41 protein-coding genes (2 of these 41 only partly in view) are annotated in these 57,671 nt (G+C 57.4%); 23 read left to right on the top strand and 18 right to left on the bottom strand.

Going from position 1 to position 57,671, the window contains the following annotated elements; translation table 11 throughout:
* From pulA to JJO78_RS10375, 3 genes are all read right to left on the bottom strand, one after another.
* Positions 1–2,709: the 5' portion of a pullulanase-type alpha-1,6-glucosidase gene (pulA, locus tag JJO78_RS10385; RefSeq protein WP_273623617.1), read on the bottom strand. Its footprint begins 447 nt before the window's first position; the window shows 2,709 of its 3,156 coding nt (coding positions 1–2,709); the start codon lies at positions 2,707–2,709; the stop codon falls past the left edge of the window.
* Positions 2,710–2,957: 248 nt separating this feature from the next.
* Positions 2,958–4,283: a carbohydrate porin gene (locus JJO78_RS10380; protein ID WP_085680128.1), complete on the bottom strand. Its 1,326-nt coding sequence runs from the start codon at positions 4,281–4,283 to the stop codon at positions 2,958–2,960.
* Positions 4,284–4,560: 277 nt separating this feature from the next.
* Positions 4,561–5,433: a MurR/RpiR family transcriptional regulator gene (locus JJO78_RS10375; protein ID WP_007155673.1), complete on the bottom strand. Its 873-nt coding sequence runs from the start codon at positions 5,431–5,433 to the stop codon at positions 4,561–4,563.
* Positions 5,434–5,647: 214 nt separating this feature from the next.
* Between JJO78_RS10375 and zwf the strand changes: the two genes are divergently transcribed.
* From zwf to JJO78_RS10360, 3 genes are read left to right on the top strand one after another with little or no spacing between them, the layout of a single operon-like run.
* Positions 5,648–7,123 carry a glucose-6-phosphate dehydrogenase gene (gene zwf / locus JJO78_RS10370; protein ID WP_036205105.1) on the top strand — a complete coding sequence of 492 codons (1,476 nt, stop codon included), beginning with the start codon at positions 5,648–5,650 and terminating at the stop codon, positions 7,121–7,123.
* On the top strand, positions 7,116–7,829 hold the full coding sequence (gene pgl / locus JJO78_RS10365; protein ID WP_273623659.1) for a 6-phosphogluconolactonase: 714 nt from the start codon (positions 7,116–7,118) through the stop codon (positions 7,827–7,829). Before zwf ends, pgl begins: the two co-directional genes overlap by 8 nt.
* A gap of 37 nt (positions 7,830–7,866) precedes the next feature.
* Entirely contained in the window at positions 7,867–8,514 is a 648-nt protein-coding gene (locus tag JJO78_RS10360; protein WP_091641413.1) for a bifunctional 4-hydroxy-2-oxoglutarate aldolase/2-dehydro-3-deoxy-phosphogluconate aldolase, read from the top strand.
* A 453-nt stretch (positions 8,515–8,967) separates the two neighbouring features.
* Here the strand turns inward: JJO78_RS10360 and pyk are convergent, their stop codons facing one another.
* Positions 8,968–10,416, bottom strand: coding sequence for a pyruvate kinase (pyk, locus tag JJO78_RS10355; RefSeq protein WP_041335519.1), 1,449 nt, complete (start codon positions 10,414–10,416; stop codon positions 8,968–8,970).
* Positions 10,417–10,486: 70 nt separating this feature from the next.
* Positions 10,487–11,494, bottom strand: a complete 1,008-nt coding sequence (gap, locus tag JJO78_RS10350) for a type I glyceraldehyde-3-phosphate dehydrogenase (protein ID WP_036205115.1) — start codon at positions 11,492–11,494, stop codon at positions 10,487–10,489.
* 168 nt (positions 11,495–11,662) lie between these two features.
* Between gap and edd the strand changes: the two genes are divergently transcribed.
* Both edd and JJO78_RS10340 read left to right on the top strand, forming a co-directional pair.
* A complete protein-coding gene (gene edd / locus JJO78_RS10345) occupies positions 11,663–13,483 on the top strand; it encodes a phosphogluconate dehydratase (protein ID WP_036205117.1) in 1,821 nt (606 codons plus the stop codon).
* Positions 13,480–14,445 carry a glucokinase gene (locus JJO78_RS10340; protein ID WP_041335516.1) on the top strand — a complete coding sequence of 322 codons (966 nt, stop codon included), beginning with the start codon at positions 13,480–13,482 and terminating at the stop codon, positions 14,443–14,445. The genes edd and JJO78_RS10340 overlap by 4 nt, the downstream gene beginning before the upstream one ends.
* A gap of 12 nt (positions 14,446–14,457) precedes the next feature.
* Here JJO78_RS10340 and JJO78_RS10335 read toward each other — a convergent pair whose 3' ends face one another.
* Entirely contained in the window at positions 14,458–15,192 is a 735-nt protein-coding gene (locus tag JJO78_RS10335; protein WP_041335514.1) for a nitroreductase family protein, read from the bottom strand.
* An 86-nt stretch (positions 15,193–15,278) separates the two neighbouring features.
* On the opposite strand from JJO78_RS10335, the gene JJO78_RS10330 reads away from it, so the two are divergent.
* Positions 15,279–15,914, top strand: coding sequence for a uracil-DNA glycosylase family protein (locus tag JJO78_RS10330; RefSeq protein WP_273623612.1), 636 nt, complete (start codon positions 15,279–15,281; stop codon positions 15,912–15,914).
* A 23-nt stretch (positions 15,915–15,937) separates the two neighbouring features.
* On the opposite strand, the gene JJO78_RS10325 is transcribed toward JJO78_RS10330, so the two are convergent.
* A complete protein-coding gene (locus JJO78_RS10325) occupies positions 15,938–17,692 on the bottom strand; it encodes an ABC transporter substrate-binding protein (RefSeq protein ID WP_273623610.1) in 1,755 nt (584 codons plus the stop codon).
* Between the two features lie 407 nt (positions 17,693–18,099).
* On the opposite strand from JJO78_RS10325, the gene JJO78_RS10320 reads away from it, so the two are divergent.
* Positions 18,100–19,218 (top strand): porin, encoded by a 1,119-nt coding sequence (locus JJO78_RS10320; protein ID WP_085680135.1) that lies wholly within the window; start codon positions 18,100–18,102, stop codon positions 19,216–19,218.
* 183 nt (positions 19,219–19,401) lie between these two features.
* Here the strand turns inward: JJO78_RS10320 and glpD are convergent, their stop codons facing one another.
* Both glpD and JJO78_RS10310 read right to left on the bottom strand, forming a co-directional pair.
* A complete protein-coding gene (gene glpD / locus JJO78_RS10315) occupies positions 19,402–20,931 on the bottom strand; it encodes a glycerol-3-phosphate dehydrogenase (protein ID WP_085680137.1) in 1,530 nt (509 codons plus the stop codon).
* Between the two features lie 199 nt (positions 20,932–21,130).
* On the bottom strand, positions 21,131–21,889 hold the full coding sequence (locus JJO78_RS10310) for a DeoR/GlpR family transcriptional regulator (RefSeq protein WP_007155657.1): 759 nt from the start codon (positions 21,887–21,889) through the stop codon (positions 21,131–21,133).
* A gap of 220 nt (positions 21,890–22,109) precedes the next feature.
* On the opposite strand from JJO78_RS10310, the gene glpK reads away from it, so the two are divergent.
* Positions 22,110–23,582, top strand: coding sequence for a glycerol kinase GlpK (glpK, locus tag JJO78_RS10305; RefSeq protein WP_041335504.1), 1,473 nt, complete (start codon positions 22,110–22,112; stop codon positions 23,580–23,582).
* On the opposite strand, the gene JJO78_RS10300 is transcribed toward glpK, so the two are convergent.
* The gene (locus tag JJO78_RS10300; RefSeq protein WP_085680141.1) at positions 23,583–25,481 is read right to left on the bottom strand and encodes a sigma-54-dependent Fis family transcriptional regulator; all 1,899 of its coding nucleotides are present in this window, start codon (positions 25,479–25,481) and stop codon (positions 23,583–23,585) included.
* A gap of 337 nt (positions 25,482–25,818) precedes the next feature.
* Here JJO78_RS10300 and JJO78_RS10295 point away from each other — a divergent pair, with 337 nt between their 5' ends.
* The 9 genes from JJO78_RS10295 (at position 25,819) to tpiA (ending at position 36,565) form a co-directional block, all read left to right on the top strand.
* The gene (locus JJO78_RS10295) at positions 25,819–26,916 is read left to right on the top strand and encodes an ABC transporter ATP-binding protein (RefSeq protein ID WP_041335502.1); all 1,098 of its coding nucleotides are present in this window, start codon (positions 25,819–25,821) and stop codon (positions 26,914–26,916) included.
* Positions 26,916–28,019: an ABC transporter ATP-binding protein gene (locus JJO78_RS10290; protein WP_041335501.1), complete on the top strand. Its 1,104-nt coding sequence runs from the start codon at positions 26,916–26,918 to the stop codon at positions 28,017–28,019. Before JJO78_RS10295 ends, JJO78_RS10290 begins: the two co-directional genes overlap by 1 nt.
* Positions 28,016–28,882, top strand: coding sequence for a carbohydrate ABC transporter permease (locus tag JJO78_RS10285; protein ID WP_036205138.1), 867 nt, complete (start codon positions 28,016–28,018; stop codon positions 28,880–28,882). Before JJO78_RS10290 ends, JJO78_RS10285 begins: the two co-directional genes overlap by 4 nt.
* A 10-nt stretch (positions 28,883–28,892) precedes the next feature.
* Positions 28,893–29,699, top strand: a complete 807-nt coding sequence (locus tag JJO78_RS10280) for a carbohydrate ABC transporter permease (protein ID WP_007155503.1) — start codon at positions 28,893–28,895, stop codon at positions 29,697–29,699.
* 11 nt (positions 29,700–29,710) lie between these two features.
* Positions 29,711–29,986 (top strand): DUF2160 domain-containing protein, encoded by a 276-nt coding sequence (locus JJO78_RS10275; protein ID WP_007155504.1) that lies wholly within the window; start codon positions 29,711–29,713, stop codon positions 29,984–29,986.
* A gap of 258 nt (positions 29,987–30,244) precedes the next feature.
* Positions 30,245–31,993 (top strand): ABC transporter substrate-binding protein, encoded by a 1,749-nt coding sequence (locus JJO78_RS10270; RefSeq protein ID WP_273623606.1) that lies wholly within the window; start codon positions 30,245–30,247, stop codon positions 31,991–31,993.
* A 269-nt stretch (positions 31,994–32,262) separates the two neighbouring features.
* Positions 32,263–34,269, top strand: coding sequence for a methyl-accepting chemotaxis protein (locus JJO78_RS10265; protein WP_273623605.1), 2,007 nt, complete (start codon positions 32,263–32,265; stop codon positions 34,267–34,269).
* Between the two features lie 172 nt (positions 34,270–34,441).
* Positions 34,442–35,743 (top strand): phosphopyruvate hydratase, encoded by a 1,302-nt coding sequence (eno, locus tag JJO78_RS10260; RefSeq protein ID WP_036205147.1) that lies wholly within the window; start codon positions 34,442–34,444, stop codon positions 35,741–35,743.
* Positions 35,744–35,776: 33 nt separating this feature from the next.
* A complete protein-coding gene (tpiA, locus tag JJO78_RS10255) occupies positions 35,777–36,565 on the top strand; it encodes a triose-phosphate isomerase (RefSeq protein WP_273623604.1) in 789 nt (262 codons plus the stop codon).
* On the opposite strand, the gene JJO78_RS10250 is transcribed toward tpiA, so the two are convergent.
* The 3 genes from JJO78_RS10250 to JJO78_RS10240 all read right to left on the bottom strand — a co-directional run bounded on the left by JJO78_RS10250 (position 36,562) and on the right by JJO78_RS10240 (position 40,692).
* On the bottom strand, positions 36,562–37,812 hold the full coding sequence (locus tag JJO78_RS10250; protein WP_091641391.1) for a substrate-binding protein: 1,251 nt from the start codon (positions 37,810–37,812) through the stop codon (positions 36,562–36,564). The genes tpiA and JJO78_RS10250 overlap by 4 nt on opposite strands.
* A gap of 166 nt (positions 37,813–37,978) precedes the next feature.
* Positions 37,979–38,866 carry an aldo/keto reductase gene (locus JJO78_RS10245; RefSeq protein ID WP_273623603.1) on the bottom strand — a complete coding sequence of 296 codons (888 nt, stop codon included), beginning with the start codon at positions 38,864–38,866 and terminating at the stop codon, positions 37,979–37,981.
* A gap of 2 nt (positions 38,867–38,868) precedes the next feature.
* The gene (locus tag JJO78_RS10240; RefSeq protein ID WP_273623602.1) at positions 38,869–40,692 is read right to left on the bottom strand and encodes an alpha-amylase; all 1,824 of its coding nucleotides are present in this window, start codon (positions 40,690–40,692) and stop codon (positions 38,869–38,871) included.
* A 262-nt stretch (positions 40,693–40,954) separates the two neighbouring features.
* On the opposite strand from JJO78_RS10240, the gene malE reads away from it, so the two are divergent.
* The 3 genes from malE to malG all read left to right on the top strand — a co-directional run bounded on the left by malE (position 40,955) and on the right by malG (position 44,715).
* A complete protein-coding gene (malE, locus tag JJO78_RS10235) occupies positions 40,955–42,154 on the top strand; it encodes a maltose/maltodextrin ABC transporter substrate-binding protein MalE (RefSeq protein ID WP_085680153.1) in 1,200 nt (399 codons plus the stop codon).
* A 166-nt stretch (positions 42,155–42,320) separates the two neighbouring features.
* The gene (malF, locus tag JJO78_RS10230; protein WP_273623600.1) at positions 42,321–43,814 is read left to right on the top strand and encodes a maltose ABC transporter permease MalF; all 1,494 of its coding nucleotides are present in this window, start codon (positions 42,321–42,323) and stop codon (positions 43,812–43,814) included.
* 10 nt (positions 43,815–43,824) lie between these two features.
* The gene (gene malG / locus JJO78_RS10225; RefSeq protein ID WP_041335489.1) at positions 43,825–44,715 is read left to right on the top strand and encodes a maltose ABC transporter permease MalG; all 891 of its coding nucleotides are present in this window, start codon (positions 43,825–43,827) and stop codon (positions 44,713–44,715) included.
* Between the two features lie 468 nt (positions 44,716–45,183).
* On the opposite strand, the gene malK is transcribed toward malG, so the two are convergent.
* Both malK and JJO78_RS10215 read right to left on the bottom strand, forming a co-directional pair.
* A complete protein-coding gene (malK, locus tag JJO78_RS10220) occupies positions 45,184–46,299 on the bottom strand; it encodes a maltose/maltodextrin ABC transporter ATP-binding protein MalK (protein WP_273623599.1) in 1,116 nt (371 codons plus the stop codon).
* Between the two features lie 36 nt (positions 46,300–46,335).
* Positions 46,336–47,949 carry an alpha-glucosidase family protein gene (locus JJO78_RS10215; protein ID WP_273623598.1) on the bottom strand — a complete coding sequence of 538 codons (1,614 nt, stop codon included), beginning with the start codon at positions 47,947–47,949 and terminating at the stop codon, positions 46,336–46,338.
* Between the two features lie 278 nt (positions 47,950–48,227).
* Here JJO78_RS10215 and JJO78_RS10210 point away from each other — a divergent pair, with 278 nt between their 5' ends.
* Positions 48,228–49,187 carry an FAD:protein FMN transferase gene (locus JJO78_RS10210; RefSeq protein ID WP_273623597.1) on the top strand — a complete coding sequence of 320 codons (960 nt, stop codon included), beginning with the start codon at positions 48,228–48,230 and terminating at the stop codon, positions 49,185–49,187.
* Between the two features lie 46 nt (positions 49,188–49,233).
* Here the strand turns inward: JJO78_RS10210 and JJO78_RS10205 are convergent, their stop codons facing one another.
* Genes JJO78_RS10205 through JJO78_RS10195 form a run of 3 tightly spaced genes read right to left on the bottom strand, consistent with a single transcriptional unit; the run spans position 49,234 to position 54,423 of the window.
* On the bottom strand, positions 49,234–50,790 hold the full coding sequence (locus JJO78_RS10205) for a general secretion pathway protein GspF (RefSeq protein ID WP_273623596.1): 1,557 nt from the start codon (positions 50,788–50,790) through the stop codon (positions 49,234–49,236).
* Between the two features lie 12 nt (positions 50,791–50,802).
* Complete coding sequence (locus JJO78_RS10200; RefSeq protein WP_273623595.1) at positions 50,803–53,337, bottom strand: LamG domain-containing protein; 2,535 nt, start codon at positions 53,335–53,337, stop codon at positions 50,803–50,805.
* A gap of 6 nt (positions 53,338–53,343) precedes the next feature.
* Positions 53,344–54,423, bottom strand: a complete 1,080-nt coding sequence (locus JJO78_RS10195) for a hypothetical protein (protein ID WP_227544187.1) — start codon at positions 54,421–54,423, stop codon at positions 53,344–53,346.
* A 397-nt stretch (positions 54,424–54,820) separates the two neighbouring features.
* Here JJO78_RS10195 and JJO78_RS10190 point away from each other — a divergent pair, with 397 nt between their 5' ends.
* Both JJO78_RS10190 and JJO78_RS10185 read left to right on the top strand, forming a co-directional pair.
* A complete protein-coding gene (locus tag JJO78_RS10190) occupies positions 54,821–57,466 on the top strand; it encodes a hypothetical protein (RefSeq protein ID WP_273623593.1) in 2,646 nt (881 codons plus the stop codon).
* A 20-nt stretch (positions 57,467–57,486) separates the two neighbouring features.
* Positions 57,487–57,671, top strand: partial view of an SH3 domain-containing protein gene (locus tag JJO78_RS10185; RefSeq protein WP_075196258.1) — the start only. The gene runs 571 nt beyond the window's last position; 185 of the gene's 756 nt are visible here — the first part of the coding sequence; the start codon lies at positions 57,487–57,489; its stop codon lies off the right edge, out of view.

Here is a 57,671-nt window from a genome sequence, read left to right as displayed (position 1 = left end):
GGGCAGGCCACTATTCCAGGCGGTTTCCTGGTAACTGAAGTCGACTTCATTAAACCAGTCGCCGGAATCGTAACTGTCCCTTTCCATGGATTTGGAACGCAGCAATTCCGAGCCCATATGGATGAAGGGAATGCCCTGGCTGAGGATGGGGACGGAAAGTCCCACCACCTGCATCTGGGCACGTTCCTGAAGCGTGGCGGCGAAATCCGCCTTGTACTGGTTGTTGTCCCAGAGCGTCTGGTTGTCGTGCTTGGAGACGTAGTTGATGATTTCCTGGGGATCGCTGGTATACCCGGCACTCTGACCGTTGTAATCGATCTCCGCGCCGGTTCTGGTGGTGCCATCGGCGGTGATCAACGAATAGTCGCTCAGGCTGCCGGCAATGCCAACGCGGATCCAGTCGCTGATCTGCAGCAGGCGGGTTTTCTCAGCGTCGCTGCCGCTGTTTCGGTCGTTGGGGATGCTGAACAGACCATTGCTGAAGCCCTGGTTAGCGCGCAGTGCGTCACCGCCATCGAAGGGGCCGCCACCACGTACGGCGTCACGCAGGCGATCGTTGAAGGAGCCGATGCCCGTTCCGGCCATGTTTGGCTGGATGGCGTTGACGCCACGCGCATTATTGGCGACTTCACCGAAGTTCCAGCCCTCACCGTAGAAGTAGGTGTCTGGATCGACCGCAGTTACGGCATCCAGCGCCTTTTCCATATTCGACAGCATGTGATGCCCCATCAGGTCAAAGCGGAACCCGGAAATGCCGTACTCCGACGCCCAGGTGACCAGGGAGTCGATCATCAGCTTTTCCATCATCCGGTGCTCGGACGCGGTGTTTTCACAGCAGGTTGACTGCTCAACAACGCCGGTTTCGGGGTTCTGGCGGTGGTAGTAGCCGGGGACCAGTTTGTCGAGAACCGACTTGTCGGCAAGCCCGGAGGCGTTGGTGTGGTTGTAGACCACATCCAGGACCACGTTCAGACCCAGATTGGTGGCAGACTGCACCATTTCACGGAATTCCCGTATCCGGGTCACCCCGTTGGCATCGGAGGCGTAGCTGCCCTCGGGAACGGTGTAGTGCACCGGGTCATAGCCCCAGTTGAAGCTGTCGAGGCCACGAAAAGTGCCATACAGCGCCTGGGCATCGCCGGTTGCAGGGTCGAAGGATGCCAGGACCGTGCGGATGGTGTCGCCACTGCCGCAGAGGTCCGCATAGTTCGCTGCGGCTTCGTCAGACAGGTCGCACAGTTTGCTGAAGTCGTCGTCGATATTGACCACCTCGGCCGGGTTTTCGTTGATCGTTGCGATATCGAAAGACGGCAGCAGGTGGAGATGGGTGATGCCGGCGTTCGCCAGGCTTTCCAGGTGAGTGATGCCATCGCTGATGGATTCCGTAAAGGCGGCGTACTTGCCCCGGTTGGCAGCTGCAACGGTTTCGTCGGTGGCGCTGAAATCGCGAATATGGGTCTCATACACCACGACATCCTCGGGGGCCTGCACTGTCGGTGGGGTCAGGCTGTCCCAGTTGGCCGGTTTCAGGTCGCTGTCAGCCAAATCGACGACCTGCGCATACACGCCATTTTCGGAAAGGCTCAGGGCATAGGGGTCCGATGTCATGGTGGTTTCGATGGCATCGGTACGGGGGTGGTAGACCGTCACCTCATACTGGTAGAACTTGCGGTCGACATCGGCGGTGTTGCCGGTATGCCTCCAGACACCGTTATCCCGGGTCATGTCTACCGGATAGCCGCTCACCATGCTGCCGTCGGCATTGAACACGTGCAGGCGCATGCTCTGGGCCGTTGGGGCCCAAACCGCAAACCCGGTATCGGCACCGCTAACGGTTGCGCCCAGAGTGCCGTCATAGGCATAGAGATCGTCGAGCACACCCGGGATCTGAAGGCGGGTAGCCGACATCAGCTCATCATTGCCATTGTAAGCGCCGGCAATCAGTTGGCCGCGCAAAGCGTCCATTTTGGTCTGACTGTCGGTGTCCACGCTATAGGCTGGCCAGTCTGCAAGATGGGGGAAGGCCTCTTCCAGCTCCGGCGAGAGGGTGGTTGCGCTCAGCTCAATAACGGTGCCCCCGTTCAGGGTTTTATCGGTGTTATCGACAGTGATGCCGGCGCCAGCGTCATATCGAAGTTCGACTCGGGTCGCCGCGGCGGTGTCGGCAAAGACGAGCGTATTGGCGTCCAGCCAGTGAGCCTTGGCGCCGTCGACGGCCAGTTCCTCGGCTTCGATCGGGTCGGGGGAGAGCAGCTGACTGCCGCTGATCGTGAAAATACGATTGCCCAGGGCGCCGAAGTGCCAGCGTTTATCATTATCACCCAGGTCTTTTTCATCGCCCTTGTGCATGATGAAGTTCATGCAGTCGCCGCCGTCGCGCATGGGAATGATGTAATAGGCGCCGTAGGTGTCGTTCACGCCACTGGCGGTGTGTGGGTCGGTCCACTCGGTCGGCACGCCTTCCGCCAGGCCATCGCAACCGGCTGCGGCGTCGTTCCAGAGATGGAGCCCCCAGCCGTCATAGTCGCCGGCGGGGCGTTTGTAATAGAGGATGGCTTCGTTGTCGCCGGGTTCCAGCAGGGCGGTGGAGTCCCCGCCTCCGCCGTCGCCGGAGTCTGAAGATGAGCTGTTGCTACCGGAGTTGCAACCGACAAGAGCCAGGGACAAAGCCAAGGCCCAGCCGCCTGCAACCAGTTTATGGTCAGGCATAACGCGTATCCTTTTTCCATTGTTGTTGTTTGGGATGTTGCTTGCGAACCGGCAGAACCTGTACGCAAACGTTGCAGGATCATGGTTGCGCGAAGAGCTCGGCCACACATCCTTCGGCAACGGACTTTTGCGGGCGTAGTCTGAGGGGCGTATGGGGAGTAGAGAATAGAGGAGTGGTGCGTACAAAAAAGGGCCGGCTGAAAAGCCGGCCCAAGGAGGTCCAACGAGAGTGTGTGGTGTTTAGAGCCTTACCACCAGGCTTCGATCTGGGCACCGATCTGGATGTCGCCATCGATGCCTTCACTACGAGCGGCTTCCGCCTGATCGCCGAAGAACGCTGCCGCGTAGGCACGAATCACCGGGCGCGCCCAGTAACCGGGGCCTGCGCTCCACTGTTGCGCAATGGCAACTTTCTGCAGGTCGGTTTCTTCGTCGTTGTAGGGGTGGTGCACATCCTCATAGCCGATTTCCAGAGCTGTGCTGGTCACGGAGTTCCAGTTGTAGATCGGGCGAGCAACAACACTCAGGCGGGTGGGTTCCTCTTCGTTGATCGGGCCGTAGGTTTCACCTTTGGAGTACAGGGCGGAGTAGCCAAGCTCCCAAGGGCCTCCGAGCTTGACCACGCCGTGGTTCAACACGCGCCAGCTCTTCTCGAGCGTGCCGTCGTAGTAAGGGGCGTTGAGGCTCGCGTTGCCGCCCTGGTTGGCAAAGGCGGCTTCGCCCAGGGAGTCGGTCGCATACTGCAGGACGAATTTGTTAAAGCCACCCATGAAACCAGATGACAGTTCAATGGTACCGAAGAAGCCGTCTTCGTCCATGATGCCAGCGGCCTCCTGCTCATCGGTCAAGTCAGCCATGCCATAGATGCCCGCCAGTGTCAGCGTGCTTTCGCCAACCGGGAAGGCGTAGCGCAGGTCCAGCTTGTTGTTCTGAACGATGGTGTCGCTTTCCTGCTTGTCAAAGTTGATCCATGCAGCAGAGAACTGGCCGGCACCGGCCTGAATGTTTTCAACGCCCGCGCCGTAGCCGGAGTTGTTGATGTAGAACAGGTCCAACTGGTGCACGTCATGACGCTTGTAGAAGCGCTTGCCAGCCCAGAGTGTGGCACCAGGCAGAGATTCGATGACGTTGGTGCCGGACACGTAAAGCTGACGCACCGCTACTTCGCCGCCGCTATAGGGGTTGCCGTTGTTGCGAGTGGTTTCCTCGCCGGCAAAATCGACGCCGTTGACATCGTCGGCGCCGTCAAATGCCTGGTAGTCGTTACCCTGGTTGATGGCTTCGTAGGAGACCATGGAGTCGAAGCGGAACGTTTTACCGTCCTGGCTGAAGAGCTGGTCACCAAAGGCCAGTTCCGCATAAGTGTCGCATTCGTCTGCAAGGCGTCCGACAAAGTGGCCGTTGGCACCGCTACCGAAACAGGTTTGTTCCCCGCCACTGCTGGTGTTGGTGGAAAGACCTGAGCGGGCATAGCCATGAAAATCAACGGCGATGGCGGGCGTAGCCATGATGGCAGCTGTGACCGCAGCCGCAAGCGGGAGTTTGTTCGGGAAAAAGCGCTTATTGTTTTGCATCATCTGTGTCCTGTGCTTTTTGTCTTTTTTGAATGTCAGGGAAGCGGAAGTTCCGGCATCGTGTCGTGGACAGTCAGTTCCGGATCAGGCTTCCGGTTCCCTTGATTGCAGCTTCTGCCAATCAGACATTGGGAAACCGGATTTCATAGTCCTGTAACGGGAGGGGTAGTGCATCCTCCGCCCTGAAGAAAAAGGGGGGTGAGTTTTCAGGGGGAGGAGGGGCGTAGAAGGATGAGACACTAAATCAGTGGCTTTGCTACCTTTGAAAGCCGCGCGTTTAGGTCATTGGGAAGCGGGTAGGTTTCAGGCTTTCCTTGATTTTTTTCAGATGGCCCAGGAAATCCGCCCCGCGCTTGAGGGTGACGCCGGTCGCGAGGATGTCGATCACTGTCAGGTGAATAATACGAGAGGACATCGGCATGTAAACCTCGGTGTCCTCCGGCGCCGTTACTTCAATGACCACCGTGCAGACGTCTGCCAGTGGCGAGTCAGGCATGGTGATGCCGATAACGGTAGCGCCGTTGGTGCGGGCGTGCTGTGCAATTTCAACGGTTTCACGGGTGCGCCCGGTATAGGAAATAAGCACGATGACATCGCCCTTGGTGGCCCCTGCGGCTACCATGCGCTGCATCAGGGCGTCATCGTACGACATGACCGGGATATTAAAGCGGAAGAACTTGTGCTGGGCGTCCATGGCAACCGGTGCGGAGCCGCCCATGCCGAAGAAGTTGATCTGCTTGGCCTGGATCAGATAGTCGATGGCCGACGCCAGTGCTTTTGGATCAAGGGCCTGACGTGCCTTGTCGAGGCTGGCAATGGTGCTGAGCATGATCTTGTCAGAGAACTCTGCGACAGTGTCGTCGGGCTCCACGTTCTGACCAATGTACGGCGTGCCAGTGGCAATGCTCTGGGCCAGGCGTATCTTGAAATCGGGAAAGCCGGTGGCTGAAAAGCCGCGACAGAAACGGTTGACGGTCGGTTCACTGACGTCCGCCGCCCTGGCCAGAGCGGCAATGCTGTAACGGGTGGCGGCACTTGGGTCGCGAAGAATCGCCTCGGCAACCTTGCGCTCTGATTTATTGAGCGTGTCCAGTCTTAGCTGGATATCTTCGAGCAGGTTGTCATCGCGTTGCGCCTGGTTCGCAGCCATTTGGGATACTCCCTGAATCATCGGCGTTCTTGTGAAAATCCGCGCTGATTATAGCGTGTTTTTGGTAGGTTTGTGGTAGTAAAAGTGTCATTAATTGGAAAATATCCTTGGAAAATTTCATTTCGGGTGTCATTATTTGCATAAAATTACTACATTGACGCCTCGAGTCATGCGGCGGTGTATTGCTGCATGAAAACAAAGAGAGAAGGAACCGATGGCTGATCCGATAAATACCCGCTGTGACCTGATGATGTTTGGTGCGCTTGGTGATCTGGCGCAACGCAAACTGTTTCCCGCGCTGTATCAGCTTGAGCGGGCCGGACTGCTCCACAAGGGCACTCGTATTCTGGCAATCGCGAGAAACAAGGCAGACAGCGGCGAGGTTCGTAAGACGCTTCTTGGCAAGTTGAAAGAGCATGTCAGGAAAGATGAGTTTGATGCCGACGTGGCCGAGAAATTCCTGCAGCGCGTGGATTACCAGTTCCTCGATTTCACCAACCCTGAAGGTTACAGCGTTCTCAATGACTGGCGCAGCAAGGAGCCCAGCAATCTGATCGTCTACATGGCCACACCACCGGCCATGTACGGTGAGATTTCACGCAACCTCCGGGGAAATAACTGTTGCGACCAGAACACCCGGGTGGTTGTAGAGAAGCCGATTGGTCACGACCTTGAGTCGTCCAAGGTCATCAATGACGAGCTGGGTGAGGTTTATAACGAGAACCAGTTGTTCCGTATCGACCATTACCTGGGTAAGGAAACGGTACAGAACCTCATCGCGCTTCGGTTTGCCAACAACCTATTCGCTTCCCAGTGGGACCAGAACCATATTTCCCATGTTGAAATTTCGGTGGCTGAGAGCGTCGGTATTGAGGGCCGCTGGGGCTATTTCGATAAAGCCGGTCAGGTTCGCGATATGGTTCAGAACCACCTGCTTCAACTCCTGTGCCTGATCGCCATGGATCCACCTTCGGACCTGTCGGCAGACAGTATCCGCAATGAGAAGGTGAAAGTGCTGAAGGCGATGCGCCGTATCACTCCCGACATGATGGATACGCATGTGGTTCGCGGGCAGTACACCGCTGGCACCAGTGGCGGAAAGCCCGTGCCGGGCTATCTGGAGGAAGAGGGCGCGGCGCGCGGCAGCAAGACCGAAACCTTTGTGGCCCTGAAAGCCGAGATCGATAACTGGCGCTGGTCTGGCGTACCGTTCTACATCCGTACGGGTAAGCGCCTGCCGGAGAAGCTGTCGCAGATCATCATTCACTTCAAACCGGCGCCACACTACATCTTCGACCCGGACCAGAAACACCTGGCCAACAACAAGCTCATCATCCGTTTGCAGCCGGACGAGGGTATGTCCCTGCAAATTCTGACCAAGGACCAGGGGCTGGATAAGGGAATGCGCCTGCGCCAGGGGCCATTGGAGCTGACGTTCTCGGAAACCTTCGAAACCGACCGTATCCCGGATGCTTACGAGCGTCTGCTCTGGGAGGTCATGAAGGGTAATCAGTATCTGTTCGTCCGTCGTGACGAAGTGGAGCACGCCTGGCAATGGGTTGACCAGATCATGCGCAACTGGGACGACAGTGGCATACCGCCAAAACGCTACGCCGCAGGAACCTGGGGCCCGGTTGCCTCCATCGCCATGATTACCCGTGACGGAAGGAGCTGGTATGAAGATGCATGACCTGAATCTGCCGGAGTCAGTGGATGCGTATTTTTTCGACACCCCTGGTGATACGGCGGTTGCGCTGGCGGATGCAGTCGCAAAACACCTCTCGGAACGGCTGCTGATTGCACCCCGCGCCAGTCTGGTGGTGTCTGGCGGCTCAACCCCGCTGCCGTTTTTCGAGGCCTTGCGGGAGAAGCCGTTGGATTGGGCGCGCATTGACGTGCTGTTGGCGGACGAGCGCTGGGTCTCCGAAGACGATAACGACAGCAATACCCGCCTGGTGCGGGAAAGTCTGTTACAAGGCCCTGCCTCGGAAGCTCGGTACCTGTCCCTCAAGCAGTCAGGCGACACGCCGGCTGACGGCTTGGCGGCCGCGGAAACAGCCCTTGAGGAGCTCCATCTTCCGCTGGATGTGCTGATCCTGGGTATGGGCAACGACGGCCATACGGCGTCATTGTTTCCAGATGCGCCGGAGTTGGATCAAGCCCTTGATACGGATTCGGCTGCCATCGTGGCCCCCATGACGCCACCTTCCCAGCCCCAGAAGCGCATTACGCTGACGCTGCGTGCCCTGAGCCGTGCGGGTTTTACGGCATTGCACCTGAAGGGGGACGACAAGCTGAAAACCCTGCAGGGTGCCTGCAGCGATATCGAAAACATCCGCGAAATGCCCATCCGCGCTTTCCTGAAACCGGGGCTGCAGGTTTATTGGAGCGCTTAAGGCTGTTCGCCCGAGATTTGTTATACCGGAGATATGTATGAACCAATTGTCTGACTTCCACCGCGAGCGCGTCCAGGCGGTCTTGAACGCTTCCCCGCTTGTTCCGGTGATTACCATTAACCACCCGGACGAAGCGCTGCCACTGTGTCAGGCTTTGGTTGATGGTGGCATTCGAGTACTGGAAATCACCTTGCGTACCCCTCATGGCGTGAAGGCCATTGAGCAAGTACGAAAAGCGATCCCGGATGCCTGGGTTGGGGCGGGCACGGTCACCAGCATTGCCCAGTACCGGCAGGTTGAAGCCGCCGGCGCTCAGTTCGTGATCACACCGGGTGTCACCGAGGCCATTCTGGAGTTTGGTGTGACTTCGGAAGCGCCGTTGCTGCCGGGCATTTCAACGATATCGGAGCTGATGGTTGGCTACAACCTTGGCTACCGTGAATTCAAGTTCTTCCCAGCCGAAGTCGCCGGCGGTATCCCCGCCCTGAAGGCTTTCTCTGGCCCTTTCCCGGACGTTACCTTCTGCCCGACCGGCGGTATCCGCCGCAACACTGCCAAGGACTATCTGGCCCTTAAGAATGTCTCGGCCGTTGGTGGCACCTGGTTGACCCCTGGTGATGCCGTTGCTTCCGGTGATTGGGGGCAGATTTCTGAGATTGTTCGTGGGAGCCTTGCTGACCTTTAAGTTTTCCTATTGGTCTGTAGCCTCATTGATTGGAGTTTTCGCGGTTGGTGGCAGGGCCGTTCGGGAAACGCTACGAGCACATCCATGTGCGCTTGGAATTGGCCATCCGTGGCCAATTACATTCCCGAACGGCCCTGTCACCAACCGCTTGTTCTGACTCTTAAGATAGCGCTTTCGGTGCTTTGGTCATGTATAAGGTGTGGATACGGCAAGTGTTTTAAGCAGATATAAGATTCGGCACGAATAACACGAACGCTAAAAGTGCTGTCTGGCGATAACTGGTCAGTTCAAACAAGAGGCTGCGGGGCGGGGCTTCCCAAAATGTAATTGGCCAGGGATGGCCAATTCCAAGCGCACATGGATGTGCTCGTAGCGGTTTTGGGAAGCCCCGCCCCGCAGCCTCAAGGCACCAAAACCATCAGGCTACAAAAGACGACACCTCCCAATTCCCGTCTAGCGAATATCAGCCCCAACACGAACAATCTTCATAGTGTTCGTGCCGCCCTGGGCATTCACATAATCGCCCTTGGTAATCACCACCAGGTCACCCTCTTTGACGGCCCCCATCCGAACCAGCTCAGCCACCGCGCGCGAGTTTGTCTGCTCGGGCGGAATCGTCGCCGAATCAAAGGGTACCGTCTGTACACCACGGAACATCGTTACCCGATGCTGGGTAGAGTGATTGCGCGAGAAGGCAAAAATCGGAAGGCTGGATTTGATGCGCGACATCAGCAGGGGAGTGGCACCGGTTTCCGACATGCAGATAATCGACGTCACACCATCCAGGTGATTGGCCGCGTACATGGCAGACAGGGCGATCGCCTCATCCACATGTTCCATGCTTTCATGAATGCGGTGCTTGGACTGATGCATCGACGGATGCTTTTCTGCGCCCATGCAAATTCGCACCATGGCTTCCACCGCTTCCGTGGGGTAGTCGCCGACCGCCGTTTCTGCAGACAGCATGACCGCGTCGGTGTAGTCCATCACCGCGTTCGCCACGTCGGAAACCTCCGCCCGGGTCGGCATCGGGTTTTCGATCATCGACTCCATCATCTGGGTGGCGGTAATCACCACCGTGTTCAGGGCGCGGGCGCGGTTGATGATGTGCTTCTGAACGCCCACCAGCTCGGCGTCGCCAATCTCAACAGCGAGGTCGCCCCTGGCCACCATAACCGCGTCCGACGCATCGATGACCGCATCCAGGGCGGCGTTATCGTGGGCCAGTTCCGCGCGTTCAATCTTGGCAACCAGGCGTGCTTCCGAGCCAGCTTCCTTCAGCAGGCGGCGGGCAACGTGCATGTCTTCGGCAGTGCGTACAAACGACACCGCGACATAATCGGCGCCCAGGCGGGCGGCGGTTTTGATGTCCTGCTTGTCTTTCTCGGTCAGGGCTTCGGCGGAGAGGCCGCCGCCGCGCTTGTTGAGGCCCTTGTTGTTGGACAGGGGGCCGCCGATAAGAACGCGGGAGGAGATGCTGGTGCCGTCAACGGACTCGACTTCCATCTCGATGCGGCCGTCGTCCAGTACCAGGATGTCGCCTGGCTTGACGTCTTCAATCAGTTGCTCGTAGTCAATGCCGACGCGCTCTTCATTGCCGGCTTCCTTGTCCATGCTGGCGTCCAGGATAAACTGCTGGCCGGCCTTGAGGGTCACCTTGTTTTCCGCGAAGCGCGCGATACGAAGTTTTGGCCCCTGGAGGTCGGCGAGCAGGGCGACAAACCGGCCGTTGGCGGCGGCAGATTCCCGCACCCGCAGGGCGCGTTGGATGTGGTCTTCCGCACTGCCGTGGGAAAAATTCAATCTCGTAACATCAACACCTGCAGCAATAATAGCTGACAGTGATTCCGGTGAATCGGTGGCGGGGCCGAGAGTGGCGACGATCTTGGTGCGCCTTAACATGGTTCCAGTTTCCTTTTGTTTTTCAGTGAAGCTTTCCGGTTGTGCTGGACGAAATGGCAGGTGAGCAGAGTTACTGGCTCGCCTTTTTCATCAGTGCAACAGCGTTGTCGAGCATCCGGTTGGAGAAGCCCCATTCATTGTCGTACCAGGCCATGACTTTCGCGTGACGGCCCATGGCCCGTGTGTGATTGGCGTCGAAAATGCTGGACAGGGCGTTGTGGTTGAAGTCCACACTAACCAGTTTCTCTGCGTTGTAGCCAAGGACCGGGTTGTTTTCCGCTGCAGCTTTCACGACCTCGTTGATTTCTTCCACGGTGGTGTCGCGGCTGGCGATGAAGCCGAAATCCACCAGGGAAACGTTGATAGTAGGAACCCGCACGGCCAGTCCGTCAAGTTTTCCGGACAGTTCCGGGATCACCTTGCCAATGGCTGCGGCTGCACCGGTTTTTGTCGGGATCATGGACTGGGTGGCCGAGCGCGCGCGATACAGGTCAGAGTGGTAGACGTCGCTCAGTTTCTGGTCATTGGTGTACGAGTGGATCGTGGTCATCAGGCCACTCTCAATGCCAATTTTCCTGTGCAATGCTTCAACAACCGGTGCCAGGCAGTTGGTGGTGCAGGAGGCGTTGGAGATGATGTTGTGTTCGGCGGTCAGAACGTCGTCGTTGACCCCGTAGACAACCATCGCGTCGGCGTCAGAAGAGGGGGCTGAGATAATGACTTTGCGTGCGCCGGCTTTGAGGTGACCCTCTGCCTTGTCACGGGCGGTAAACAGGCCAGTGCACTCGAAGACCACATCCACATGGTAGTCTTTCCACGGCAGTTCTTCGGGGTTACGGATGGCGGTGATGGCGATGCGGTCACCGTTGACGGAGAGTGATTCGGCATCGTGGTTCACAATGCCGTTGAAGCGACCGTGAACGCTGTCGTATTTGAGTAGGTGAGCGTTGGTTTCCGCGTCTCCCAGGTCGTTGATGGCAACCACCTGAAGCTCATTTCGGTAGTCGTTTTCATAAAGTGCGCGGAGAACATTGCGGCCAATGCGACCAAAGCCGTTAATTGCGATACGAATAGTCATGTTCTGGCTCCAGATTTGTTTGTTTATTGTTCGTTTCAGTTTCTGATGTAGTAAATATAACAACAAATAATGGAAAAATGAATGACTGGCGGGTGAAAGTGGCAAAAAAAGAAAGTAAACTTACGGGAATAAAAAAGTAATTAGATAACAAGTTTCAGGAGACCCACTATGCACCCGACCGTAGACGCGGTTACCAAGCGGATCATCGAGCGCAGTCGCGCTACCCGGCAGGATTATCTGGACAGGATGGGCGAGCTCAAAGCCCAGTCACCCCAGCGCAGCACGCTGTCCTGCGGCAACCTGGCTCATGGCTTTGCCGCCTGTAACCAGTCCGATAAAGACACCCTCAAATTCATGAACAAGGCCAATGTGGCCATTGTCTCCGCCTACAACGACATGTTGTCGGCCCACCAGCCTTATCAGGACTTTCCGGACGTGATTCGCAAGGCGGCCAACGGAATGGGCTCGGTGGCGCAGTTTGCCGGTGGCACCCCGGCCATGTGTGACGGTGTGACCCAGGGCCAGCCGGGCATGGAGCTGAGCCTTTTTTCACGCGACACCATCGCCATGAGTACGTCGGTCGCCCTGAGTCATAATATGTTCGATGCCACCATGTTGCTCGGCATCTGCGACAAAATCGTTCCTGGTTTGCTGATCGGGTCGCTGAGCTTCGGCTACCTGCCGACCATTCTGGTGCCGGCTGGTCCCATGCCGTCTGGGCTGCCCAATAAAGAGAAGCAGCGCATTCGCCAGCTCTACGCCGAGGGCAAGATCGGTAAAGACGAGCTGCTGGAGGCGGAATCCCAGTCCTACCACAGCCCCGGTACCTGCACGTTCTATGGTACCGCCAACAGTAATCAGCTTCTGGTGGAGGTAATGGGGCTGCATCTGCCAGGGTCGGCCTTCGTGAACCCGGGTACGCCACTACGTGAAGCCTTGACCCGTGAGGCAACCGAACAGGTTATCCGGCTGTCCAAGCCCCACGGAGGCACGTTGGGTCTGGGCGACATGGTGGACGAAAAGAGTATCGTGAATGCGCTGGTGGCGCTGCTGGTGACCGGTGGCTCCACCAATCACACCATTCACTGGATCGCCATCGCCCGAGCCGCCGGCATCATTGTCGACTGGAACGACTACTCCGAGTTGTCATCGGCGGTACCTTCGATGACGCGTATTTATCCCAACGGCCAGGAAGACGTGAACGCCTTCCACGAAGCGGGGGGAACGCCGTTCCTGATCCGTGAGTTGCTGAGTGCCGGTCTGCTTCATAATGACGTTGAGACGGTTGTGGGGCATGGGCTGGAACAGTACGCACGAATGCCGGAACTGGAGAATGACAAGCTGGTGTGGAAGCCGGCGCCTGAGAAAAGTGCCAAGCCGGATGTGCTGAGTACGGCGGCGGAGCCCTTTGCGCCGGACGGCGGGTTGCGGGTTCTGGATGGCAATCTTGGCCGTGGCGTGATCAAGGTGTCGGCCGTGGCGGAGGAGCACCGCGTAGTGAAAGCACCGGCTGTTGTGTTCAATGACCAGAACGAACTCAAGGCGGCCTTCGATGCGGGTGACCTCAACCGCGATTGCGTTGTGGTGGTCCGGTTCCAGGGCCCGAAAGCCAACGGCATGCCTGAATTGCACAAGCTGACGCCGTATCTTGGTGTGCTTCAGGACCGTGGCTATAAGGTTGCGCTGGTTACCGATGGTCGCATGTCCGGAGCGTCCGGTAAGGTGCCGGCAGCCATACACGTCTATCCGGAAGCGGCGAATGGTGGGGAGCTTTGCCGCGTGCGCAATGGCGACGTGATCAATCTGGACGCGGTTGCCGGAACACTGGAGATTGAGGTGTCGGCTGAGGAATTTGCCAGCCGCGAGGCAGAAAAAGCGGACCTGAGCAGTTATCATCACGGCCTGGGCCGGGAGCTGTTTGGCTGGATGCGCAAAGCCGCCAGCAACCCGGAAGAGGGCGCCAGCTTTTTCTGGAATCACGACGCATGACGAAAGACAACTACTCGCTGGTAGGAGACATCGGGGGTACCAATGCCAGGTTTGCTCTCGTTCGCTCCGGTGACGTTACCCCTGAGGCTGTTGAAGTCCTTGCCTGCGGGGACTACGACAATCTTGATGCTGCCATCGTTGATTACCTTGCCCGCTGCGGCGTAGGGGAGGTGCAGGATGTCTGTCTTGCGGTAGCATCGCCAGTCCAGGGTACCCAGGTGCGGATGACCAACAACCACTGGCGTTTCGACAGCGAGGAGGTTCGCAGGCGGTTTGGTTGGGGTGCGTTCAAAGTGATCAATGACTTTACTGCCATGGCCCTCGGGGTTCCCCATGTCAGTGCCGATAAGCTGGTCCACGTTTGCGGCGGCCCGGGCAATGCGGCGCGCCCCCGGCTGGTTATCGGTCCGGGTACCGGCCTGGGAGTGTCGGGGTTGGTTCCGTTGCAGCATGGCTGGGTGCCGCTGATGACTGAGGGTGGTCACGTGGACTTTGCCCCGACAGACGACACCGAGATGGCTATCCTGCGGATTCTGAAGGCCCGGTTCGGTCGCGTTTCCGTCGAACGTATCCTGTGTGGTCAGGGTTTGCTGAACCTTTACCAGGCCCACGCAGAGATACAGGGCGTGGCCGCCCCCCTGGATGCGCCGGAGAAAATAACCGCCGCCGCGTTGGATCAGTCTGATCTGCTTGCCCGCCAGACTTTGCGGCACTTCTGCGAGATTCTTGGGCGCGTTGCCGGCAATGGGGTTCTGACTCTCGGCGGCACTGGGGGTGTTTACCTGTGCGGAGGCATTCTCCCCAGGTTCATCGATTTCTTCCTGGAAAGCCCGTTCCAGAAAGGTTTCGAAGACAAGGGGCGGATGCGTCCCCTGCTGGAATCAACACCGGTTTACGTGGTGATGGATGGGTACACCGGTTTATTGGGGGCTGCCGAAGCGCTGGCCAACCCGGAAGTGTAGTCCGGCGCTCATTCACAGGTAGTGAATGAGCGTATCCCTCTCAAAGCGGTATTGGCGGTTATACACGCCCTTGTCTGAGCGTTTCCCCGCCGCCAGTACCATGGTCACCAGGCCCTTTCGCGGTAGCTTCAACAGCCGTCTTACCCGGCATTCGTCAAAGCCTTCCATGGGGCATGAATCGTAACCGTGAGCCCTCAGCGCCAGCATCAGGTTTTCAGCCGCAAGTGCGGTGGATTTTGTGGCCCAGACTTTCATCTCACTCTTTGAATAGGGGCCCCTGGGAACAGGGCGGGAAAGGCCTACAAACAATCCGGCGGCTTTCTTGGCGGCACCGAGCAGGCCGAAAGGCCCCTGGTTGTAGTGGATGGGTGCGATTCTGGAATAGTACTTCTCGACGATGCCCGGCAGCTTTTCCTCCGGCCATTGTTCCAGCGCCATACGGGAGTGCTCTCGCCAGGTGTCAGTACGGGCGACTACGACAATCAGTAGGGGAGCGGTTTTGGCGGCGTTCTGCCCAAGGCAGGCGTCGGCCAGACGCGTTTTGAGGTCTGGGGTCCTGACCACGAAAAATTCCCAGGGCTGAAGATTGCTGGAATTTGGCGCCAGCATGGCCAGCTCAAGGCAATCATCCAGCACGTGTTCCGGCACCGGCTCGTCGGTAAATCGGCGTACTGAACGCCGGCTGCGAACAACCTCGCGAAACGCATTCAGGGTGGCGTTGGAGTCAACATCTGACTTGGCATTCATGGGCGGAGCAGTCCTTGTGCCGTTCTCGGAATCGTCGATTTGTGGCTAACGGGTTGAGGCTTTATGGTTACGTTAAGTGGCTGTGTATGCAATGGCCTATTCTTCTGGAGTGGTTGGCACAAATGACCAGTCTTTATTCCCGGATGCCGCTTGGTGAATTGGTGGAGAACGTTCGCCAGTGCCGGATCTGTGAAGCTCAGTTGCCCCTCGGGCCCCGGCCGGTGGTCCAGATCTCGCAGTCAGCGCGTTTGCTGGTGGTGGGGCAGGCGCCCGGGCGCCGTGTTCACGATACCGGATTGCCGTTCAACGACCCCAGCGGCGACCGGCTGCGTAACTGGATGGGCATTGACCGGGACACTTTCTACGACGAACAGCAACTGGCGATCTTGCCCATGGGGTTCTGTTATCCCGGCACAGGAAAGAACGGTGACCTGCCACCACGGCCGGAGTGTGCGCCTGCCTGGCGGGACCTGCTACTGGAACGCCTGGAGCATGTGGAGCTGACGTTGGTGATTGGACAGTACGCTCATGCCTGGCACTTGCCAGGGGCGAAAACGTCGGTGACTGAGCGGGTGAGGCAATGGCGGGAGGTGTGGCCGACCATGTTGCCGTTGCCACACCCCAGCCCGAGAAACAACCTTTGGCTACGGCGCAATCCCTGGTTCGAGCAGGAGGTTATTCCCGAGCTGCGCCGCCGGGTAAAGGATATTCTGGACGACTGAGCTCCCGGGTGTCTGTCGTACACCTATCGGGCTTCTTCCCAGCGCGCAAGAAGATCCTCGTAGCGAATGGTTTTCCCCGGTGGCTTTTCGTTCTTCAACTTCGGCTTCGGAGCTCCTGGTTGTGCGAGCCACCAGTCGCGACCTTTTGCATCGTCGTCTGATGCAATACGGGGTGGGCAATTCTTGACTGTGTAGTTGCGCTCCATCACCGCCATCGCCCTGTCCTGACTTTCGGCCAGTTTATCCATGGCCTGCTGTGCTGTGCGTTCTCCCGACATTGCATCGGCGATGTTCGGCCACCAGAGTTTGGCCAGTTTGGGATAGTCGGCGATATTAACACCGGTCGGTGTCCAGGCTTCACGGGCGGGGCTGCGGTAGAACTCCACCAGCCCGCCCAGTTCCGCGCTTCTGGCCTGTATTTCCGGGGAGTCCAGGTCCGATTCGCGAATCGGCGTCAGGCCCACGAGCGTTTTTTGAAGTGATACCGATTTTGAGACGGTGAACTGGGCGTAGAGCCAGGCCGCTTTCTGGCTGCGATCACTCATCACTCTGGGAATGGTCCAGGCGCCTACGTCCTGATAGCCGAGTTTCATGCCTTCCGACCAATAGGCGCCGTAAGGGGAGGGTGCCATTCGCCATTTCGGCGTACCGTCGTCATTGACCACGGGGAGCCCGGGTTTGGTCATGTCGGACGTGAAGGCGGTATACCAGAAAATCTGCTGGGCAATCTGGCCCTGAGCGGGAACGGGACCGGCCTCGGAAAAGTTCATCTCTGGCGCTTCCGGTGGCGCGTAGCTTCTGAGCCAATCTATGTACTTCTGCAAGGCATAAACAGCGGCCGGCCCGTTGGTGGCGCCGCCTCTCTTGACGGAGGAGCCAACAGGATGACATTCCTCCATCCGGATTCCCCATTCATCCACTGGCAGGCCATTGGGTAGCCCGGGGTCGCCAGCGCCCGCCATGGATAGCCAGGCATCGGTGAAGCGCCATCCAAGTGACGGATCTCGTTTGCCATAGTCCATATGGCCGTACACGCGCTCGCCGTCGATCTCCTTCACATGGACGGTGAAGAACTCGGCAATATCCTCATAGGCGGACCAGTTCAATGGCACGCCAAGCTCATAGCCATAGCGCTCCAGGAACTTTGCGCGTAACTCGGGGCGCTGGAACCAGTCGTAACGGAACCAGTAGAGGTTGGCGAATTGCTGGTCCGGCAACTGGTAGATTTTTCCATCCGGGCCCGTCACGAAGCTCAGGCCAATAAAATCCTTCAGGTCCAGCGTGGGCAACGTGTACTCGCGCCCCTTGCCTTCCATGTAGTCACTCAGTGCCAGTGCCCAACCGGTGCGCGCGTGGGTGCCAATCAGGTCTGAGTCGTTGACGAAGGCGTCATACCGACCCTTGGCAGCCATGATCCTTTGTAGGTTGACCTGCCGGATGACCTCGCCTTCCGGTTTCAGGTCGTGAGTCACCTTTATGCCGGTAATGTCGGAAAACGCTTTCGCGAGTACTTCGGATTCGTAACGGTGCGTTGCCAGGTTCTCTGACAGAACCGAAATCTCAAGGCCTTCCAGCGGCTTGGCGGTGTGTGCAAACCAGGCAAGCTCTTCTGCCTGTTGCTCCGTAGATAGCGTGGACGCCTGAAAATTTTCTGAAATCCACTGATTGATGACCTGCTTGCGTGCTTCCGGCAACGCACTAAACGTATCTGAACCGTGACCGGCTGCGCTGAAGCACAGCAGACAGGTGGTCGCAGCGACAATTGGCCATTTCCTCATGGAACACCTTTCTTGTTGTTAGTCACACGTGTTTTGTTGGTTTTACTACATTATTGAGAGTAATGTTCGTTTTGTGGTTCGTCAACGAAAATTTATCGACATTTCTGTATTTGTAATTAAGTCAACAAAAACAACAATATATTGATTGTTTCGTTGTTTTTTGCGCCATGCAAGGGCGCAGATTTCAGATAAAATATGTTCTAAAACTTTCCATTTTTTCTTTAGCGCGCTAGATTTGTTCTGTCTCGAAAACATAAAGCGGCCAAAAACCGCAATAAATGTTCGAGATGACAGTGTCTGTTAGCAAGAGGTAGCCCATCAAGTTATTGATATAAAGGTTATTTCAGGTTCCAACGAGAGGAAGTGCTGATAGGCCAGAAAATCTCAAACAATAATAGGAAGCTATCATGATCGAAAACAAAAACTGCGCGAATGTTAAGTCTTTCAAATTGTCTGCGCTGGCGGCCGGGGTTGCGATGGTTGCCGGAGCGTTTGCTGCGCCGGCATATGCTGATACCACGTTCGAATCCGACAGCGGTTGGAAAGCGGGATTCAACGGTCACATTCCAATCTTCGCGGTACTTGGCAACTACGACGATCCAACGGACGAAGACTCGTTTACCATCACCACAGGCTTTAACCCGGCTACGCTGCAAACCAACATCTACGCTCCCACTCAGAATGGCCTGGAAGTATCGGGTCACTTCCAGATGAACGCAGACATAGCGCCTGGTGATGCTAATGCGAATTTCCGCAGCCGCGTGTCCGAGATCGCGGTTGCCGGTGATTTCGGTCAGGTCAACATTGGTAAGGGCTTCGGGATCTTTGGTGTTCCAGCTATCGGGGACAACGGCAGTGCCCTGGGTGTCGGCCTGATCGGCGGCCCGGATCAGGTGGCTGCAACGGCGGGACGTATTGGTAATGGTTACTTCTACGCCAACTTCACGCCGCGTGTGATGTATACCTCGAATAGCCTGGGTGGTCTGCAATTCAAGGTGGGTGTATTCAGCCCCTCCAAGGTGGATGGCGTAGCTGATGCGGAATACAGCGCTCCCCGAATTGAGGGCAACGTGGTCTACACCGCGGATATGTTCTCGTTGTGGTCAAGTGCCTTTACTCAGGATGTAGACTCGAAGACCGGCACCTTTGACGACTACACCATGTCTGGTGTCGATTTTGGTGGTTCGGTGTCGCTCGGCAACCTGAATGTTCGTGGTAACTATTCCATGACGTCCGGTACCGGGAACGGCGTATTTGCCGCTCGCCTGGATCCGAACGAGGAAGACGCCAGTCAGTGGTACGTTGAGACGACATACGGCTTCAACCGCACCACATTGGGTGTCAGCTACGGCGAGGGTGAAGACGACATCAACTCGAGCGCGAACGATACGGATCTGACCATGGTGTTTGCGCGTTACGCCGCTACGGACGCCCTGACCCTGATGGCCGAGTACACGACGCTGGGCACAGAGGGTGGTCAGGGTGAATACGATGCGTTCATTGTTGGCTCACAGCTGACGTTCTGATAGAAGCGGAAGAGCCTTATACACCCTACTGACTGGACGAAGGATGGGGCAGGAAAAGCCGGGTGCCGTAAGGCATCCGGCTTTTTCGTATCCAGGGATACCGGGGAGTGCTTGCCAGTAAAGGGGCACAAAAAAGCTCCGGGCGGGGGAGGCCGGCCGGAGCGAAATGCCTGAGAGAGTGATTCAGGCGCTGTGGTGGAGAGCAACGGTTTGCGGTTGCGGGGTTGCCTGGGCTGATAGATATCTGTCCAGCTCCCGAACATCGTCTTCAGTGGCATAGAGCCCCTGTTTGGTGCGGCGCCAGAGAATGTCCTCCGACGTCATCGCCCATTCATGCTTGATAAGATACTCGACTTCGCGCTCGTAGAGTGTGCCGGCAAACCGAAATCCCAGATCCTGGATGGATTTTGCGTCGCCCAGAAAGTCGTATGCCTTGGTGCCGTAAGTACGCACGTAACGGCTGTATACTGCTTCGGGAAGCCACGGGTATTCTGCGGACAGGCTTGCCTCGAGAGTGTCGTGATTCTCGAAATCACCACCGGGCAGGATGCCTGTTTTCGTCCACGGACCGCGGGCGTGTGGGAAAAACTGGCAGAGTTTGTCCGTCGCAGCTTCCGCAAGTTTGCGGTAGGTAGTGATCTTGCCACCAAAGACGGAGATGACCGGTGCCTTGCCTTTTTCCCGGCTCACTTCAAATGAATAGTCGCGGGAAGCCTTTTTGGCATCTCCTTCTTCGTCGTCCATTAATGGGCGAACGCCGGAATAGGACCACACCACATCGCTTTCCGTTAGTTGGCGTTTAAAGTGCGAGTTGACGATATCCAGCAGATATTCGGTTTCTTCCGGTGATATTTTCGCTTTTTTCGGGTCGCCTTCGTAATCCACGTCGGTGGTGCCTACCAGGGAGAACTCGTCCTCGTAGGGGATGACGAACACAATGCGTTCGTCTTCGTTCTGGAGAATGTAGGCCTCGGTTTCCCGGTTGAGGCGAGGCACCACAATATGACTGCCCTTGACCATGCGAATGGTTTTTGGCGCTTTCATGGACAGGCTTTCGCTGAACAGCCGGCTTACCCAGGGGCCCGACGCATTGACAATCACCTTGGCGGAGACGTGGTGGATACTGTCGTCATTCATATCCTGAAGCGATACGTTCCATGAATCCGCGCCGCGCTCGGCATTGATGCACTTGGTTCTGGTCAGGATGGTGGCACCGCACTCCTGGGCTTTCTTGGCGGTTAGTACCACCAGGCGAGCATCATCCACCCAGCCGTCTGAATACTCAAAACCTTTGGTGATGTCCGACTTGAGCGGATCCTTCTCATCGAACTTTATGGAGCGCGACCCAGGAAGGACCTCTCGCTTGGCCAGATGGTCATAAAGGAACAGTCCGGTCCGGATCATCCAGGCGGGGCGAAGGTGAGGGCGGTGTGGCAACCGAAAGCGCATTGGCCACATGATGTGTGGCGAATTTCGCAGCAGCGACTCCCGTTCTGCCAGGGCTTCACGTACCAGGCGGAACTCGTAGTGCTCAAGGTATCGGAGACCTCCATGAATCAGCTTGCTGCTGCTGGACGAGGTGGCTGAGGCGAGGTCGTTCATTTCGCAAAGCAACACCTTCAGGCCGCGGCCTGCGGCGTCCATGGCGATACCTGTGCCGTTGACGCCACCGCCCACAACGACAACGTCAAATGTATTGTTCTCCTCGGTCATCTCGAGTCATCTCCTGACGCCAATGAAAGGACGCTTCCGGCGCTCTTTCCGATTTTCACAGAAACGTATACCCACATTATGCGAAAGCAAAATATATTCGTAAAGGAAAATACAGAAAAAAAACGAAAAAAAGTGGGCGAAGGCTTTGGGAGTCACGCTGCCAGGCTATGACTGGGTGATGGTTACGGCGATGGAGGGGTCAGACCAGGTGCAGTTCCACGTTGTTTTCACGCAGGAGCTGGCGGATTTCGACGGGAGGCGGTTCATCGGTAAACACATGATCTGCCTGGGCAATGCTGCCGAGGCGCACCATGGCGTTGCGGCCGAACTTGGAATGGTCCGCGGCCAGCAGTACCTGGCCGGAATTCTCGATGATGGACTGGGCAACCCGGACTTCCCGGTAATCGAAGTCCAGCAAAGAACCGTCACTGTGGATGCCGCTGATACCGATAATGCCGAAATCCATCTTGAACTGGTTGATGAAGTCCCGGGTGGCTTCACCCACGATGCCGCCGTCGCGGTTACGCACTTCGCCGCCGGCAATAATGATGTGGAAGTCTTCCTTGGCGGAAAGAATGGATGCGACGTGAAGGTTGTTGGTGACTACCTGGAGGTTGTTTTTCTCAAGCAGGGCCTTGGCAATGGTTTCCGTGGTGGTGCCGATGTTGATGAACATGGAGGAGTTGTCGGGGATCATGTCCACCAGTGCTTCAGCGATGCGCTCCTTGGCTTCCAGGTCCATGATTTTGCGAGCCTGGTAGGCCGTGTTCACCGTGCTGGAGTCGATGCCGGCGCCGCCGTGATGCCGGCGCAGTTTCTTCTGGCTGGCCAAGTCGTTCAAATCCCGGCGGATGGTTTGCGGCGTTACCTTGAACTGATCAACCAGTTGCTCGGTGGTCACGAAGCCGTTCTGCTGGATGAGCTCCATGATCAGGTCCTGTCGGCGTCGTTGTGCCATTCAACTTCCTCCGGTCCACGGTTTTTCTGTAACGAACGAAATAGCGATTTCAAACCTGAACTCAGTTTAGAGTGTTTTGTGCCTTTGTGCAGCATTTTTAGGGGCTTGTGTGAGGCTTGCGAAGTGCGGGTAAGTTTTCGCCCGCAAAAAGGGTTGGCTTTTGTTTTCAAAAAAGTAAAAATACGAAAAAATAAGAACACTGGCCCGAGGCAAAACAACTATGACTCAGTACATTCTGTCGATCGACCAGGGGACAACCAGTTCCCGCGCCATCCTTTTCACCCTGGACGGCAACATCCACGCGACGAGCCAGCAGGAGTTCCCTCAGCATTTTCCCGCGAGCGGCTGGGTCGAGCATGAGCCGGAAGACATCTGGCGTACTGTCCAGGAAACCTGCGATGACGTGATGGCCAGGGGGTGTGGTGACAACGATGAGGTTGTCGCTGTTGGCATAACGAACCAGCGTGAAACCACGGTGTTGTGGGACCGCGCAACGGGCGAGGCCATCTACCCGGCGATCGTCTGGCAGGACAGGCGAACCGCGGACTGGTGTGAATCGCTCAAGAAGCAAAGCCTTGAACCTTCAGTGAACAACAAGACAGGGCTGTTGATTGACCCCTATTTTTCGGCGACGAAAATTCGCTGGATACTGGACAACGTACCGGGCGCCCGGCAACGGGCGGAACGCGGAGAATTGGCGTTCGGCACGATCGACAGTTTTCTGCTTTGGCGACTGACCGGCGGCAGGGAGCACAGGACCGATGCGACCAATGCCAGTCGCACCCTGTTGTTCAACATTCACGATCAGGATTGGGACCCGGAGCTACTTGACCTGTTCGGCATTCCTGCCTCGTTGTTGCCGCAGGTGATGGATTCGGCAGCGGACTTCGGCCAGATCGTCGGTAACGGTCGGCTGGGTGGTACGTCCGTCATGGGTATGGCGGGGGACCAGCAGGCGGCCCTGTTCGGCCAGACGTGCTTTGAAACCGGAATGGCGAAAAGCACCTACGGTACCGGCTGTTTCCTGATGCTGAATACCGGCGACAAGGCTCTGACATCAGAGCACCGCCTGCTCACAACGGTAGCCTATCGCCTCAACGGAAAGCCTGCGTACGCGCTGGAGGGGAGTATCTTTATCGCCGGTGCGGCTATCCAGTGGCTGCGAGACGGGTTGCAGCTGATTCGGGACGCCTGTGAGACCGAACCCCTGGCGGAAGGCACACCGGTGGACCACGGGGTCTATCTGGTGCCAGCGTTTACGGGCCTGGGCGCACCGTACTGGGACCCCAACGCCCGTGGGGCGATTTTCGGGCTGACCCGCGATACCGGGATCAAGGAAATCGTGACCGCTGGCCTGCAATCGGTTTGCTACCAGACCAAGGATCTGCAGAAGGCGATGGAGAAGGATGGCATAAGGCCCATTACCCTGCGTGTGGACGGTGGCATGGTGGCCAACAACTGGGTACTGCAGTTCCTGGCGGATATCCTCGGGGCGCGGGTCGATCGGCCTGCATTGGTGGAGACCACCGCGCTGGGCGCGGCCTATCTGGCTGGCCTGCAGGCGGGTGTCTACAAAAGCCTGGAGGATCTGAGCAGTATGTGGCGATGCGACCGCAGTTTTGAGGCAACGATGACTAAAGCCCAGCGTGACAAGCTCTACGACGGCTGGCTTAAAGCCATTCGCAAGCTATGACTACCTTACACCCAGATCCCGAAGTCGCTTGTACAGGGTGTTGCGGCTGACAGCCAGTTCCCTGGCTGCACGGGACACGTTGCCCATGCACTGTCGGTAGACCACCAGTGTCTGATCCATGGTGTCATTCCGGGAGTTGTCATTCGCCTGGGGCGATTCTCTGTAGGGCGATGCATCGAATACCGGTTTGCGCTCGGGCCTGGTTTGACTCTCATAATCCGCCAGGAAATCCTCCGGCAGGTGCCAGAGTTGCACGTCGTCGCCGTCGGCAATGGCCACGGCGACGCGGACGATGTTCACCAGCTGGCGAATATTGCCGGGCCAGGGGTGATTCTCAAGCGCCGCCATTACCTCATTGTTCAGAGTGTCCGATTGGCCGCTGTCACGATGCTCCAGATAGATTCTGCGGATCAGCTCGCGCCGGTCCATTCGATCCCTGAGTGCTGGAAGCTCAAGGCTGAGGCCATTGATGCGGTAGTAGAGGTCCGCTCTGAACTCACCATTGTCGATTCGATCTGCGAGCGGGCGGTTGGTCGCAGACACCAGCAGTATGTCCACGGGAATGCGTTCCGTGGAGCCCACCGGTGTCACTTCCCGTTCCTGCAGAACGCGCAATAGCCGGGATTGGGCGGCCAGGGGCATTTCTCCGATTTCGTCCAGGAACAGAATGCCCTTGTCGGCCTTGCGTATCAGGCCCAGAGAACCCTGGGCGCGGGCGCCGGTGAATGCGCCAGCCTCGTAGCCAAACAGTTCGGATTCGACAAGCTCCGGTGGGATCGCCGCACAGTTAACGGAGACCAGAGGCTGCGCGCATCGTTGGCTGGTTCCATGCAGGGCTTTGACCATCACTTCCTTGCCCACACCGGTTTCACCACAAATCAGTATCGGAACGCCTCTCTCCAGAACCTTCCTCGCCTGGTCGGCACAGCGTCGGACCAGTGGATCCCCATGTTCAATATCGTCCATGGAAACGCCAGCCATGCCTGGCTCCGTGGGCCTGGCACGGGGTATTGCGCGCGCGGGCTTTGTGGTGACGGTGTCGAGCGAGACCGGCCGCTTCAACAGTCCTGACAGCCGCACTCGTTTCGTGGTCGTGAGCTGTATGGGGGTGTTGTGGGAGTGATTCAGTACCAGGTTCCGGTTTTCAATGAACAGCGAGTTCAGGTTGCGCCCTGACAAAGGCTCGCCGAGTAGTTGATCTGCCCGTTGATTGGAGGCAACTATGCGGCCGTTGGGGTCAAACGCGATCAGTCCCGACCAGGGGCTGTCGATATTGTCCGCCGTGGTGTTGAGGGTGAGGATAAAATGATCGCCCCCCAACTGCCTGACGATCAGACGGTTTTCAACCGATTGCGAAAGAAGACGAACCATCCCCAGCGTATGCGCCTGTGGTAGGTAGGCATCACTGAAGGCACTGAGAACCCCCACCAGGGTTCTGTCGGTATCGAATATCGGCGCCGCGGAACTGATGATGCTCCGGTTGAGTTTGAGAAAATGTTCGTTTCGCTGGACCTGGACGGGCGAGCGGGTGGCGATGGAAGTGCCAATGGCGTTGGTGCCAGCGTAGCGTTCGTGCCAGCTGGCGCCCGCGCTGAACCATGGCCGCAGATGGCTTTCGGTAATGCGTTTGTCGCCCCAGCCCTTCAGGACCTGGGCATGGGAGTCGGCCAGCAGGATCAGGCAGCGGCTGTTGGACATGATGTTGTTGTAGTAGGGAAGTACTTCCGTCTCTGTTGTGCTGAGTAACGCTTCGTAGTCCTTTTCCAGCGTTTCCCGGGCACGGTCGTCGAGGTTCGCGGGCTCGGGTTCGTAGTCATGGTGAAGCCCGTAACCAATACAGCGGTTCCATGAATCCGCGATAATGGATCGGTATTCCGCCCTCTCTTGTTGCCTTTTCACGCGAATCCTCCGCGTTCCTGAAGTTCGTTTTGTTTTTTCGCACCCCGCCGGGGTGGCCCGAGGCCGCGAATCTGTTCGCTACGATGTTCAATAATGTGCTCATTGGTTGTTCAGGTCAATGTTCAAACTGAACAAAAAGTTTGATAGCGAACATTTTTGTTTTCAATAAAGAAATTTCCAGAAATTTAATGGCAATAAAAACAATGGTCTACGTATTTGCTCGTGGTTTTCACCTACATTGGTATGCTCATTGCCTTTATGTATTCGAAATCGAATTCTCGCCGGTCGCCTGCGGTGACGGCGGATAACGTGCCACAAGAACAACAAAGGAAAGCCTATGTCCTTAACGCTGGAGAACCTCTCCCGTGTCGTGGATGGAGTCGATTACATCCGCGACGCGAACATCACGTTTGAGGCAGGTTCGTTCAACGTTCTGCTCGGGCGTACATTGGCCGGCAAAACCTCGTTGATGCGGCTGATGGCCGGGCTGGACAAGCCCGATGACGGCCGCCTCATCTACAACGGCAACGATGTCACCGGGCAAAGCGTTCAACAACGCAATGTCTCAATGATCTATCAGCAGTTCATCAACTATCCCAACCTCACGGTGTACGAAAACATCGCCTCGCCCCTGCGTCTGGCCAAGATGAAGGAGAGTGAGATTGACCGACGGGTTAAGGAAACCGCGAACATGCTGCAGATTGACCCCTTGCTGAAGCGGTATCCGCTGGAGCTTTCCGGGGGGCAACAGCAGCGCACGGCGATGGCCAGGGCCCTGGTCAAGGACGCGACCCTGATCCTGTTTGACGAACCGCTGGTGAACCTCGACTACAAACTGCGGGAAGAGTTGCGCGCTGAGTTGCGGGAACTGTTCCGCGAACGCCAATGCATTGCCGTATACGCCACCACCGAAGCCAACGAGGCGCTGGCGTTGGGAGGTGTCACCACGCTCCTGAACGAGGGACGGATCGTTCAGAGCGGCCCGGTGATGGACGTTTACCGTAACCCAGTGAACACCCTGGCGGCACAACTGTTCAGTGAGCCGCCCATGAATATGATCAAGGGCCGGGTCACCGACACGGAAGTGACCTTCGACGAATACTCCCATCATGCGTTGACTCAGGAACTCGCACGGCTCGAACCCGGCGATTACTGGTTTGGTATCCGCCCGAGTCACATCGGACTGGTCCCCAACAATGAGGATGATCTCGAGATGTCGATGGAGGTTGAGCTCAGTGAAATCAGTGGCTCCGAAACCTTCATGCACGTGCGCAATCGGTACTTCGAGATGGTGATGCAGTTGATGGGCGTACACCAGTACCACACGGGTTCGCCCATCAAAATCTACCTGCCCATCAACAAACTGTTCGTATTCGATAAAGACGAAAGCCTGGTGCACACACCGGCACAGGTCGTCACAGGAGGGTCGGTCTGATGGCTGAAATTCATTTGAAGTCCCTGGCTCACAGTTACAGCGACACTCCGGCCGGGCCCGATGACTACGCGATCCGTCAGCTGGACCATGTCTGGGAGAAGGGTGGGGCGTATGCATTGCTCGGTCCGTCCGGCTGCGGCAAGAGTACGATGCTGAACATCATTTCGGGTTTGCTCCAGCCCTCCGAGGGCGACGTACTGTTCGATGGCAAACGGGTGAACGAGCTGTCCCCGAGGGACCGGAACATTGCCCAGGTTTTCCAGTTCCCCGTGATCTATGACTCGATGACCGTGTACCAGAACCTGGCATTTCCGCTCAAGAACACCGGCGTGCCGTCGTCCCAGATCAAGGCCAAGGTGCATGAGATCGCGGAGATCCTGGAGATTGAGAGCGAGCTGCAGAAAAAGGCCAAGAACCTGTCCGCGGACCAGAAGCAGAAGGTTTCCATGGGTAGAGGCCTGGTTCGGGGCGATGTGTCCGCCATCCTGTTCGATGAACCGCTGACGGTTATCGATCCCCAGCTCAAGTGGAAGCTGCGCCGCAAGCTCAAGCAGATTCACGAACAGTTCGATATCACCATGGTGTACGTCACCCACGACCAGCTCGAGGCGTCCACTTTCGCCGACAAAATCGCGGTGATGTACGGCGGTCAGATTGTTCAGTTTGGCACCCCAACGGAGCTCTTCGAACAGCCCAACCACACATTTGTGGGGTATTTCATCGGTAGCCCCGGCATGAATCTGATTGAGGTTCAGCGTTGTCCACGCGGGGTCTGCTTCGGCAGCACGGTTGTCCCGCTGAGTGTTCAACACGTCGAGCTGTTACAGCGCCTGCAGTCCAACAATCTCAAGATCGGTATCCGCCCGGAGTTTATCCAGGCGTCCGATATGCCGGCGGACGATACGTTTGAAGCCGAGGTGTTGGATGTCGAGGACCTCGGCACTTACAAGGTCATGACAGTCAAGCTGGATTTCGAAACGTTGAAGGTTCGGCTGACGGAAGACCAGCACTTTGCAGTTGGCGGCCAGGTTCAGCTCAGCTTTCCGGAAAAGTGGCTGAAGCTTTACGTGGACGAGTTTCTGGTAGAGGAGAAGGACCAATGAATAAGGTTCCCAATAATCGTGCCTGGTGGCTCGTACTGCCAGTTTTCATACTTGTAGCGTTTTCAGCCCTGATACCGCTGATGACCGTTGTGAATTATTCGGTCCAGGATATCTTTGGCCCGGGTAACGCCTATTACGTTGGTACCGAGTGGTTTCGCGAAGTGCTTGCTGACGAGCGCCTGAGAGAATCCCTGCTCAGGCAGTTCCTGTTTTCCGGCGCTGTGCTGGCGATCCAGATCCCCCTCGGGATCGGGGTTGCGCTGATGATGCCAAAATCCGGTATCAAGGCCTCTCTGTGCCTGATCCTTCTGGCCATTCCGTTGCTGATTCCCTGGAACGTGGTCGGGACCATCTGGCAGATCTTCGGCCGTGGTGACATCGGCCTGTTTGGCTGGGGCCTGAATGCGCTGGGGCTGGATTACAACTATACCGGCGACACGGTGGATGCCTGGCTGACGGTGCTGCTGATGGACGTATGGCACTGGACACCCCTGGTGGCTCTTCTCTGCTACTCCGGCTTGCGTGCCATTCCCGAAGCCTTCTATCAGGCTGCCGAAATTGACCGTGCCTCCAAGTGGGCCGTGTTCCGCTATATCCAGTTACCGCGCCTGAAAAGTGTGCTGGTGATTGCGGTACTGCTGCGGTTCATGGACAGCTTCATGATCTACACCGAGCCCTTTGTTCTCACCGGTGGCGGGCCAGGCAGCTCAACAACCTTCCTGAGCCAGACACTCACCACTATGGCTATCGGCCAGTTTGATATCGGCCGGGCGGCGGCGTTCTCGCTGATCTACTTCCTGATCGTGCTGCTGGTGTCCTGGGTGTTCTTTACTGCCATAACTCACCTCGACAAAGAAAAATAAGGAGAGAGTGATGAACTATTCACGTTCCAAGGGCTTCGGGATGACGCTGTTTATCGTGCTCCTGCTGACTCCGATCTACTGGCTCCTGAACATGTCGTTCAAGACCAACCAGGAAATTCTCGGCGGCCTGACGTTATGGCCACAGAATTTTACCCTGGCCAACTACGCTGTGATTTTCTCGGATTCAAGCTGGTACTCGGGTTACATCAACTCGATGATCTACGTGTCCATGAACATGACCATCACGCTGCTGGTTGCCTTGCCGGCCGCCTACGCGTTCAGCCGCTACAAGTTTGTGGGTGACAAGCACCTGTTCTTCTGGCTGCTGAGTAACCGTATGGCACCGCCGGCCGTCTTCCTGCTGCCGTTCTTTCAGCTTTATTCATCAGTAGGGCTGTTTGACACCCACATTGCGGTGGCGCTTGCGCATTGCCTGTTCAACGTGCCGCTGGCGGTCTGGATCCTGGAAGGTTTCATGTCGGGTGTGCCGCGCGAGTACGACGAGATGGCCTATATTGATGGCTACAGCTTCCCCAAGTTCTTCGTGAAGATTTTCCTGCCGATGATTCGGTCAGGTATTGGCGTCGCTGCTTTCTTTGCGTTCATGTTCTCGTGGGTGGAGTTGTTGCTGGCCAGAACCCTGACCTCCGTGGACGCGCAACCCATTGGTGCCATCATGACCCGAACGGTCGGGGCAAGCGGTATTGACTGGGGCGTACTGGCGGCAGCCGGTGTGCTCACCATTATTCCCGGCGTGCTGGTGGTCTGGTTTGTTCGTAACCACATCGCCAAGGGCTTCGCACTGGGTCGGGTATAAGGAGACGTATCATGATTGAATGGATGAACTGGACACCAACGGTTGCGATTTTCTTTGCGGTGATTGCCTGCATCTTGCTGACGATGACCGTCTACGAAGTGGTTTCGCCGTGTACTGAGCGAAAAGGGTTCCTGCCGATTTCGACAACCCGGGGGGATCGTCTTTTCATCGGCCTGCTATCGGCGGCCTATATTCACCTTGCGTTCCTGGCTGTCAGCGACATTACTCTTTGGGTAGCGCTGGCGGTGTCGGTGGCGTGGCTCCTGGTGCTGTTGCGCTGGGGGTGATGGGGAATGGTGCCATCGGAGGGTGCCTTTGATTTTCGTTTGTCAGGGAGGGCCGAAAGAATCTTAGGATTTATCGCTCAAAACGGTTGTAAAAATTTCTATAACGAACTATTTTCTTTTTAATGATCGGAATCGAACATCCCTATTCGGCTCCGTTTCCAGGAATAGCGGTCAGAACGCTATATAGGGAAAGCCGAAACGTATTGGCGCAAGCTGTCGCGTTTCGAACACACCAAAACAAGACGAACGAGGTTGGATATGTTCAAGAATAATAAATATCCGAAAACCCTCCTTCTGAGCGCTGCGATTGGCTCGGTGGGATTGGGGCTCAGTTTTCAGGCCAGTGCAGATCAGTATTCTGATGCCGCCAAGAAGTGGGTTAACGAGTCCTTCAAGAAGTCGACTCTGAGCAAAGAAGAGCAGATGAAGGAGATGGAATGGTTCATCCAGGCCGCCAAGCAGTTCCGGGGCATGGATATCAACGTCGTCTCGGAAACCATTGCCACTCATGAATATGAATCCAAGGTTCTGGCTGAAGCATTCAGTGAGATCACCGGCATCAATCTGACTCACACGCTGATCCAGGAAGGCGATGTTATCGAGAAGCTGCAGACACAGATGCAGTCCGGCCGGAACATCTACGACGGCTGGGTCAACGACTCTGACCTGATCGGTACCCACTTCCGCTATGGCAAGGTGATGCCCGTTGAGGACATCATGAACGGTGAAGGCAAGGATCTGACTCTGCCGACACTGGATCTGGATGACTTTATCGGTCTCGATTTCACCACCGGCCCGGACAGCAAGCTCTATCAATTGCCTGACCAACAGTTTGCCAACCTGTACTGGTTCCGTGCCGACTGGTTCGAGCGCGAAGACCTCAAGAAGCAGTTCATGGATATTTACGGCTATGAGCTGGGCGTTCCGGTTAACTGGTCCGCTTATGAGGACATTGCCGAGTTCTTCTCCGTACACGTGAAGGAAATTGATGGCAAGCGTGTCTACGGCCACATGGACTACGGCAAGAAGGACCCGTCACTGGGTTGGCGCTTCACAGACGCCTGGTTCTCCATGGCTGGCGCTGGCGACAAGGGCCTGCCGAATGGTTTGCCGGTCGACGAGTGGGGCATCCGTGTTGACGAATGTCATCCGGTCGGCGCCAGCGTCAGCCGCGGCGGTGCAACCAATGGACCCGCCGCTGTGTATGCAACCACCAAGTATGTTGACTGGTTGGAAAAGTACGCGCCGCCGGAGGCACCGGGTATGACATTCTCTGAAGCTGGTCCCGTACCCGCTCAGGGCGCTGTTGCCCAGCAAATCTTCTGGTATACCGCCTTCACTGCCAGCATGATCGAAGACGGTCTGCCGGTGGTCAACGAAGACGGCACCCCGAAGTGGCGCATGGCCCCCTCACCACGTGGGCCCTACTGGGAAGAAGGCATGAAACTGGGTTATCAGGACGTGGGCTCCTGGACCTTCATGAAGTCCACTCCTGAAAAGCGTCGCCTTGCGGCCTGGTTGTATGCACAGTTCACGGTGTCCAAAACCGTATCCTTGGAAAAGACCATCGCTGGTCTGACGCCGATCCGCGAGTCTGATATCGAATCGGATGCCATGACCGAAATGGCGCCCAAGCTCGGTGGTCTTGTGGAGTTCTATCGCAGCCCGGCCCGCGTTCAGTGGTCGCCGACGGGTACCAACGTACCGGATTATCCGAAGCTGGCTCAGCTCTGGTGGCAGTATATTGCTCAGGCTGCAAGTGGCGAAGCAACGCCGCAGAAAGCACTGGACGGACTGGCGCAGGCACAGGATCGTGTCATGGAGCGTCTCGAACGTGCCAGTGTCCAGGAAACATGCGGTCCGAAGCTGAACGAGCCGCGTGATCCCCAGTACTGGCTGGATCAGCCGGGCGCGCCCAAACCGAAGCTGGACAATGAAAAGCCGAAAGGCAAAACCGTCCGCTACGAAGAGCTGCTCAAAACCTGGGAAGAAGCTCGCGAGAGCTGATTTCTGAGGCGGCTCGAGTAGTCACTCAGTAAATCACTTACCTGTAGTGCCCTGCCGTTGTCCCGGGTTTCCTGGGGCAGCGGCAGACCTAACACCGTCAGGTCGGTGGGTCTTGGCCGGTTGCTTTCATTCCCCCCCTATTAGCATTTCAGGTGTTCCCCCGTGTTTAGCGGGTTGACCCTGCCGGCCCTTTTTCCGCCTTTTTGCACCTGATCCTTCCTTTCCAAATTCCGGGCCTGTCCAGGGCTGGCAGTAGGGGTTGATAGGGCATGAGAAAAATTTCAGTTATCCATCGTCTATACCTGGGCTTCGGTTTGCTTTGTGTGATCATCGCAGGCTGGGGGCTGTTCAACGGCGATATGATGACATCCATTTCCGAGGGTACGTCTGCGGTAAAGGAGAGAATTTTCCCGTTTCAGCGTGCTGTCCAGGCTGTCGAGGCAACGACAGGTGGCAGTGGCATGGCAGTCATCTCGCTCGCCAGGGTGAGGGACAACCAGGAACTGGAATCCCGCTATGGAAGGCTGATAGATAAAATGACCGCGCTGGATAAGCAGGTGACGTCACTCGCTGCTGAAGCCGGCGAAATCCGCTTGCTTACTGGGTTCGAGGAACCCGCGCAGCAGTACCGGGAGGCCCTTGGCACGCTGCAAAAACAAGCGGCCAGGCTTAGCGAACACCAGGCGGAGGTCATCCGGGTATCTGAGTCAGTGAACCGTGATTTATCCGACTTTCTGGCCAAAGCCTCGGAAATGAAACAGTTGTTGCTTCGTGAAGCATCAGCGCCCGCAGGGTCTGACATTTATCTGAAAGACCTGCTCATGACGGTCATGGGGAACCTGTCCAATATTGAACTGCTAATTATGCAATTGGTCAGCACCGACGATGCCGAACGGCTCAAAGCAGTGGTGGAAAACCTGCGATTCAACACCGTGACGGTTGAGCAGGATATTGAGGCCATCATTGGCGAGATTGCGTCGCTGGAGTCGCTTGCGCCTATCGCAAGCGATTTCTTTGAGTCGGTCAACAGTGAGGCCGGCATAGTCAGCCAGTATTACGATTACCGCAGCAACCTGCTGGCGGTGAACAGCACCGTCGCGGACATAGAGGCCGGGCTTGATAACCTCAACAGCCATATTGACCGGATGGTCACGGCAGCCGGAGAGGCCGCTGTACAGACCGTCGACAACCTGGATGCCACGGCGCGTTTCTCGGAACAGCTGGTGTATTACCTGGTGCCGCTAATCCTGTTTATTGCCGTTGTGATCTCGGTGTGGTTGGGGCGGTTGATCAGTATTCCTTTGCGCGCCACCGTCAATCACCTCTCGGCGATGGCTGGGGGTGACTATAGCCGCGAGCTGACGTTCCGCGCCAACGGCGAGTTCATTGAACTGAAAGAGTCGGCCAATAAGCTCGCAGCGGCCATGCGGGAGGTGTTGGGCAGCTTGCAGAAAGCCGGCGGTGAAATTACCGGTGTGGCGGCGTCCAACGCGGATTTTTCCCACGACCTGAGCCAGCGTATTCGGGGGCAGGCCGATGACCTCAATTCGATAGCGACCGCCATGACGGAGATGGAAGCGTCCTGCCATCACGTGGCGGAATCCGTCAGGGACACCCACCAACTGGTGGAGTCGGTGAACAGTCGGGTTGATGAAAGCAAAGAGACCGCCAACGCCAACATGGAGTGTGTGAATGAACTGGAAGAGCAGATACAGCAGACCTCCGGCAAGCTGAAAAAGCTGGAGAGTGCGTCCCACGACATCGGGCGCATCACCGAATCCATCGATGAAATCGCCAACCAGACCAACCTGCTGGCGCTCAACGCAGCCATTGAGTCCGCCAGGGCTGGAGAGTTTGGCCGTGGGTTCGCAGTGGTGGCCGACGAAGTCAGACAACTTGCCCAGAAAACCACCAGTAGCACGGACACCATTCGTGGCCTCGTCAACCGTCTCCAGGGGGATGCGGCCGAAGCCGTGAGTTCCATGGAAGACAGCTTCCAGCGCCTGGAATCGGTCAAGTCCCTGATCACCGATGCCTCCAAAGGCGTTGAAACCATTCGGGAGGCCGTCGACCAGATCCGCAATAGCGCGGAACATGTTCGTACCGGCATGGACGAGCAGGAAGACGTCAGCCGTTCGGTGTCGCGCAATGTTACCGAAATCAGCGGGTCGTCATCGGAAAATTTGGCGGAGATCGAACAACTGGTAGCGACTAGCGACCAGCTCAAGGCATCAATGAGTGATATCGAAGCGTTGATCGGGCGATTCCGGGTGTAGTCGAAACCGTTTGAAGTTCCTATTGGGGTTTTCCATATAACAAAATCATATGGAATTGTGTTCTTTTTCGCTTGTGAATGTTCGTAAACGAATATTACAATCGAGTGAACTGTTCGATAGTGCACCTATGTGTGCGGAAACAAAAACAACACGAGCAAGTAGGTTAATGATTATGGAGCGTATTCAGTCCGTATTCGCCCGGGAAATTCTGGATTCCCGCGGTTTTCCCACAGTGGAAGTGGATGTTGAGTTGGGAAACGGCGTGGTCGGACGCGGTCGGGCGCCGTCGGGCGCCTCCACCGGTTCCAGGGAGGCCCTGGAAAAAAGGGACGGTGATCCTGATCGGTACAATGGCAAGGGTGTGCTGGGGGCTGTCGAAGCGGTTAACCGGCACATCGCACCAGCGATTGAAAACCGGGTGGTGTTTGACCAGTTGGTGATTGATCGGCTGATGCGCCACCTGGACGGCACCGATAACAAGTCCGGTTTTGGTGCAAACGGCATTCTCGCCGTGTCCCTGGCGGTTGCCGATGCCGCCGCCAACTTTCGACAGCAACCGCTGTACCGCTATCTGGCAGAACTCTATGGTTGCTCCGGTCCGTGTGTGTTGCCGGTACCCATGATGAATATCATCAACGGCGGTGCCCATGCAGACAATACCGTTGATCTTCAGGAATTCATGATCCAGCCGGTCGGAGCGCCCAGCTATAGCGAGGCATTGCGAATGGGTGTTGAAACCTTCCATGCACTGAAATCACTGCTGACCGAGAAAGGCCTTTCCACCGCCATTGGTGACGAAGGCGGTTTCGCGCCGGATCTGCGCTCCAGCGAAGAGGCGTTGGATCTTATCCTGGAAGCGGTCGTCAGGGCGGGTTATCGGCCGGGCACGGATATCGTGCTGGCTCTGGACTGTGCCGCGTCCGAGTTCTATCGCGATGGCCGCTACGAGTTGTCCGGAGCCGGAGCAAGCTTTGACTCCGCCGGCTTTGCCGATTATCTGCTGTCGCTGGCGATGCAGTACCCCATCGCGTCCATCGAGGACGGTATGGATGAGGACGACTGGGATGGCTGGAAGCTGCTGACCGAAAAGCTGGGGGAACGGGTGCAACTGGTAGGGGATGACCTGTTCGTGACCAATGCGTCACTGATCGCGGATGGCGTGCGGAAGGACATCGCCAATTCGGTTCTGATCAAGTTCAACCAGATAGGCACCCTCACCGAAACCTTTGAAGCCATTGGAACGGCACAGGATGCTGGCTACACCGCGGTTATATCCCATCGCAGTGGTGAAACCGAGGATACGTTTATTGCCGATCTGGCAGTGGCAACCAGAGCAGGTCAGATCAAGACCGGTTCCCTCTGCCGCTCTGACCGTGTCGCCAAGTATAACCGGTTGCTTCGTATCGAGCAGGACCTTGGCGCCCACGCTTTCTATCCCGGTGTTGGAGCCATTCGCTGTGCCCTGGATACCTGACACGTCGATACGAGGAATCACAGGAGACAAACCATGAGAAAACCCATTCTGATTGCGAACTGGAAAATGAACGGCAGCCTGCACTCCAACCAGGCGTTGCTTGTGCGGATGTTGGCAAAGCTCCGCCCCTTGCGCAAAACCATTGATATGGCCATTTGCCCGCCGTTTCCCTATCTGTTCCAGGTGCGGGACCTGCTCGGGTACACCGGCATCGCACTCGGGGCGCAGAATACCAGCCGTGCGCCGTCCGGTGCCCACACCGGGGAAGTAAGCGCCACCATGTTGCATGAAATGGGGTGCCGTTACGTATTGGTCGGGCATTCGGAGCGACGTGCGCTTTACCACGAGTCCGACGATGAAGTTGCTGCCCGGTTTCAGCAGGTGCTCTCCGCGGGGCTGATACCGGTGATGTGTGTTGGCGAAACGTTGGAAGAGCGGGAGCAGGGGTGGACGATGAAGGTCGTTCAGCGACAGCTGCAGACGGTGATTGACCAATGCGGCATGTCCGGCCTGGCTGGCAGCATCGTTGCCTATGAACCAGTCTGGGCTATTGGCACCGGCAGGACCGCTACCCCGGAGCAGGTGGCGGACACCCACCGGGCTATCCGCCAGTTTCTGGAAAACTGTGAGACAGGCGCAGGGCAGTCCGTGCGCATTGTTTATGGTGGCAGTGTGAAAGCGGCCAACGCGGCGGCTCTGTTCTCGTCACCCGAAGTGGACGGCGGCCTGATCGGCGGGGCGTCCCTGCAGGCTGACGAGTTTTCAAACATTGGCGCGGCGCTGGCAAACACGGTTAACCCTGTGACATCGACGCTCACCTAGAGGTTGAGCGGCTGTCCGGCTTCCTTGCGTCTGGCTTCCCATTCCTGCCGGGTCTGGGCGGCCTCATCGCCGGGCATGGAGTCGATGATCTCGAAGTAGTCAGCCGAGTACTCGTCTTCCATGATCTGATTGCGGGGCTTAACCCTCACAACGTAGACCGTCTGGATGTTCTGGTGGTCGAAGTCGCGCCAGTACTGCTCGTCCTTCAGGAAAGTGTACCGGTGGCCTTCCAGGGCTCGAATAAGCTGGCGTGTGTCCGTGGTACCGGTCCTTTCCACGGCATCCTTGTACTGGTAGACGATGCTGTAGGCAGAGGCCGCCGCGGTAGAGGGGCGCATCTCGTAGCGGCTTGAGAAGGCCTCTACGAATTCCTTACCGCGGGCGTAGTTGTACTGGTAGGGAACGCTCCACACCCAGGGCGATCCGCCAACGACCCCTTCCATAATGGTCGGGCCTACCTGGCGGGCCATGCCGAGCGTGAGGTTGGGTACCACCACCTGCATTTTCTTCGTCAAACCCATTTCGTAGGCGACGTTCAGCGCACGCACCATGTCGTCGCCAAACAACACCATCATCAGGACCTTCGCGCCACTTTGTTCCGCCTGTTCCAGAGCCTGGCGAAAATCCGTAATTAACGCGCGAGGGAAGGGTGTCTTAACGCCCTTGTGAGCGTCGGTGTTTTCGGTATTGGTGAATTTCCGGACCGATTTCTCTACCGACCAGCCCCAAGTGTAGTCTGCCGTGATGTAAAAGTATTCGTCGCCGGCATGCTGGGTATTGAGATATTGGCTCAGTACCTTCGCCGTCATCCAGGCATTATAGGGTTCGCGAAACATGTGACTGTGGCCGGCGGCGCCGGTGGTGGCGTTGGAGTAGGTCAGGGTTCCGAAGTAGATGCGGTTTCGGTCCCTTGCAGCTCTGCCGGAGGCAATGGCTACTGCGCTGGAAACGCCACCGAATACCATTTGCACCCCTTCGCGGTCGATCAGCTCAGCGGTGTTTTTGGCGCCCTTGTCCGGTTCGCCGGAGGTGTTGCGTATCACCAGTTCCACTTCGCGGCCCATGATGCCGCCGGCCTTGTTGATTTCATCGACGGCCAGGAAGGCGCCCAGGCGTTGTTGCAGGCCCTGGTCCTTGTAGCGGCCGGTCTGCGGGTAGTTGAGCCCGATTTTCAGGGTTTCCGCTGCAACGGGAGCCGTCGCCAGCAGGGTCAGTAACAAAGAGAGAAGCAGCTTCTTGCAGAGCATTGGCACAGGCCTCCTTGGTCGCGCCGGGCCGGTAACGCGGGCCCTGATATTGTTGTTGTGGATCAGGACCAGTGTCGCGGCTGTCTGCAAAAGCAACAATCGGACGAAGGTGGAAGTTGTGTAACGAATTGTCAGGCGTTGACGGACGTCACAACGCACTTCCGGGTCAGGCAACTGCGGTATTGCGAACCGATTCCAGAAGCCGGTACCAGAGGCCCCGTGGCATAGGGCTTCGAGCGCCATTGAGCGCTGAGTGAATACGCTCGGGATTCATGGAGCCCAGCACGGGTATGGGCGTTCCGGGAATCTGTCGTAACCAGGCGATAGCCAGGCCGGTGTCATCCAGACCGGTTTCTTCCCGAGCCTCTTCCATCAGCTCTGCCGGGATTCGGTCCGCCAGGCCACCACCACCCAGCGGAGACCACGCCAACCAGCGTAGTCCATCCGCAAGATGAGCTTCAAGGGTGCCATCGAACAACGGATCGGTGTGGAGCAGGGATAACTGGCTTTGATTGCACACCAGTGGTAGCGCGGTGTTCCGGGCCAGCCATCGCCATTGCTCGGGCAGGAAGTTGGAGACGCCGATCTGGCGAATCTTACCCGCGGACACCGCCGCTTCCAGCACTCGCGCGACGTCCTCGGCCTGCATCAACGGATCAGGACGGTGAATCAGAAAGGTGTCAATCTGTTCTACCGCCAGTGAGGCGATGGCCTTGTTGATCGCGTTCTCCACATAATCCGCTTCGGCCCGGTAGTGTTTTACCCGCCATTGCGAGGTGTCCCGGTCGGCCGGAACAATGCCGGTTTTGGTGATCACTTGCAGGTTTTGGGCTAGGGCCGGGTGAGCACGTAATGCATCCCCGAACAGCCGTTCACACTCGTCACCACCGTAGATGTCGGCATGATCGAACACGTTCAGGCCGTCATCCAGCCGCGCGGCAATCCAGTCCGCAAGCCGGGCCGGTTGCGTGAGGCTGGGATGGTCATGGAGACGCATCATTCCCAGAATCAGGGGTGTTTCCGGTGTGAATCCTGCTGTTTGGGTGTTTTGCACGATTACTCCTTGCCGAAGGCGATCACCACCCGGTCGTCGCCGTGGGTTCTTGAAAAGACGTAGGGTTTGGTACTGAGTTGTTTGTGTTCCCCGGCACCAATTGCCGGGTGACGTGCCCGGAACTGGCCCAGCTTTGTCCAGTGGGACAGGACCGGCTGTGCCGTGCCATTTTCGATGTCGGCCCAGTTCATATCTGAACGGGTGCCCTGGTGGCCGTCAGAACCCGTGGGCCCGAAAGCGCGGCCGGATTCGTCTCCATAGAATATCTGACTGGTGCCCGGTGTAAACAGCAAGGCCGCAGCGACCCGCTTCTGCATCGCCGGTTTGTTGTCGGCAATGCGGCTGAAAAGCTGGGTGTCGTGGGATGAGATATAGCTCATGACGTTGAAGGGGTTGTCGCCGTGCATCTTGTCAGAATACTCGCTGTAGATGGGCTCCATGGCGGGCAGGCAAGCTGCACCGGCCTGGGCTTCCTCCTGCAGGTCAAAGTTGATGATGGCGTCGAATCCGGCATCAAAGTAGCTGCTTCGGGTCACAGTATGGGGGAATACCTCCGCGACCATCCAGAACTCTTCCGCTGGCAACGGCTGGCCGGGATTATTGGCGCGATAGGTGTCCAGTGCATCCTGAGCTTTGGTTTTCAGTTGTTTCCAGGCTTCCGGCTCCACGTGCTTGGCGGTGTCCACCCGGAAACCATCAACACCGAACTCGCGCACCCAATCGGTTAGCCAGGTGACCAGATAATCCCGGGCGGTGGCGTCTTCAAGCTGTGTGGCGCGGGTGTTTTCCTTGTTCTGCAGGAAAATGGGCAGGTCCACTGCCTGGGTGGATTCCGTCTTGAAATCCGGCAGGAAGGCGAGGGAGCCCCGTACCGGATCAATGGAGGCTTTGGGCGGCGTGTCGTAGTCGCCGATGCCGGCGCGAACCCAGTCCTTGCCCCACCAGTTGGCCCAGCCCGGATGATCGTAGTCGATCAACGCATGGTAGGCGTGGAAGTTCTCCCAGGATTCCGGTCGCCAGTCGCCCCATTGTTCGGGCAGGTGCTTTTCGAAGCCTTCGCGCAGCCCGCCAACGTTGAAGGTCTGCATATCCTGAAGGGTGGCGTAGCCCGGGTGGTTCATAACCACGTCCATAACCACGCGGATGCCGCGGGCATGGGCTTCTTCCACCAGGGTGCGGAATTCCTCGCGGGTGCCGAAGTTGGCGTCAGGGCGGGTGAAGTCCAGAGCGTAATAGCCATGGTACCCATAGTGTTGGAAGTCCCCCTGGTCACCACCGCCAACCCAGCCATGAATCTGTTCGAAGGGTGGGGTGACCCAGACAGCGTTGACGCCGAGATCCTTCAGGTAGTCCAGTTTCTGTGTCAGGCCAGCAAAGTCCCCGCCGTGGAAGGTGCCGATTTCATCCATGCCGTCGGGCTTGCGACCGTAGTTCAGGTCGTTGTCGGTGCGGCCATTGGCAAAGCGATCTGTCACGGTAAAGTAGACGGTTGCGCCCGCCCAGGTGAAGCTCTGCTCCGGAGCGTCCACGGCTTCCAGCAGTAACAGGCCTTCGGCGTCCGGGGCCGGGGTGAGTGTGACCTGGTCATTTATCACCTGTGCCTTGTTGCCACTGTAGTAGTCTCGCACCCAGTCGCCGTCTTTGAAGGCATTGCCGACGGTAACGGTCATCTCTGCCTGGGTGGCGGTGCACATCCCGCCGGTTGAAACAGCGCGGTTGTCCGAGGGTGGGTCGGCGGTCTCGAACTGGCCACCGGCGCAGCCGGCAAGCGAGAGGCACGTCACAAGGCTGGCGGTAAACCTGATTTTTTTCGGGGTCTGGCTCATGCAATGGGCTCCGGTTCCATTTATTGTTGTGGTTATCCAATCAAACCAGACCTGAACGGTGGGTGGTAGACGGAATTCACTACGCCTCACTACTCCCCCGTTCTACGCCTCAGGGAATGAAATCAGGGCTGATGCCAGCAACAGCAAATTGCAACACAGTTCGGTTACTCGCAATAAAAAGATTTGCGTTCAGCCCGCCCGGCCAACCTCGTGTCAGGGCGGACAACAAGAATAAGGCAGGAACAAGCAGAGGAAACACCTGATGAATCGTCGAACTTTTATCCGTAGTTCACTCGCAGCTTCCATTGTTGCAGCAACCTTTGGCATGTCCGCACCGGCTCACGCCGAGATCGAGGAAGGCAAGCTCCTGGTCTGGATCAATGGCGACAAAGGCTATGATGGCCTGCAGGAAGTGGGCGACTGGTTTACCGAGGAAACCGGCATCCCCGTTGAAGTGGCTCATCCAGACAGCGCCACTGACAAGTTCCAGCAATCCGCCGCCACGGGCAATGGCCCGGACATCTTTATCTGGGCCCATGACCGTTTCGGCGAATGGGCGCAAAGCGGCATCATTTCCGAGGTCAAGCCGTCACAGCGTGTTATCGGTGAGAACTTCGATTTCACCTGGGATGCTGTGACCGTCGATGGCAAGATGTACGGTTACCCCATGGCCGTCGAGTCCATTGGTCTGATCTATAACAAGGATCTGGTGCCCGAGCCGCCAACCGCCTTCGAGGACATTCCCGCCATTCACAAACAACTGGCGGAAGATGGCAAGCGCGCCATCCTCTGGGACTACAACAACACCTATTTCACCTGGCCAATGATTGCCGCGGCCGGCGGCTATATTTTCGCCCAGAACGAAGACGGCAGCTATGACGTCAAGGACACTGGCGTGAACAACGAAGGTGCCATGAAGGGCGCCAACATGCTCACAACCCTGATTGAAGAAGGCGTGATGCCTCGCGGTGCGGATTACAGCGCCATGGAGTCCAGCTTCAACAAGGGCGAAACGGCAATGATGATCAACGGCCCATGGGCCTGGGGTAACCTGGAGAAGAGCGACATTGACTTTGGCGTTGCCAAGTTGCCCACCGTCGATGGCCAGCCCAGCAAACCCATGGTTGGCGTGATGGCGGCGACTCTCAATACGGCCAGCCCCAATAAGGACCTGGCGGTAGAGTTCCTTGAGAACTACGCGCTGTCCGTCAAAGGCCTGAAAATGGTGAACAACGATGTTCCCCTGGGAGCCGTGGCCAACAAGGAATTTATGGACGAACTGTCGTCCAACCCGAATATTGCGGCGACGTTTGAAAACGCCCAGTTGGGTGAACCCATGCCGAGTGTGCCTGCCATGGGCGCTTTCTGGTCCTCCATGGGGCCGGCTCTGCAGAACATCACATCTGGAAGACAGCCCGTTGAGGACGCCCTGAACTCAGCAGCACAGCGCATTACCCGGTAATGCCCCTGATGGGAGTGCCGTCGGCCGCCGTGCCGATGGTTCTCCCAGCCGTGCTGACCTGTTGTTGTAAACCTGCCCTCGCCAGACGTTGGCGACGGCTTTAAACGGGCTGACTACAATGATAACGGAAACCCTGTCCTCCCCCGGAACCGAAAGCAGACTTCCAATGACCCGAATAATTCTAAAGTGGGGTGCCCTGGCCGCATTGTTAGGCATGGCGCTCTACCTGATACTGGCATTGTATGCCCAGCAGGAGTTCGTGTTCGCGATGCTTTTCCTGGTGCTGACGGCATCGGCGGTGTTTGTGTTCGTGAACAAGAAACTCTACGCCCATCGCTACATTTTCCCCGCAGTAGCCGGTATGGGGGTGTTTGTTATTTTCCCGCTGATGTACACGGTTGGTATTGGCTTTACCAACTACAGTGCCAGCAACCTGCTGAGTTTTGAGCAGGTGAAGGACAACCTGATGGACCGGACCTACCAGTCCGATTCCGTCCGCTATAACTATGAGCTTTTCAACACCGATGCCGGTTATGTGATCTACCTTGAGGGTAAGCACCAGAACCTGGTTTCGGCTCCGCTGGCGCTGGACGGTTCCGACACCAGCGCGCCGGTCTTACCCGCTTCGGATAAGCCGGCTGGCGAGCCGCTGGCCATTCGCGACATTATCCAGTTGCGATCGGAACTGTCGGAGCTGGACCTGCTGACCGAAGACGGGCGCGAGCTGAGCATGGCCAGCCTGCGTGCCTTTGCGGCCATCAACGCCCAGTTCACGTTGCACGACAACGGCAGCATCACCAACAACCAGACGGACGTGACCTACTTTCCGGACCACGACACCGGCTTCTACCGCAGTGCGGAAGGTCAGACACTGTCGCCGGGGTGGACCGTGAACATCGGCTGGGACAACTACCTGAAGGTGGTGTCCGACCCGAGCATTCGCGGGCCGTTCTTTGAGATCTTCGTATGGACGCTGTCCTTTGCCGTGGCAACCGTGGTGTTCACCCTGGCGCTCGGGCTGTTGCTGGCGAACCTCCTGCAGTGGGACCAGATTCGCGGAAAGGGCTTCTACCGCACCATGCTGATCCTGCCTTATGCGGTACCGGCGTTTATCTCGATCCTGGTGTTCAAGGGCCTGTTCAACCAGAACTTCGGTGAGATCAATCTGGTACTGGAAGGCCTGTTCGGATTGCGGCCTGACTGGTTCAGCGACCCGGCGCTGGCGCGAACCATGATCCTGATCGTTAATACCTGGCTGGGCTACCCCTACATGATGTTGCTCTGCATGGGCTTATTGCAGGCGATACCTCGGGATCTCTACGAGGCCTCCGCGATGGACGGGGCAGGGCCGGTGAACAACCTGTTCAATGTCACCCTGCCGCTGATCATCAAGCCATTGATGCCGCTGTTGATCGCAAGCTTTGCGTTCAACTTCAATAACTTCGTCCTGATTGCGCTCTTGACCGGTGGCGCGCCCGATATTATCGGCGCAAGCACACCTGCGGGCACCACAGACCTGTTGGTGAGCTACACCTACCGCATCGCGTTCCAGGATTCCGGACAGAACTTTGGCCTGGCGGCTGCGATTGCCACAGCCATCTTCCTGGTGGTTGGCGCCCTGTCGCTGATCAACCTGAAACTGTCCAAAGTCAAAGTGTAAGGAGCTACCCATGGCAATGGTTCAACCCCGCTCCACCAAGTATCGCGTTCTGGCGTCCCATCTCGGGATGCTGGGCTTTATCGTGATCATCCTGTTCCCGCTTCTAATGGTGATCTCCATCTCCTTCCGCAGCGGTAACTTTGCGGCCGGCAGCCTGCTGCCGGAGAACCCTTCGCTGGAACACTGGTACCTGGCGCTGGGCATTCCCTATACCGGGGAGGACGGCACGGTCACCCAGCCGCCGTTCCCGGTATTGTTGTGGCTGTGGAACTCCATCAAGATCGCAGTGATCTCCTCGGTGATGATCCTGGCTCTCTCGACCACCAGTGCCTACGCCTTCGCCCGCATGCGTTTTGCAGGCAAAGGCTTTGTGCTCAAGTCGATGCTGATCTTCCAGATGTTCCCGCCGGTGCTGTCTCTGGTGGCGCTGTATGCCCTGTTTGACCAGATAGGCAACCATGTGAGCTGGTTGGGGCTGAACACCCACGGTGCTGTGATCGTGGCCTCGCTCGGCGGTATGGCCTTGCATATCTGGACCATCAAGGGCTACTTCGATTCCATTGACCGCTCCCTGGAAGAAGCCGCCATCGTGGATGGGGCAACCACGTGGCAGGCGTTCCGCTACATCCTGCTGCCGTTGTCGGTACCGATCCTGGTGGTGGTGTTCATCCTGGCCTTCATCATGACCATCATGGAATACCCGATGGCATCCGTGCTGCTGGTGGACACCGACAAACTGACCCTGGCGGTCGGCGCGCAACAGTACCTGTACGAGCAGAACTACCTGTGGGGCGACTTTGCCGCTGCCGCTGTGCTCTCGGGCCTGCCCATCACGCTGATCTTCCTGTATTGCCAGAAATGGATTGTTGGCGGGCTTACTGCTGGCGGCGTCAAGGGTTGATGCCGCTGGACTGAATGGATTGTTCTCCTACGCCGCCACGGAGGATCCCGGGCGGCCCTTCCGCGAGAAATGCGTCTTCCTTTTCCGCACTTCGCGACCCGGTCAGGCTAATCCCCCCTACTGACCGGGCTTTTTTGATCCCCCTGCCAACTCTCCAAGCTAACTCAAGCGCTATTTGACTGCTGAACAGTGACGTAGGGTCTCCCGAAACACGCTGTGAATAACCTCGGTCTTTGCGGTCACCACCTTGATAGCTGAACAGGCTGGTAGGTCCTCACGAAACCGTGCGGAGCCATGGATGGCGGAGCCGAGCGTACAGGGACGTATTCACAGCGTGTTTCGGGAGGACCTACCAGCCTGTTTAGCGGCCAGGCCAGGCCAGGCCAGACCAGATTAGACGAGACTGAAAGGGCAAAAAAAGGGGCCGGTACGTGACGGAACCGGCCCCTGAAAAGGTGTCAGAGCAGATCAAAAATCAATGCAGGGTTCCCGGTAAAGCCGGGGGCAGGCGTCGCCATCTTCGCGGAACAGGTGGCACTTGATGGCCTTGATGCCCAGGGTGACTTTCGAGCCCTCCTGGACCGGGTCGCTGCCGTCGGTGCGCATGGTGATCACGCCATCCACGCCGTTCACGTCCATATGAACCAGGGTCTGGTAGCCCAGCCGCTCCACCACGGTGACTTCGCCGTCCAGGTACATATCCGCTTCTTCGTCGTTGCTCAGATGCTCGGGACGAATGCCCACGGTGACAGACTCACCAGCGGCCAGCTCATGGCCGTTGATGGGCAGTTCGAGAGAGTGTTTGCCGGGCATGGTAACGGTTACGGACTGGCTGCTGGCACTCTCCACGGTGCAGTCGATGAAGTTCATCTTCGGGGAACCGATAAAGCCTGCCACGAACCGTGTTGCGGGGTAGTGGTAGAGTTCCATGGGCTTGCCGACCTGGGCGATGGTGCCGTTATCCAGGGCAACGATCTTGTCGGCCATGGTCATGGCTTCCACCTGATCGTGGGTGACGTACACCATGGTGGCGTCCAGCCGCTTGTGCAGGCGGGAGATCTCGATGCGCATCTGCACCCGCAGGGAGGCATCGAGGTTGGATAGGGGCTCATCGAACAGGAATACCGTGGGTTCCCGAACGATGGTGCGGCCAATCGCAACCCGCTGGCGTTGACCACCGGACAGATCCTTGGGTTTGCGTTCCAGCAGGTTGTTCAGTTGCAGCAGTTTGGCGGCGTCGTTAACGCGCCGGTCAATCTCGGCCTTGTCAGTCTTGGCGAGTTTGAGACCGAATGCCATGTTTTCCGCCACGTTCATGTGGGGGTATAGCGCATAGGACTGGAACACCATGCCCACTTCCCGTTCCTTGGGAGGCAGGTTGTTGACCTTGTCGTTGCCGATGTACAGGTCGCCAGAGGTGATGTCCTCCAGCCCCGCGATCATTCGCAGCAGGGTGGATTTGCCGCACCCGGAGGGGCCGACAAACACCACAAATTCACCGTCGTCGATATCCAGGTTCACATTGCGGGTGACCTGGGTTTCGTCATAACTCTTGCAGATGTTTCTTAATGTGACGCTGGCCATAACGTATGTCTTCTTGTTTGATCTGTGAAAGCGGACTCAGAGTGTTGCAATCTCCACACCCCAGGGCTGCAGTTCCAGCTCCCGGTCATTCCAGGAACCGCCGACAAAATCCGGCGCGCCGCTGACTCTCTGGCCCGCGGCCGGAGCTGTGATTCGAACTTGCTGATCAGTCAGGTTCAGGGCGACCAGGAAAGTGGCGCCTTCATAAGTCCGGGTGTAAACCAGAGTGTTTTCGGGGCTGTCCAGAAACTCAATGTCGCCCTTCAACAGTACCGGTTGCTGTGCACGCCAGCCCAGGAATGTACGGTATGCCTGCAGGATGGAGTTTTCCTGTTCGTGCTGGACGGCCACCGCGGCACTGTAGTGTTCATCATAAACCGGTAGCCAGGGGCGTGCATCGGAGAAGCCACCATTGGCCTCTTTGTTGTGCCATACCATGGGTGTACGGCAACCATCCCGGCCTTTGTATTCGGGCCAGAAATTGATGCCATAGGGATCCACCAGGTCTTTGTATTCCAGCTCCGCCTCGGTCAGCCCCAGTTCTTCGCCCTGATAGATGCAAACGCTGCCACGGAGTGTCAGCAGCATTGCCATATAGGCTTTCAACTGTTCGGGCGAACCCGCCTGCCAGCGGGTAGCAACCCGTGAAACATCATGGTTGCCGATGGCCCAGCAGGGCCAGCCGTCGGTCAGTTTTTTCTCGATGGAGTCGACGGTCTTATGGAAAAAGTCGGCTCCATGCTGTTCTGTCAGCAGATCAAAGGAATAGGCCATGTGCAGCTTGTCGCCGCCACTGGTGTATTCCGCCATGGTCTGCAGGGAGTTGTCGTCGCCGATTTCCCCAACGGTAGTCGTGCCGGGATACTGGTCGAGCAGGGCACGCAGGCGCTGCAGAAAGGCCAGGTTTTCCGGGCGGGTCTTATCGTATTTGTGGAACTGGTATGCGTAAGGGTTTTCCTTGCGTACACCAATGGAGCCTTCAGCAACGGCGTTGCTGGGCGGATTGTCCCTCAGTTCCGGATCGTGGAAGCAGAAGTTGACGGCGTCCAGGCGGAAGCCGTCCACGCCGCGGTCCAGCCAGAATTTTACGTCTGACAAAACCTGTTCAACCACGTCCGGGCAGTGGAAATTCAGATCCGGCTGGCTGGTCAGGAAATTGTGCAGGTAGTATTGCTTGCGGCGGCTGTCCCAGGCCCACGCGGAGCCGCCAAACACCGACAGCCAGTTGTTGGGTGGGGTGCCGTCGGCATTCGGGTCTGCCCACACGTACCAGTCCGCTTTCGGGTTGTCGCGGCTGGCGCGGCTTTCAGTAAACCAGCGATGCTGATCGGAGGAATGGCTCAACACCTGGTCGATCATGATCTTCAGATCGCGTTTGTGGGCCTCGGCAATGAGTTCATCGAAGTCCTCAATGGTGCCGAATATCGGGTCCACTCCGCGGTAGTCAGAGACGTCGTAGCCAAAGTCCTTCATCGGCGAGGTAAAGAAGGGTGACAGCCAGATTGCATCCACGTTGAGGCTGGCGATGTAATCGAGTTTGGCAGTAACCCCAGGCAGGTCACCAATGCCATCGCCATTGGAATCGTAGAAGCTGCGTGGATAAACTTGGTAAATGACGGCTCCACGCCACCAGTCCGGGTTTTTCATCATCTTGCCTCGCTTAACACCCTGGCGGTGAAAGATTGTTATTGTGAGAGCGGAGAGCATCCGCTGGAATAGCTTTCATGCATAGTGCGACGATGCTCCCGGCTGTTCATCCTCCTGACGCACTTTTTATTGGCGTAGACGGGGGGATGAGGGGGGCGTAGAGGGGATGAGTCAGGGGCTGGCATCAAAACAACGATCAAACACAATTATTGAAACGAGGGTGGGTGGTGAACAACGGATGGTTAAATAAGGGGACAGTTGCACGGACGTTGGCGTGGGGTATGGCCACGCTGCTGACTGTGGCCATGCCGGCCCAGGCCGAATGGGTACGTGTGAGCGGTACGGCAATGACCACCGCCATAGAGATGGAGTTCTGGACCGAGGATCCGGCCGTGGCCAGCGAGGCAGGAGATGCCGTGCTGGCTTTGTTCGACCGTATCGACCGTCAGATGAGCCGTTACCGGGAAGATTCCGAACTGTCCCGGGTTAACCGCGAGGCGGCCAACGGACCGGTGGAGGTGAGCGACAGTCTCTTTACGGTGCTTCAGCAGGCGCTGAGGATTTCTGAATTGAGCCATGGCGCCTTCGACATCAGCTTTGGTTCCATCGGCTACCTGTACGACTTTCGCGCCAGACAACAGCCCTCCGATGAAGAGCTGGCGGAAGGCTTGGCAAAGGTGAATTACAGATCGGTGGTGCTGGACCCCAGTGCCAATACCGTCCGATTCCTTGATGAGGGGGTGCGGCTGGATCTGGGTGGCATTGCCAAGGGGTATACCGTTGACCGTGGTATCGACATCCTGAAATCGTTCGGCATTCGTCATGCCCGCTTGAGCGCGGGGGGAGACCTGCGGCTGCTGGGTGATAAGCGCGGCAAGCCTTGGATCGTGGGTATTCGGGACCCCCGATCTGAATCACGCAACGCTATGGTTTTGCCACTGACCAACGTGGCAGTGTCGACATCAGGCGATTACGAACGCTTCTTTTTTGACGACAACAACGAGCGTGTCCATCACATTCTCTCGCCCGCGACTGGAAAACCGGCAAAAGGCGTGCAGAGTGTGACCATCCTCGGCGACGACAGCATCACAACCGATGGCTTGTCCACGGCGGTCTTTGTGCTTGGGGCGGCCAAGGGGCTTGAAATGGTCAATCGGTTAAAGGGCATCGACGCCGTCATCATTGATGAACAGCGTCAGGTGCATTATTCGGACGGGCTGATGCCACCGGAAAGGGAGTGATGCAAAAGGGGTGTGCGACCGGGCCCGTAAGCCCGGTCACGCCGGGTCACACAATCGGTTCGAGGGCGATGAGTCGATCACGGCTGTTTTGATTCCCGAGGCCATGATTGGGGAACCGATCCGAATTCTCGAACATGCCTTGTTCCCCGTGCAGCGCCATGTAGTTGAGCAATACCGTCTGCACCAACTGGTTTACGTTGTTGGCCGCAGGGCTCGAGGCGGTTTCCACGGAGGCGTCCGAGCGCATAAAGCCGATCTGGTTGGTGAGGGCAGTGGGTTGGCCTGCCGGGCTGTAGACCAGGAAGAAAGACGCAGCCGTCTGCTGGTTGTCGCCTGTCCACTCGCCTTTGCCGCGCCCGGCCATGGATTCGTCCAGCCGACCATTGCTTGATACGGAGCCGTCGCTGAACACGTACAGCATCAGCGGCGTGCCCGTCCGGTGGGCGTATTCCAGGCAGGCACCCATGCAGCGGCCCGCCAGGTAGTCCCGCTCTTCACCGGTGCCACGCTCGCCAGTGTGGTAGTCATAACCACCCAGCGTAACGGTACCGGCACCGGCGTAGCCATTCTGGACCAGTTTCATAACGGCTGCTGTTTTGCGGATTTCCCGGCCCAGCCGCGAGTTTTCGTTGAACTGGGCTTCGGTGAAAATGCCACCCACGATGTCCGTATCCTGAGATGGATCGATAGAAGACGGATCGGCAAAGCGTTCGGTCAGGTCTGCGCTTTTAACATAGCCGCAGTTGACGAGGTCCTTCACCACATCGTCTCTGGTGACAAGTGTGGTATCGACATTGTCCAGTTTCTTGCGGCTGATGCGCTGGATGGACTCCATCACGGCGACGGCATCGTCCTGATCCAGAATGGCGGTCAGGTCGCCCACGTCCACCAGCCCCGAAACATCGCTCGGGCGGTCAATCTTGGTGGGGCGTACTTGAGGATTGATCAGGCTCATGGGCGCCATGGAGTTGCCGCCACTTTCTGAGCTCTGCGAACCCACAAGTGTGAGTAGTTCACCGTCAGCGCCCGCCTTGCTGATGCCGTACATCGGGTTATGGGGGTTATTGCCGGTGTCGTTCTCGGAACGGGCGGCAATGATGGCGCCATTGATGAAACCACGGGCGGCAATCGACGTGCTGTCTTGCATGCCCCGCAGGAAACCGCTGTCGGAATGGAACGCCAGGCCAAACTCCTGGTTCACGAAGGTCGGGTCGTTGGGCAGCATCGTGCCGGGCAAGCCCAGCTTGTTGTAGCCGGCCGTGCTCAGGAAGTCGAACTGGCCACCGGATTTGCCCATCAGCACATTCGAGCCGGCGATGTTGGCACCGCCGGCGAGGTCAAAGCAGATAAAGGGAATCTTGCCCGCGCCTGCGGAGGCGATGCCGCAGGATTCTTTCCAGTCCTCAAGGTCCGGAGACAGCGCTGCAGCCGCCTGTCGTGGATTGGCGAACAAGCTGAACACGGATGCGCCACAGAGGGTGGCTGCACCGGTCATAAAGCCCTGCGCGATGAACTCGCGTCGGGTTTTCGGTCTTGAGTGATCGCTGTGCAGGAGAGGTTGATCCGTCGCCAGTGCACGTTTGCGAGAAGGTTTGATATACATGGTCAACGTCCTCTACTGGATCAGTGTCACTGCACTGCCCAGTACGGCTGCGCAGCTTGCTTTGACAACGGTTTCGGTACGGCCGGCTTCGCAACTACCACCACAGGTGGTGAGTCGTCCCATCAGCGCGTCCAGCTCGGCTTCAATGTCCGCATCACTCGGTTGCGTTGTCAGGCTTGTGCCGACGAACTTCTCCATCAACGGCGTTTTGATGAGATCCCGGCCGGCGTCGTCAAACGCAGTGCTCGCATTCTCGCCAAAGTTAAAGCCCGGGAAGAAGGCGTTGCGGCGCGTGGTATCCGACACCAGAACATCACAGTACTGGATCGCCATCTGGGTAATCGCCATCTGATGGGATGACAGGAAGCCTTCAAGGTCCTCCACGGTCGGTAACTGCTGCTTAACCGTAGTGAATGTTTCGGCGACGCCCGGCTGGGTGGTCGGAATACCCGTCACCTTGGACATGGACGCATTCACTTCGTCAAACGTCTTCAGGCCGATGGCGGAGAATTCCGTGCTACCGGTTTCTGGTGGCTGAGTCGGGACAGGGCCTTCCACTCGAACGTCTGTGTTGCTACCGAGCTGTTCAAAGGTCAGGAAGAACTGGTCGTTTTCCGGGCCTTCTTCCAGCGCGAGAACCGTGCCGAGTCTTGACAATGGCTGGCCGGAGCCTGCTACGTAATCACTGGCATTCAGTGTTAGATCCAGGTTGGCAAACGACTGGCCTACAACCACTTCGCGGCCGTTGATACCTATTCTCATGCCCTTCAATGGTATACCCGATGGAGACTGGGTCTCGTCGAGACTGATGAAGAACGGATTTGAGAACAAATAGCCGTAGTTGTCGAACTGGCTGACCTCAAAGACGATAAAGCTTTCCGGCATATCCACCAGGTGGGATACGCTGAACAGCAGGAAGAACTTCTGGCCAACGCCCACGTCGTAGTTGGCGGCAACCTGCTCTGCGGTGAGGGCACGGTTGTGGATGGCAAGCATCCTGACCGCGCCTTCCCAGGGCGATTCACCGTCCGTCTCATTGCCCAACACCAGGGCGAAACTGTCGTCCCAGTCGGTCAGCAGGCCGGCGGAATCCGGATCGACATCACCGGAGGGTTCGCCATTCACAAAAATTTCGCGGCCACCGTCCGGTGAAAAGTTCACCACCACGTGTTGCAAGGTCGCCTGCAACAGCATGGGGTTGGCTTCGGTCAGCATTGGATCGTTCTGGTCGGTGGTGGTGCTCCGATGCAGGAACTCGTAGCTCTGCATGTCCTGGCCCAACGTGAAGTTCCGCGCTGTCGATGAGCCGGAGTAGGTCACGATGCGGGAGTCTTCCTGGGTGATGTTGCCGGGCACAACCCACGCTTCGATGGCGTATTCGCCGGAGGCGGTCAGCAGGGTGTGCAGCTTGCGGCTGTCGGCAGTGGAGCCTTGAGCCTTGCCGGCACGGATCATTTCGCCTTCTTCGGTTTCAAAGGCAGGGCCAATATCAATACCCCAGCCGCCAACCCAGCCAACGTTGCCGCTGAGCGTGAGGTCCAGGGGTGGGGAAATACCGCTGGTATCAAAGGCCGTTGGGCCGTCGCCTGCTTTGAATTCGTAAAGCGCGATGACGTTGTCTTCGTATCGGCCGCCGGCATTGGCCAACAGACCGTCGTTGGCGAGGTTCAGTGCCTTGCTGGTTACCAGGTTGGAGGGGATTGGCTCCGGGTCCCCGAGGCGATCAATGAAGGCCTGGATTGCAGCCAGCATCTCTGTGGCAGAATCGAGGCACTCAGCATCCCAACAGTTATGACGGTCGTCTCTCAGCCTTTCTACGAGCCTTGAAGAAGCTTCATCGGTAAGTATCCATTCATCGGTGACCGGATCTTTTCCGTCGTTCAGATCAATGCGGCTTTTGGACTGATCGTACGCAATGCCGACATTGGAGCTTGCAATGTAGGGTGTCTGGCCGTTGCTGGTGTGGCATTCGCTGCAGTACTGGGTTAGTACTGGGTAGACGGTGTTTGCAAAGTCGTCGGTGTCTGACGGAAAGGTCAGTGTGTTGTTCACGTCCTGGATGTTTGGAGCGCGAAGTTCGACCGTTTTAACCGATCCCTCCGAGCCACCCGCCCAGTTTGAAATGTAGACCGTCAGCAGGTCGGTACAGGCAGTGACGGACGTCGTCCAGCAGTTGTGGCCACCCGCTACCTTGGTCACCATCTCGGACTGGGACGGGTCGGACAGATTAACAATGGTATTGGCCTGGGCGTAGGCAATGTTGATGTCGCCCTCATGCACAAACTGTGGTGACTGGCCGCCGGCGTTGTGGCAGGCGCCGCACTTGTTCTGGCCAGAAAGCTCATCCCACACGCTGCGCTTGAAATTCAGTACATCGTCGCTGGCGGGGGGCGGGCCACTATAGCTAACGGTATTGGAGCCGCCGCCGGTGTTCGGAAGGGCTTCGGTAGACTCGCCACTGTTACAGCCCGCAAGAAAGAGCAGGGCGGCAATAACGGAGAACAGCGCAGCGGGGGCTCGGGTTCCTTTACTGATTATGGTTTTCATAATGTCCTATTCCCCCCGGCAATACGCGGCAGATTCCGCAAAGGCAGTTTTGAGGTTGTACCCGCTGCGGAAACTCGTAACGATTTCGCTAATCTTTGAGCGATCGCTATCGTTTGAGGGCTCTCGCAGGCAGACATTGCGGAATACTTTTTTCACCTGGCACTGGGCAAAGGCGTCGGAATTGGCAAACTCCCGCCCCAGGCTCTTGGCGCCGTTACCGGAGCCGGGCAGGGAACCATCCCAGCCCAGGCGCCGATTGGTGCCGGACCGCCAATAGTTGTCCCAGCCATCGTCCGGCGTCACGTATCCCTGCTCAAAGGTGGTTGAATTGATGTGGTATTTGGCGACAACGCGGGTACCCGTTTCCGGGTCCACGTCGCTAACAGAGTTGTAGATCAGCCTGCCCAGTTCGCCGTCAGGGTCCGTGTCCGCGTTGTACTGGTAGTCGTAGTAGGCAAAGGCCTGGGTCATGGGGTCCATGCCGGTATGACAGCCAACGCAGTTGCTGAGGAATACCCGGCTGTCGCCACCCGGGCTTCGCGACACATCCTGGCGGATGCGGTCCGGTGGCAGGGATACGTCCGCGACCTGCTCCAGGTCATTGCACATGTGGTTGAGCAAGGTAAACCGAAACATGGCGCGGTTGGTGCCCGCGCTGAAGAACGCCCTCGCTGCGGCCCGGGAGGTGATCACACCGGCCGTGGCTCCCGTGGGCAATTCGGAGTTCAGGCTGGACTGTGTGGTTTGCTCCAGCGCGTTGTCATCACTGAGGGAGTAACCGGAGCGCTCAAGGTCCTCATAGTTGTCGTTGTTCGACGTTGAGTATGCCGAGATGCCGTTCAGGCTGGCGTTGCCCACATAGAGTATGTCGTCATATAAGACGCGTCTAAAATCGTGATTATCCCGCACAATACCGATGACCGTCGCCGTGTAATCATTCAACGGCACGAAGGGGGACATCGCCTCATTTGTCCATGGTGCAACGAAATTTTTGAGGGTAACATCGTAAAACGCTGGATCTTCCATGGCCGTGTAGGCGGCAGAAACGGCGCCTGACGCACCATTGTTGGTTATGTTTGCCGCCATCTGATCGAGCACCTCCGGAGACGGAGGAACACCGGCGATGCGTTCATGGATGCGTTTTGCCTGGTCCCGCGGGCCAGCGCTTGCGATGGTAGCGTGCGTTCCGACCAAAGCCAGCAGGACAGTGAGTAAAAATGTCCTCTTTATAAGTTGCCGGGTCGTACATAAGACTGTCATGATCGATTCCCTCGATTTCGTTAGCATTCGCACATTAGTACCATTTTACAATTGTTCAAAGTCTAGGCGAGCTATTAACTGCGGTTTTGAGTGCTGCTCCACGTTATTACATAGCGTTACGTAAAAGGCTTGGAGCACAGGCCCCGTCTCGACTTAGCGTATGTAAATGGATTTTCAGGCCAAACAGGGTTCGTTGGTGGTGACTAAACATTACGAAAATAAAATGTTCTCTTGCGTCAGTGGGTTACGTTACCATCTCGCTGTCTTGGGCCGGGTATTCGCGCTTCTTCCTGTCGCTCTGGCTGCAGGGTGTCTCCAGAGCGGCGACAGTCAGTCCAGTGACCCTGTGGTTGTTGAGAATCCGGCCGTCTTTGTAAAACGCCCCTTGCTTTTCGATGAGGACAATGGCGCGCTCATCGGTGACAACCTTGCCGAGCCTGCGGAGTTTCGTCCCGGCGCTCGCCTGTTCCTGAAGGATCGCGCGTCTCCCGACGCGCCGTCGCGAGACATCACTTCATCCGCTTTTCCGGGGCCGCTTGGCTACGACGTCAAGGATCTCACCGTCTCTTACGATGGTACTCGCGTTCTCTTTGCCATGAGGGCGCCGGAGATTGAAGACGCGGATGAGGACGAACAGCCAACCTGGAACATCTGGGAGTACGACGTATCTTCCGGCACTCTCCGGCGCGTTATCGAATCCAACGTCACCGCCGAAGCAGGGCAGGATATCGCGCCTGCTTACCTGCCTGATGACCGCATTGTCTTTTCCTCCACGCGGCAACGGGTGTCTCGCGCGATTTTGTTGGACGAGGGCAAGCCCCAGTATCCGGCGCTTGACGAGGAGCGCGAGGTTCCGGCCTTTGTCCTGCACGTGATGGATGCTGACGGGGACAACATCGAGCAGATCACGTTCAACCAGAGCCACGATCTGGACCCATTGGTAACGGACGAAGGCGCCATCGTATTTAGCCGCTGGGACAATGCCGGCCAAACCCAGGGCAACGGATTCAACCTCTATAAGGTCAATCCGGACGGCACCGGGCTCAGTTATCTTTACGGCCGCCACTCTCATGGCTCTGTCAGCGATGACGTCAACATTGAGTATCTGCGCCCGCAGGCGACGGATTCCGGTCGACTTCTGGCTCAGCTCCGTCCTACCGAAACCAACAACTTTGGGGCGGTTCCGGTTGAGATTGATGTCGAACGTTATGTAGAGGCGGGCATCCGCGTTGACGGCAATCCCGGCTCGGCGCAAACGCCGTTGGTCAGCGGGTTGTCCCTTGGCAATGAGATCTCGCTGCGCGGAAACTACAGCTCGGTATCCCCGTTTCTGGATGGCACCCGTCGCTACCTCGTTAGCTGGAGCCCATGCCGGCTGAGGCTTGCCACTGGCAATGGCGACATCCTCAACTGCACGCAGGAGCGGATTGCCTCGGGGGCCTATCGGGCCGCCGCTCCCGTTTACGGGTTGTGGTTGCTTGATATGGCGTCCGGCACCCAGCGCCCGATTCAGTCGCCCGAGGAAGGCCAACAGTTCGACGAGGCGGTACTGATGACCGAAAGGTCCCTGCCGACGTTTATTCCCGAATCGCAGTTCTCAGGCGATGCGGCGACCCTTGCAGAGGATGGTCTTGGCATACTGCAAATCCAGAGTGTCTACGACATTGATGGCGTTGATACTTCTCCGGCGGGTATTCGGCAGACAGCCGATCCGGCGATTGTTTCTCCGGACAACCTTCCCAGGCGCTTCCTTCGACTCGAAAAGCCGGTCTCAATTCCCGATGAAGAGGTCAGGGACTTCGACAACACCGCATTTGGGCGCAGCCAGGCGCAGTCGATGCGGGAAATTCTCGGCTACGTGCCGGTCGAGCCTGATGGGTCGGTTCGGGTGGCAGTGCCCGCCAACGTCGCGTTTGCCATCAGCGTGTTGGACGATGAAGGACGACGGATTGGCCCCCGTCACCAGAACTGGTTGAACGTCAGGCCCGGAGAAACCCTGGCGTGCAGCGGTTGCCATAACCCTGGCAGCGCGGTGCCTCATGGTCGCCCGGATGCGGGGCCAGCCCCAGTCTACGCAGGCGCGCCGACCACCGGCCTCGAATTCCCGAATACCGACCCCGCTCTCTTCGCAGACATGGGTGAAACCATGGCGGAAACCTGGGCCCGGATTAACGGAACCCGTCGCCTCGGGCCGGACGCTGTCTATGTCGATCAGTGGACAGACCCCGATGATGCCAGTCTCACACCGGGCACAGCCTTCTCGTTGAGTTATGCGGACCTTGAAACGCCCGCGCCGATCCGTCCTGAGTGCGCCGATGACTGGCGCGCCGCCTGTCGGACCGTTATCAACTACGAGCAGCATATCCATCCGCTGTGGGGGCTTGAGAGACTCGTTGACGACGGCAACGGCAACGTTGATGACTACACCTGTACCGGGTGCCACTCGAACACCGATGCAGCCGACGCAACCCAGTTGCCGATTGCACAACTGGATCTGAGTGACGGCGCCTCTCCGGATGAGCCCGATCATTTCAAGTCCTACCGGGAGTTGATGTTTAACGACAACGAACAGGAGTTGGTCGGTGACCAGCTCGTTGACGTGCAGGTACAGGACGGATTCCTGCTGGACGACGATGGAGAGCAAATCCTTGATGATGATGGCAACCCAATTCCCGTTTTTGTAAACGTCAACGTGCCTCCCACCATGTCCGTGAACGGCGCCCGCGCCAGCGGCAACTTTTTCAACCGGTTCCGTACTGATGTCATTCACCAAGACCTTCTTAGCCCCGCCGAGCTGCGACTCCTCGCCGAATGGCTTGATGTCGGTGGCCAGTATTACAACAACCCCTTTGATGCTCCGGCGGACTGATAGGACCCGAACTGTTAACCATGAGACTGGCCCTGATACTGCTGTTGATGTTAACTGCGCCCCTTTCCGCTGCCGCCGACTGGCTGTGGGGCGGTGCCGACGAGCCAATGCCCCAGGTTCAGGTGGCGGAACCGTTTGTGGAGTGGCGCACCGGCCCGGCTGTGGGTTATCCGGTGTTCCATACCAGCGAAAAGGGCGAGTGGCT

Origin of the sequence: Marinobacter sp. DS40M6, from assembly GCF_028581595.1 — a bacterium.
Lineage (GTDB): Bacteria > Pseudomonadota > Gammaproteobacteria > Pseudomonadales > Oleiphilaceae > Marinobacter > Marinobacter salarius.
Note: the sequence above shows the minus strand (reverse complement) of the source record. Positions and strands in the feature narration are given on the sequence as shown.

Coding starts and splice junctions, on each gene's coding strand:
- glpK (WP_041335504.1), top strand. CDS start 22,110: ATGACTCAGTACATTCTGTCGATCGACCAGGGGACAACCAGTTCCCGC.
- JJO78_RS10330 (WP_273623612.1), top strand. CDS start 15,279: ATGCAATGGCCTATTCTTCTGGAGTGGTTGGCACAAATGACCAGTCTT.
- tpiA (WP_273623604.1), top strand. CDS start 35,777: ATGAGAAAACCCATTCTGATTGCGAACTGGAAAATGAACGGCAGCCTG.
- JJO78_RS10310 (WP_007155657.1), bottom strand. CDS start 21,889: ATGGCACAACGACGCCGACAGGACCTGATCATGGAGCTCATCCAGCAG.
- JJO78_RS10375 (WP_007155673.1), bottom strand. CDS start 5,433: ATGGCTGCGAACCAGGCGCAACGCGATGACAACCTGCTCGAAGATATC.
- malG (WP_041335489.1), top strand. CDS start 43,825: ATGGCAATGGTTCAACCCCGCTCCACCAAGTATCGCGTTCTGGCGTCC.
- JJO78_RS10380 (WP_085680128.1), bottom strand. CDS start 4,283: ATGCAAAACAATAAGCGCTTTTTCCCGAACAAACTCCCGCTTGCGGCT.
- JJO78_RS10340 (WP_041335516.1), top strand. CDS start 13,480: ATGACGAAAGACAACTACTCGCTGGTAGGAGACATCGGGGGTACCAAT.
- zwf (WP_036205105.1), top strand. CDS start 5,648: ATGGCTGATCCGATAAATACCCGCTGTGACCTGATGATGTTTGGTGCG.
- JJO78_RS10275 (WP_007155504.1), top strand. CDS start 29,711: ATGATTGAATGGATGAACTGGACACCAACGGTTGCGATTTTCTTTGCG.
- JJO78_RS10295 (WP_041335502.1), top strand. CDS start 25,819: ATGTCCTTAACGCTGGAGAACCTCTCCCGTGTCGTGGATGGAGTCGAT.
- JJO78_RS10205 (WP_273623596.1), bottom strand. CDS start 50,790: ATGTATATCAAACCTTCTCGCAAACGTGCACTGGCGACGGATCAACCT.
- JJO78_RS10250 (WP_091641391.1), bottom strand. CDS start 37,812: ATGCTCTGCAAGAAGCTGCTTCTCTCTTTGTTACTGACCCTGCTGGCG.
- JJO78_RS10290 (WP_041335501.1), top strand. CDS start 26,916: ATGGCTGAAATTCATTTGAAGTCCCTGGCTCACAGTTACAGCGACACT.
- JJO78_RS10325 (WP_273623610.1), bottom strand. CDS start 17,692: ATGAGGAAATGGCCAATTGTCGCTGCGACCACCTGTCTGCTGTGCTTC.
- JJO78_RS10215 (WP_273623598.1), bottom strand. CDS start 47,949: ATGATGAAAAACCCGGACTGGTGGCGTGGAGCCGTCATTTACCAAGTT.
- JJO78_RS10200 (WP_273623595.1), bottom strand. CDS start 53,337: ATGAAAACCATAATCAGTAAAGGAACCCGAGCCCCCGCTGCGCTGTTC.
- malK (WP_273623599.1), bottom strand. CDS start 46,299: ATGGCCAGCGTCACATTAAGAAACATCTGCAAGAGTTATGACGAAACC.
- JJO78_RS10320 (WP_085680135.1), top strand. CDS start 18,100: ATGATCGAAAACAAAAACTGCGCGAATGTTAAGTCTTTCAAATTGTCT.
- pgl (WP_273623659.1), top strand. CDS start 7,116: ATGCATGACCTGAATCTGCCGGAGTCAGTGGATGCGTATTTTTTCGAC.
- malE (WP_085680153.1), top strand. CDS start 40,955: ATGAATCGTCGAACTTTTATCCGTAGTTCACTCGCAGCTTCCATTGTT.
- malF (WP_273623600.1), top strand. CDS start 42,321: ATGACCCGAATAATTCTAAAGTGGGGTGCCCTGGCCGCATTGTTAGGC.
- JJO78_RS10210 (WP_273623597.1), top strand. CDS start 48,228: ATGGCCACGCTGCTGACTGTGGCCATGCCGGCCCAGGCCGAATGGGTA.
- edd (WP_036205117.1), top strand. CDS start 11,663: ATGCACCCGACCGTAGACGCGGTTACCAAGCGGATCATCGAGCGCAGT.
- JJO78_RS10285 (WP_036205138.1), top strand. CDS start 28,016: ATGAATAAGGTTCCCAATAATCGTGCCTGGTGGCTCGTACTGCCAGTT.
- JJO78_RS10265 (WP_273623605.1), top strand. CDS start 32,263: ATGAGAAAAATTTCAGTTATCCATCGTCTATACCTGGGCTTCGGTTTG.
- JJO78_RS10280 (WP_007155503.1), top strand. CDS start 28,893: ATGAACTATTCACGTTCCAAGGGCTTCGGGATGACGCTGTTTATCGTG.
- eno (WP_036205147.1), top strand. CDS start 34,442: ATGGAGCGTATTCAGTCCGTATTCGCCCGGGAAATTCTGGATTCCCGC.
- JJO78_RS10270 (WP_273623606.1), top strand. CDS start 30,245: ATGTTCAAGAATAATAAATATCCGAAAACCCTCCTTCTGAGCGCTGCG.
- gap (WP_036205115.1), bottom strand. CDS start 11,494: ATGACTATTCGTATCGCAATTAACGGCTTTGGTCGCATTGGCCGCAAT.
- JJO78_RS10190 (WP_273623593.1), top strand. CDS start 54,821: ATGTTCTCTTGCGTCAGTGGGTTACGTTACCATCTCGCTGTCTTGGGC.
- JJO78_RS10240 (WP_273623602.1), bottom strand. CDS start 40,692: ATGAGCCAGACCCCGAAAAAAATCAGGTTTACCGCCAGCCTTGTGACG.
- JJO78_RS10360 (WP_091641413.1), top strand. CDS start 7,867: ATGAACCAATTGTCTGACTTCCACCGCGAGCGCGTCCAGGCGGTCTTG.
- glpD (WP_085680137.1), bottom strand. CDS start 20,931: ATGACCGAGGAGAACAATACATTTGACGTTGTCGTTGTGGGCGGTGGC.
- JJO78_RS10195 (WP_227544187.1), bottom strand. CDS start 54,423: ATGGCGGCAAACATAACCAACAATGGTGCGTCAGGCGCCGTTTCTGCC.
- pyk (WP_041335519.1), bottom strand. CDS start 10,416: ATGTTAAGGCGCACCAAGATCGTCGCCACTCTCGGCCCCGCCACCGAT.
- JJO78_RS10335 (WP_041335514.1), bottom strand. CDS start 15,192: ATGAATGCCAAGTCAGATGTTGACTCCAACGCCACCCTGAATGCGTTT.